The sequence below is a fragment of the Bacillus sp. H1a genome, from assembly GCF_000633475.1.
Lineage (GTDB): Bacteria > Bacillota > Bacilli > Bacillales > Bacillaceae_G > Bacillus_A > Bacillus_A paramycoides.
The window spans coordinates 1-56,471 of sequence record NZ_AYMH01000021.1; the positions used below are offsets into that span (position 1 = coordinate 1).

Here is a 56,471-nt window from a genome sequence, read left to right on the forward strand (position 1 = left end):
TATCAATCTTGAACTCTTTTTTAAGATTTTTCTCCAATCGTTACAAACTGAACTGATACTTTTCCATCAAAATCTTTAATTTGCTTTCTTACTTTTACATATTCATTAATCAATGTATTATCTGTCGACATTTTAGGTTTTTCATCACCTAAAGATTTGTTTAGATGGAGAAGTTGCATTTTCGTTTCATTTGCCTTTATTTCTTTATATACACTATTTTTTGCTACAATCACATACCATTGCGTTGGATAATCACGCTCGTTTCCTATCCAAGCGTCACTATCGTATTTAACAGGAATCTCTTTTCCTTCTAATTCAATACTTTTCAAAGTTTTTTCGTCTTTATGTGTAAACAGTAGCGAACCTTCTTTTGGGAAATTTGGTAACGTATCTATTGGTTTAAAATTAGATCCATTATCTCGTTTACGAAAAATCTTTGTTTTAATCAATGCTTGTGCTGTAGATTCATTTAAAATTAACACCTGTCCTTTTCCATATGTACCTGTTTTCACAGAAAACGCTTCATTTTCTTTCGTAATTTCCTGATAACGATTAATAATTGGTGAAATTTTATTATCCTCTCCAATTATTAATACACCGTTTGCAGGAAAGGTGGTTTCATTTTTTGAGCATGCACTAAAGCTTATTAAAATTATTATAGTTAACATAAAAATCGTTAAAGTCCTTTTCATCACGGTTCCTTTCATCATTCAATTCATTTTTTATATACTTTTGTGTAATCTTACTAGCTGATATACTCTATTGCTCCATAGTTTTATAAAGCTTTTGTAGGTAACGCCAACGGGTTATAAAGAAATATAAAACTTGTATACATATAAATGAAATTAAAATAACGATAGAGCTATTTAAAATAGAAAAATCGACTAATTGTTGTAATGCCGTATAAGCAACTACAGTATGAATCACTGCAACGACAATCGGTAAGAAGAACATTAATAATAACTGTCTCGTTACAACTTTTTTTAATTCTCGTTTACTTAATCCCATTTTCGAAATCATTTTATATTGCTGTTGATCGCGGTCCAAATCAGTATATAATCGGAAATAGATAAAACTAGCGGCGAATGTGAAGAAGACGATGCCGACTAAAATACTTGCCATAAGTAATAATCCATTCGTTTGCTTCGCACCTAGCAACTCTAATGTTAAAGCCCGAAATTCAAAATGTACTTCTCTAGTATCTTTATCGAATATACTATTTAATTGATTTGAAATCTCCTTCGTTTTCATCCAATCATCTACAACAAATCCGTAAGTACGATATTGAATATCTTTATTATCCGGGTCACTAGTAAGAGGAATTACATCATACACATGATCTTGAACAGCAATAAAAATACTACTAGAATCATGTGGTAAAACTAAATTTTCCACAGCTTTTTTCACTTGAAATATCTTTGTCCAATCTCCTTGAATGACTTCAATATTCTTTTTATAGTCACCATTTTTAAATTCTTGTTTTTGTGATACGACTCCAGGGATTAATAAAATTTCATCTTCTTTTTCAATCGTTTCTTGTTGATACCCTAGTGCTCTCGCTAGTTCGTTATATTCACTTAACTTAATTACATTTACGTTACTTTCTGTATATTTATTTGAAGATGAAGCCATTCGATACGGAATATTAGCATCAGCAAGATGTTTTTTTATAATAGAAAGATGTTTATCCGCTATTTTATCTTTTTCAGGACCTGTATACAGAAATGTATACGGATTGGTCATCCTTACCAAATCTTTATTTCCAAGAGCAGATGTTGTACCAATTGCTGTAAATGCAACTGCTGAAATAACAGATACTATAAAAAACATGGTTGCATTATCTTTCATACGGTAAATCAATTCTGAAAATGTTAATATATTTGTTCTCTTTAAAAAGAAAGATTCACTCCTTTTCGCAAGATATAATATATAAACGCTACACTGTGTATATAAAAAGTACGTTCCTATAATTACAAGGAGTACACCAATTCCAAGCATAATAAAACTGTGACTTGAGATAAAACGAAATACTGAAATATATCCACACCCTATACTAACTAAAGATAGTAGCGATAATAAAATTGAAGATTTCGGTTCAGGCTTCGGTTTTTCTTCTGCTTGAATGAGTTCCGCAAGTTCTGTTACTTTTATCATTTTAAAAGTAACTAGCGAAACAATTAAAAATAAAACAAAAAACGTGATGACAGTTAATAGTACCGCTTGTATCGGCATATAGAAAGGTAAGCCATTATTAATCATTAATACACTTGCACTTATCAATAAAACTAATTTAGAAAATATGAGACCAATAATAATTCCGAAACAAATTGATCCAAATCCAATTAACATATTTTCAATCAATAATAATTTCTTAAGTTGTCTCATTGACATACCTTGCATCATTAAAATGCCAAATTCTTTCTTACGTGTTTTTAAAAATGAACTAACTGAATATAGAATAAAGAAAAATGAAAATACAAATATCAAACCTTGTGAAATTCTAAATCCCAAAGTACCGAATGCACTTATTGTTTCACTTGTCGATTTTAACTCACCTTGTAAATCTGGATGAAATAATAAAAGGGCGTACGTAAAGAAAATCATAATAGAAAATGCACTACTTAAAAAATGAGCAGCATATGTACGCTTATTACGAAAAATATTATTAAATGCGAACTGACGAAAAGTCATGCCTTTTCCCTCCTAACAAAGAAAGGACATCCATAATCTTTTGATAAAAAGTTTGCCTACTTTCACCACAATAAATTTCGTTATATAGTTGACCATCTTTAATAAATATAACTCTGCTGCAAAAACTCGCTGCATACGGATCATGTGTAACTAACATCATCGTTGCCTTTTCTTCCTTATTAAGAGTATCTAGCATCTCCATTACATCATTTGAAGATTTAGAATCCAAATTCCCTGTTGGCTCATCTGCAAGTAATAATTGCGGCTTATGAACGATAGCGCGAGCGATTGCTGTTCTTTGAGCTTGTCCCCCTGATATTTCAAAAGTTCTTTTACTCAATATATCTGTAATATTTAATTTCTCTGCAATTTCTTCCACTCGTTTGTTCATTTCTTGTAAAGAAACACCATCTAATGTCATCGGCAATACGATATTTTCCTTTACTGTAAGTGTGCTAAGTAGATTAAATGATTGAAAAACAAATCCCAACTGTTTCCTACGGAATAAAGCTAAATTGTCTGATGTCAACTGGAAAGGATTTGTACCATTTATTAATATTTCTCCCGATGTTGGAGAATCGATAGTAGATACCATATTTAATAACGTTGTTTTCCCACTTCCTGATGGCCCCATAATCCCTACAAATTCACCTTCTTGAATTGATAAATCGATATCTACCAATGCTTTAAAAGGTATTTTCCCTTTATATACTTTACTAATACTTTTTGCATGTAAAATTTCCATTTATATTCTCCCTTCATTTGCACTACTCACTATAAAGTGTAAATGAATTGTCTTATAGCTCATATTGATTCATCTTTCATTTATCTTACACGCTTGTAAGATTTCTAAAAAAACTGATAACAAATCTATTTTCAAACTATAACTGATGTATATCTATCTTATAATATTTGCATAGCAGCATAAAATACAGTGCTACTTATTTCTGGTCTCTGGGACACCTTGTAAACCTGAAGTGGGATTAAGAGATGTTTATCATCATTAATAGCTGCTGTATTCCTAGTATTCTTTATTAGCAACATGCAAGATATTATAAAGAATAACTATACAACTTCAAAACGATGAATAACAACTTATAATTCGCAAGTAAAACCAAAAAAGTAAATAGTACGTAAAAAAGCTCAGAGTTTTAAGCTCTAAGCTTTTTTGGTAATGATTTCATTCCGTTATAGCTCCTTTTAAAGAGCACTATTTTTTATCCACTCTGATTTACTCAATATATAATGATTATATAGTTGGTTTTCTATCGTCTGTTGATTCAGATAATTAAATCCACACTTTTCAATAACTTTATTTGATGGTACGTTGTTAATTAAAGCAACTGCGTTAAGGACATCTACATTTATATTTTCAAACAAATAGTCAATCAATCCCTTAGTCGCTTTAGTAGCGTACCCATTATTTTGATACTCGCTTGAAATGGCGTACATAATTTCCCTATTCGGTGAAGGTAGTTCTTCTTTAATACCTGTACAGCACCATCCAATAAACTCATGAGTATCCTTAATAAATACTCCTAGTTTCAAAAAGTGTCCATCTATATTCGAATGATTTTTAGCTGCCATTAGAAATGCTTTATTAGAAGGTATTTCATAATTTGTAACCCAATCAACCCTTTGTTCTTTCGTTGATTTCCAGTCTGGCAAAAACTTTTCTATTTCCAGTTGATTCGAAATTTTATAAATACTCTCCGCATCTTCAATGGAAAATTCTCGTAAGTAAATATCACCACAATCTAGTCTAAATAACTTAGTCGAACTTTCTTCTCCCATGTTAATCCCCCTTAATCAAATTTGTTATTCAGTAATTATAGATACCTCCTAGCTAGAAGGTACCCATAATCACATTAAAGTGCCTTTATCTGCTTCGTAAGTTCTTTAAATCGTTCGTCAAGTTCTTTATATCCTTTGTCGTTAGAAGTTAAAAAGCTTAATTTACCTAATACTTCTTGTCTCTCTGTTTCTAACGTTAAACGTAGCTCTTCAATATCATCTCTTGTTTTAGTAGGTTCTTCTAGCTGCTTTTGTATCGTATTGTTTGAAAACACGAGTTTCGTGTTAGTTGTTTTCTCCAAAAAATATCGATCGTGAGAAACGATAACTAGTGTTCCATTATACTCAGCCAATGTATTTTCAAGCTGTTCTCTTGAAGGTAAGTCTAGATGATTTGTCGGTTCATCTAAAATAAGTACATCTTTTTCATCTAAAATATAAGCCATTAGCTTACATTTTACTCGCTCACCCATACTCATATGCTGAATCGGCTCTTTCCATTGAGATGCTTGGAACCCTAAATGTTTCATTAAATTTTGGACTTTTCCTCTTTCTTCAAATGTCTCTTTATAAAATAAATCTTCTGGTGTTTTATCCAGTGGTAAATCAAATACTTCTTGTGTTAAATAACCAATATTTGCTGATGGTGAAATCCATATCTCTCCTTGAGCAGTTTCCGTTCCCATAATCATCTTCAGTAATGTTGTTTTCCCGCTACCGTTTGGTCCAATAATCGCAACCTTCTCACCGTGCTGGATTGTAAAATTAACGTTTTCAAATAATGTTCGTCTATTAAATTTTTTCCGCAATTGTTTCACTTCTAAGAAGCGTTTTCCTACTTTTTTATTCGCTTGAATAGAGAACTCAACTGAATACTCTTCTTTAACACGTTCTATTTTCGTTTTCTCAAGCTCTTTTTCGAGACGTTTTCGTTTTGACTTAACTTGTGCATCCATTCGCTTCGCTTTCACACGATAAAATTCTTTAACTCCTTCTTGTTTTGTAGACTGTGCATGTGCCTTTTGTGACCATGAACTTAATTCTTTTATATGAGTTTCTACTTGTTCTATCTTTTTTTGTTGTTTTTCATATTCACGCTGCTGCGTCATTCGTTTTTGCTCACGCGCTTTCATATAACTCGTATAATTACCGCTATGTTCAATTAATTTCTTATCCTCAATTGACCATATTTTTGTTGCGACAACATCTAAAAAATATCGATCATGTGATACTACAATAACTGTACCTTTCATATTTTTTATTTGTTTAATGAGAAATTCCGTACTCATCTCATCTAAATGATTTGTCGGTTCGTCTAATATTAAGACATTAGGATTTTCGGCAAAACCTTTTGCTAGTCGAACTTTCAGTTTTTCACCACCACTTAACGTAATAAAATCGTTCGTTGGAACGCCCCATTTTGCAAGAAGTTCTGCTTCTTTTGCAATCACATCATTACTAATAAAAGATTCTTTTTCTTGTTCAACATATGCTGTTGTCATATTCATTTGCTGCCATTCAACAGTGCCTTTTGATGGCTCAATCTTCCCATTTATTAATTGAAGTAAAGTTGATTTACCAGCACCATTTTTACCAATTAATCCGATAACTTCCCCTTGTTTTACTGTAACATTCATTTTTTCTAATAAAGTATTTTCCATTATTTCAACATAAACATCATTTAATTTTAATAATTCTTTCATATTACCGATCCCTTTCATTAAGGGAGAACAAAAAAATCCTCCCAAATTAATTTGGCAGGATTAGTCGTTACATTATTTATACCCAAATAAGCTATTACGCGTAATAAATAGCAATACCGTTGTATGGAAACTGGGCAGACTAATCCTATTTTTTATAAATTGAAATTTATTGAATTTCAACATTTAAAAATAAGATTAGTTAATCATCGTCCACCCATCATTCCTTTCCGTCTTTAATAACCATATTGTACCATAATAGTACTGTATGAGTAAATGCAATTATATGTGCTGTTATAAAGATCACTTTTTTTAGGTCTATTTATCATTTCTACACTTCATATCGATTAAGCACAAACAACATTTGTTGTAATACTGGCTTTATATTTCCCTACCAGTAAACTTCTAAGCACTCCCTCTTATATAATTTTTATATAAATTTATCATTAATCATATATTATACATATTAAATTTCAGTTCTTATAATAAAGATATCATTTTTAAGGGGGGATTCTACAATGGAATTTAGTAAACTAGGATACAGTGGATTAACTGTAAGCAAGATTGCATATGGGAATTGGATAAACCATGGTGGAAAAGTAGATGAGGATACTGCAAATGATTGTGTGAAAACCGCACTAGATGTCGGTATTACAACGTTCGATACTGCTGATGTTTATTCGGACACTATAGCTGAGGAAGTCCTTGGCCGATCTTTGCAAGGTATACGTCGAGAGAGTATAGAACTATGTACAAAAGTGTGCCATCCGACTGGGGCTGGAAAAAATGATAGAGGCTTATCACGAAAGCATATTTTAGAAAATTGTAATGCATCTTTACGTCGATTACAAACAGACTACATCGATGTCTATTATGCACATAGATTTGATACAACAACTCCTCTTGAAGAAACGATGTTAGCTTTCTCAGATCTTGTAAGACAAGGAAAAGTTCTTTATATTGGTGTAAGTGAATGGACATCAGAACAAATCACCCGCGGTTCAGCACTTGCACGAGAATTGAAAATTCCACTCATTGCTAGCCAACCTCAATACTCGATATTGTGGCGAGTTATCGAAACTGATGTGATACCAACATGTCAACTTGAGGGACTTGGTCAAGTTGTATGGTCTCCCCTCGCACAAGGGATTCTCACTGGAAAATATCAACCTGGTAAACCAATCCCCACTCAATCACGTGCTAATTCAGATGCTGGTAAACCATTTTTCCACAAACTCGTGCAACGTTGGATGAGTGATGATGTACTCACTGCTATCCAGAAACTCAATCCCATCGCGCAAGAAAATAATCTTACCCTACCTCAACTCGCAGTTGCATGGGTACTACAAAATCCAGCTGTTTCCTCCGCGATTATCGGCGCTTCAAATCCGGAGCAAATAAGAGAAAATGCAGTAGCTGCTGGTGTTAAATTGCAACCTGAAATTATGGATCAGATTGATAGTGTACTAAAAGATTTCATTGAGTACGATCCAAGCAAAACAGGCTGAAACATCAGTAATATACTTAATGAAAAACATAAAAATAACTTTGTAGTCCCAATTTAATATAAAAGTTTCCCTTTCAAAATTCCCACTGCCCATCCCATCAAGATGGGCTTTTTCTCTTTAAACTCAAATTATGAAGTCGTATAAACCTCTCTAACAACTGTTAAGAAGTGCTCTAACACTACAGACTGTTCATCTTGTCTCCATCCAACATATAAATTTATTTCCGGTGTGTTTTCTTGAATTTCTTTATACATGACTCCCGATTTTTTATAACTTTCCACCGATGATGGAACGACAGAAATCCCTATTCCTGCAACAACTAAATTCACAATCGTTTGCATTTGAATCGCTTCTTGAACAATATTTAAACTTACTCCATGTTCCCAAAAGTAACTAATAATTAAATCATAAAAGTTTGTACCAAAATGACGGGGAAATAAAATAAATGGTTCATCAACTAATGATTTGATTGAAATGTTAGGTAACGAAACCAAAGGGTGATCTTGATGCAAAACCAATTTTAAACATTCCTCAGAACAAACTTCGGAAGCTAATATTTCATTGTTCTGCTTGGAACGAATAAATCCAATATGAATTTGTTTTTCATAGAGTGCTTTTATTTGTTGGTCTGTTGTCATCTCGCGTAATATGAGCTGTATTTTAGGAAAACGTTCTCGAAATTTTTTTAATATATTTATAACAGTTTCTGTAGAATCGACAAAACCAATTATTAAATGTCCTATCTTCCCTTCATCCGCAAGCTGTGTTTCTTTAATGATTCTATCTACTTGAAGCAACGTTTGCCGTGCACCTTCTAAAAATATTTCCCCCGCACTGGTAAGTTCAACCATTCTTTTTGTTCGATGAAAAAGTTGAACTCCTAATTCTTCTTCTAATTTACGAATTTCTTGACTTAAAGGTGGTTGAGCCATCCTAAGCCGCTCTGCTGCACGACTAAAGTTTAATTCTTCTGCCACCGTTATGAAATATCTCATTTTCCGAATATCCATTTCAATACACCTCTTTCATTAACTAGTAAAAAAGGATTCTCTTTTAATACTAAAAAGCATTAATGTATCTAGTATTTTTTTTATTTTTAACAAGATCGTTTTGCTTCACTTATGTAAATAATCTTTTATTCCGGAATTTTATCAAGGGTACAAAACAAGGCTAAAAAACTTATCTCAAAAGTTCTTTAGCCTGTATGACTTTTTACACATTACAAAATTTAATTCGTACAACGGTACCTTTACCAACTTTTGAATGTATCTCTACACTATGTCCTAATTGTTTTGTAATTTCATATACAAGATATAGTCCCATTCCAGTTGATTCTTTAAAATCTCTACCGTTTTCTCCTGTAAAGAAAGGTTTAAATACTCTTGGTAAGTCTTGCTTCGGTATCCCTACGCCACTATCGATAATTTCAAGTACAACTATATTCCCTTCCTTACATGCTTTTACTATAATCTTTTCTCTACTACCTGATGAATATTTAATTGCATTCGATATAATTTGTCCAATTAAAAATTGTAACCATTTCGCATCACTTTCTACAATAATACCCTTATCAATTTCAAGCTCTGGATATACAAAATTCCGGATAAAGAAGCGTTTATGTTCATGTACAGAATCATTCACTATTTTATGTAATTGTACTCTTTCAACATAAAAATCTTGTGTAAATGCTTCTAAACGTGCGACATACAGAGCCATCTCTAACCCCTTTTTCAATCTATCTGTTTCCTCATTAATACTTTCAAAACGCGAATCCACTTCATCCTGTGTAATTAATTCTATTACGGATAAAGGTGTTTTCATTTGATGAATCCACTGATTCATAAAGGTTAAATGATCATTATTTTTTCTCTCTTGTAATTGCAGCTGATTTTGATAATGGCGATATTGCACCTCGAGCAGATCTTGGAGAGCAGTTGATAAAACTGCAAAATCAGATTTTTGAACAGATTCATCCAAAGATTGCATTGGATTTGCTAACCGTTCATAAAAAGATCGATGTGTAAAATAACGAAATAATAAATAACTTACCATAAAAAAAGCACCTAAGAACATTGCATATAATGCCGTTGTAATATGATTATGCCCATCAAACCAATATACAAGGAATATGGCTAGGAGTTGGAAAACAGTAAAACATATAAGTGGTATATGATCACGTATAAACAGTCTTATCATTTTTCCATACCATTTCCCCAAGTAATATGCAGTCTATATCCAACACTGCGAATTGTTTCAATCGCTCCTTCAATATGTAACGTTTTTAACTTTTTACGTACACGTGTTGTATTTACACTTAATGTATTATCATCAACATAGGATTCACTATCCCATAATTTATTAAGTAACACTTCTCTACTCACAACGCGCGGATAATTTTTCATTAACATTTCTAATAAAATGGCTTCGTTTCTCGTTATATCAATCTCTTGGTTTCTAAGTTTTAATACAAGTCTTTCGGGATATAAACAAAGACCTTGTTGCTCAACCATTCGTTCTTCTAGTTTCGGTGCATAATCTCCATAAGCACGCCTTAAATGACTGCGGATTTTCGCCATTACAACTTCATAGTGGAATGGCTTCGGAATAAAATCATCGCCACCATTTTCTAACGCCATAACTTGATCCATAGTACCTTCGCGGGCCGAAATAAATAATATCGGACATGTAGAAACCGCACGAATTTGACGACACCAATAGTACCCATCAAAACTTGGTAAATTAATATCTAATAAAACTAACTCTGGTTGTTCTTCTAAAAATGTGTCTAACACATTTTGAAAATCCGATACAATAATTCCTTGGTAACCGTATTTCGCAACATAAGTTGATAATAGCTCCGCAATTTTCATATCATCTTCTACAATCATAATTTTAACCATTTTTTAACTCCTTTTCGATCCACAATCTCATATACAATTATACAAAATAAATACTATCTCTTTTCATTAAATCCGTAAATTAAAAAAGGATGCTTTTATACCAAAGTATCCTTTTTCTATTTTTTCTTATTTAATATGAAATTCAATCAAAGTAAATCCCAGTTTCTTCACATAATCCATCCCTAGTTCCATCCGCGCCGTTTTCAACGGATCCACAACTTGGCAAACTTTTAAATTACCTGCTGCTGATAATAAAAGAGTTGCATCAGCTTTAGGCATTTCTAATTCTTCATGTAAAAATGTCACCATATTATGTACGGCGCGACTAGCTGCATCATCTAACAATTTCTCTGAAGCAATCGTCATTATTTTTTCTTTTTGGATAGCCATTGGTAGTGGCCATTTCTTTCCTTTTATAGTTTGAACTGTTACAGTTACCTCACCGGCAACTTCCACCCCACTAACACCAATTTCACCATCACCCATTGCAGCGTGTAAATCACCTAATGCTAAAAGAGCACCTGGAACATTTACAGGTAATAATAATGTTGTTCCTTCTTTTATCTCTTTACAATCCATATTCCCGCCGTGATCATGTGGAGTACCACATGAAATACTCTCTTCTTTCGGTGCGGTACCAATTACACCAATCATTGGATTAATTGGAATTTGTAGTTCATTTGAAAATACAACATGTTCATTATGTATTGGGACAATTTTCACTGTATTTTCATTTAGCTCATCACCCATTACACCAAGGTTCACACCTGTAGTTAAAACACCCTGCTCTGCAATTTTAATCTTTTCAATCGTTACGACTAATATATCTCCAGGTTCTGCGTCTTTAATATATACAGGTCCAGTCGCTGGATTAATTCGATTCCAATCTAGTTCTTGAAACACAACATCTTCAAAATCAATTTGATTTTCAAAGCAGTCGTACGTTTCAAATATAATCCTGCTCCCAGGCTCTACTTCCATACATGGCTCATTATGTGGAGACATTGCGTAAATGATATGGTCTTTATGAATTCGATGCATAGTACCTCTCCTTTTTCATTTTTATCTTCTATATAATAATTAGCTTTTAACCGTATAAGCCCCTTTTTAAAATTAGTAGTAATTTTAAAGAAAAAAGCACTTAGCTCATTTTGAAACATACACTCTTTACTATAACAGGTAAAGAAAGGTTGTATCACTATGCCCCTTATTCCATACAACGAAAGTGACGTTGAATTACTTGCACGTTTAATACGCGCTGAAGCTGAAGGCGAAGGTCGACAAGGAGAACAACTTGTTGGATGTGTTGTAGTAAACCGTGTATTTTGTGATTGCTTAGATTTTAAACAGATCCGTACAGTACGCGATGCTGTGTATCAAAGCCCTGGCGGATTTGAAGCGGTTCAATACGGATACTTTTATCAACGTGCTCGTGAATCAGAAAAAGAAATCGCAAGACGAGTTTTACAAGGTGAATGGCGCTGGCCAGCAAGATGGGCTCTTTGGTATTTCCGTCCAGTCGGAGCTTGCCCGCCTCAGTGGTATAATCAGCCGTTTGCAGGGCAATTTAAAAGCCATTGTTTTTATGAACCGAATGGGGATGAATGTCCAAAAATGTATTCAAGGTAGAGATATATTTAGCAACGCAAGTACTTATTTTTATAAGTACTTGCGTTGTTTTTGTATCTGACTCTAGAAATCTAATAATGAGACAAATTTTTCAACTCCGACAACATGTATAAGTAGTGGTATACGCGGGCCACTTGATTGATTCATAATGAGCATATATATAATAATAAACAATTGTTTTTGATTTTCTTTCATTATTTTTTTATTTTCATGATGACAAATCGGATACAATTGTTCCATTAGGTTAGAATGATCGTTATTAGAACGAAGTACTTCACAAACTTCTACTACCCATTTTTTCTGCCTATCTTCTAATGTATTATAAAACTCTGTATTTTTCTCTTGATTTACCGTAATCAATTTTTCAGATTGAAAGTTTCTTATCCAATACTCTGCACGATTACATATCGCAATCATTTCAGGTAATGCATAACTCCTATCTATCTTTTCTAATATACCTTGTAAAATAGTTGAATCAAAATTTAATAACGGTAAAGTTCCTGCTACTTGATTAAACTTTGGATATCCTTTAAATCGACTATTTACTCTAGAAAGTTTAATTGCATCAAATAAATCTTCATTTTTGAGTGTTTTATTTTCATAACTGTCCTTCAATCGTTCATACTCTGTATAATTTCGAATCACATCTTCATCCAGTCCGATATGAAAAGCTGCGCCTGGCTTATATTTTGCAAACATAAAAAGAATCACTTCTGGCAAATACACTTTTAATAAGTCGTTAGGTGTAATACTATTCCCTGAAGAACTGGACATTTTTTCATGATTACCTTTAATTCCAATGAAATCATAAGCAACGTAATGAGGAGCCTCACGATTGAATACTTTCCTTGCAATTTCTTTGGATACATTATAACTACCCGTTTCCGATGAATGGTCTCTTCCACCCGGTTCGAAAATAACATCCTCTATCATCCATCTCATTGGCCAATCGATTTTCCAATTCAGTTTCATTTTATTTGTATTTAATACTGATAATTCATTTTGATTTCCACATTCACATTCATACCTAACTGTTTTTAATACTTCATCAAAATGTATAATAATTGTTGCATCTTTCCCACATCTCTCGCAATATAACGTAACTGGATAAAAGTTTTCTCTATCTTCCTCGCGGTGTACGCCTGTTTTAAAATCCATTAAAATATCATATATTTCTTTTCTTTTATACAAAGACTCTAATATGTTTCCGTTATACCTTCCCCTTCTATACTCAGCGTGTTGATAAATGAATTCCACTTCAATCCCAAATGCTTGGAGCGATTTCTCAAATTCTTTTTCAAAATGCTCTGCATATGAGTTATGACCCCCATACGGATCTGGAATATCACAGTATGGCAAACCAATATACCTTGCAAAAGATGGATCAATATTTTTTGGGACTTTTCTGAACCTGTCGTAATCATCCCATGAAAATATAAAACGAGTCTTTTTCCCTAAATCTTGAAGCGCCCTAACAACGAAATAAGTCGTTACTATTTCACGAAAGTTCCCAATATGAACCGAACCAGATGGACTAATTCCAGATGCACAAACAAAAGTTTCTTTGTTTGGATGTTTTCTAATTAATTCATGTGCTATTTCATACGCCCAATGCATATGTTACTCACCTCAATTGTATTTTTGTTTTCACATTTTCATTTTTATGCAATAAAAAAACTCCCACCTCCAAGATTATTCATCTTGAGGACGAGAGTTATTAGCTTCGCGATACCACCTCAGTTTGTTAATACGTCACCATATTAACCTCTTCAGGTACGGCAAAACATGCTTATACCCTATCTCTATAACGGGAGAACCCGTCGCACTATCCCTAAATAAATTAGTTCCTTGCGCAGCTCCAAGTCTTTTTTCATTAAGATGTTTACCGCTCCTTCTCAGCTACCGAAGCTCTCTGTATGTATTCTTTCTTAACTACTCTTCTCTTCAACGCCAATTTATATATAAGTTTTTTTCATATGATAATTTATAACATATGTTTTGTCAAATTTTTCTGAACAAAAATTGATAACACATATTTTCCCTTATCTAAAAAAATATTTTATTGCTTCAAGTTGAATTTTATGACTACATTCATCACAACAATATGCCCCTTTCGGTTTCTCTTTAAATCGCTTATACTTTTCACTTCCCTCATATACTCGAAATACATTTTTACAAGAAAAACAACAGATCTCATAAAACATCATATGTCTATTTCTCCCCACAGTTATATGCTATTTTCAAGTTACTTGAGAAGGTCTTCTTTTTTCATAGTACATCTTTATTCCAATCTAACAAAAGGTTTACCTCCATTTTTATCGAACTTTATATGTATCTTTAATAAATTGAGGTGAAACATAGTGCACAGAAGTATTGAATTAGTCGTAGATGCTAAGGCTTGTTTAGGTGAAGGGCCTTGCTGGAATGAGAAGAAACAAATATTATATTGGGTTGATATTATCGAGAAGAAGTTATGCCTTTATAATCCTGCTAATAATACGAACAGAGTGATAATTCTCGACCAGCAAATTGGTTGTGTTGTTCCATATTTAGATAGTGTAGTACTTTTAGCTATGGAAAGAGGCTTTTATTCTCTTAATCTAAATACAGAAAAGCTTACACATATTTATGATCCCGAACCAAATTTATTAAAAAATCGTTTTAATGACGGGAAATGCGACCCAGCTGGTCGTTTTTGGGCAGGTACTACTGACTTATATGGTATAAGTGGGGCCGGTTCCTTGTATTGTTTGAATAATAATTACAGCGTAGAGAAAAAAATTTCGCATGTAAATACTTCAAACGGACTAGCATGGTCCCCTGACTATGCATACCTTTATTTTATTGATACACCTACTAAAAAAGTAGTTCGTTATCATTATGACATACACACTGGTGTAATTAGCAATCCAACAGATGTTATCACCTTCCCTGAAAATGACGGTCTACCCGATGGTATGACAATTGACGAAGAAGGTTGTTTATGGATTGCGCATTGGGGAGGTTCGAAAATTACTAGATGGAATCCCTTGACTGGAGAACAAATATTAAGCATTCCGATCCCTGCGTTATATGTAACATCGTGTACATTTGGAGGATCTAATTTAACCGATTTGTATATAACAACAGCCAGAACAAGAATGACGGATAAGGAATTAAAACAGTACCCACATGCTGGTGGTATATTTCGAATTCAAACGAACGTTAAAGGTTGTCCAACATATTCATTTCGCTGTGAAAACATTGGAGTCGAAACACTATGACCAGAATCGATTACATAAGACAAGAAGAGAAAAAGTATCATGATTTTTGCTATGAACAATACAAATTATTCGAAGCAGGATCATGGCTTTATAAACCTGTTAAAACAGTTTTGGATTTCATGGATTATTTTGAAGGACAGAACTACCTGCAAGTACTTGACCTTGGCTCTGGTGTTGGTAGAAACAGTATTCCAATTGCACAAAAAATCATGAATACTGGCGGCACTGTTACTTGTGTTGATTTACTTGATTCGGCTTTAACGAAGTTACAAGTTTATAGTAAAGAATATGGTGTATTTGAAGTAATAAAAACGGAGCAATCAGCAATCGAAAATTACTATATTCCCCCTAATAGTTATGACTACATCGTTGCAGCATCAAGTATAGAGCATGTCAAATCTGAAGAAGATTTTAAAAAAGTACTTCATGCTATAAAAAACGGAACAAAGAGTGGCGGTATTATTTGTTTAATTGTCAACTCTAACATTCGGGAAGTAGACTTAGAAACAGGAGAAGAACTAGATGCGTTAATTGAAATTAACCTAACGACTGAAGAAATGTTGCATGTACTAAAAAAGATATATATTGAATGGCAAGAAGTAACAGTTGAAATAAAAAAATTAGCATACGATATCGTACGTAACGGAAAACACATTCAATTAAATACGAATGCGATTACTTATGTCACTCAAAACATGTAGTATATACGAGTGTTATCCCCTATTTCGAAATCATCCACCCCTTCTCCAATGTCTTCAATTACTCCAGCTACATCTAACCCTAAAGTAATCGGAAATGAAAATTGCAACTTTTCCTGTAAATCTCCTTTTCTTATTTTCCAATCAACAGGATTGACAGATGTTGCATAGATACGTATTAACACTTCATTACTTTTAACCACTGGTTTTGGAACTTGGATTTCTTGTAATCCTGCTACACTTCCATATTGATTAATAACAATTGCTTTCATTTTCTCTCCTCCCTACTGTCTATTTTAATAAGTTACAATTATTTTTCGGAATTTCACGACTTAAATGACAATAAATATGTTTGGAGGTGATATTTATGCCACTCTACTAATTAAGTAAGATGAATATAAAACATTCACCTTACTTTAATACACTCTATTTTACGGTTAAGAAACTCCCCAAGTTATATTTTCTTTATTTGTTAATTTACTTCAAATGAAATGGAGAGAAAACTATGAGCGAGAAAATTTTCAAAATAAATGGTATTGATATATGTACAGAAAGCTTTGGTAACCCTAATGACCCAGCAATTTTATTAATTATGGGGGCTACATGCTCAATGGTTTATTGGGATGAAGAATTTTGTGAACGGTTGGCTAGTACAGGAAGATTTGTCATTCGTTATGATAACCGTGATGTTGGGCGCTCTTTTACATATGAGCCTGGGACTTCCAATTACACTGTAGCAGACATGGCTGAAGATGCCATTGGGGTACTCGATGCGTATCATATTGACAAGGCACACCTTTTGGGCATGTCATTAGGAGGTATGATTGCTCAAATCGCTGTAGTAAAACATCCTGACAGAATTTTAACATTAACCCTATTAGCGACGAGTGTTATTGGATCTGATAATAACACTCGCGATTTACCTCCAATGGACGAAAGAATTTTAACACATCATGCTAATAGCGTAAATATAGACTGGACAAATCAAAATGATGTCGCAGAATACTTAGTTTCAGGCTCTCGTCTACTCTGCGGATCAAAACGTCTATTTGATAAACAAAGGGTTTATAAACAAGTAAAACAAGAAATAGAGCGAGCTAATAATTTATTAAGTATGTTTAATCATGCTCTTCTTAAAGGTGATGATTCGTATGAAGGTGTAATTCAATTGATACAAGTACCTACATTAGTAATTCACGGTACAGACGATACCGCACTACCATTTGAACATGGTCTCGCACTTATTAATGAAATTCCGAATTCAAAACTATTAACCCTTGAAGGTGCAGGACATGAGATTCATTCTGATGACTGGGATGAAATTATTAAAGCACATTCTAAACTATAGAATAAAAACACCTATTAAAAGTGACGCAAATTACATTGCGTCACTTTTTTATGCAATAAAAACAAAAACCCATCACTGCATCCGTATGTATAGTGATGGGCTCTACCTATGATTTTCTATGTTTAAAAGAATGGGCAATCTAATTGATCAACAGATTCCCACGATTTTTTTTTTATACTTTCAGTAGATTTATTGTTATCAACTGGTATATTTTTAAAAGGATTCACTTCAACTTTTAATAGCGGAGAAGGATCAGCATACAAAGAAAAAACATAGCTGTTAGTCAAAGTTTTTGACACATCAATATCTCCTACCTGCTTATATAATTGCTGGGCTGCAAAGAAAAAGAAATTAGTTGGATTGGACTGTTTATTAAGCCAAGCAAGCATTTCAGGCGATACTGATTTATTAATATTAATTTTCACTCGATCACCACGTTTATATCGCCTAGATCGCATACTTCCACCAACTAACTTATCGTTAAGTTTGTAAATCCTAACTCTTTTTGCTTATGCTCTCTATACTTTGGCGAACATGTATATACTAATAACCCACGTGCATTTGTAAATAACGGGTTATCTACAAAAATTACATTTGTCAAGCGTCCTTTTTGTTTTAAAATCATTTTCAAGCTATTTTTAATAATAACTGCGCCCCCACCATAAATAAATACATATGGATCGTCTTTCATATCATCAATTTTGTTAATAATATCTGTTGCGACACGTGCTGCTAAACCTAAAAGTGCTGGTTGCGATTCCTCAACTAACAATGCATTTCTTGGGTGTTTTTCACTCAAATAAATTTGATTAAATTCTGTAATACTATCTATCGTTTTCGTAGGGTACTTCCTATTCCATCTCGTAATGATTTGTAGTAAGGTTTCTTTTACGCCGTATGATAATCCCTTACTTAATTGCGGTCTAAAGTTTACACCTAACGAAACAACCTCTTCTGTCGTCCCCGCGCCAATATCAAATGATAATAATGTTTTATCTACAAAATCAATTTCAGACACTTTATTTTGTTCACATTCGATTTTATGTTTCACTACATTTCCTTCTTCATCGTATACAATGCCCCACGTTCCAGACGCGCCTTCAGGTAGGCACTTACAGAACTCAATAGAAACATTAATTGTAACATCGCGGCCGTTCGGATAATGGAAAACAACCTTATGATTTCCCATATAACGTTTCGCATTTTCAGCAGCAATTTCTTGTGTAATTAGTTGCATAGGAAGAGCAACAGATAAATCATAACGAATATTAATATGACTTGAAGTTGGACTTTGACGTATAGCGCTTATAGCTAAACCCGAAAGGATTGTAATAACCATTAATTCATCAGTCGATTTATTTGATTTCTTCTCGACCTCAGTACCTTTTAATTGATCTTGAATCACTTTTTCTCCAACGATGTACCGTACGTTATTTAGCATTAGCGATGGAGAACTAATGGTCACATCAATATGATTCTCTAATTCGGTTAATGAAACATCTCCCTCATCTAACAATCCTGTAGGCTCACCTATATATAAAGAATAAATACTCGGAATAAAAATAGGGTCCTGCCCTTTCACCATTAACTTCAAACCGTTATTTCCTGCATCTGCACCAGCTTTTAAAAGAATAGACATAACTACCCCCTAATTTAATCTGACATCCCTTCCAAATATATGCGAGCCTATTCTTTTACATTCAAATGTAATGTAATTTTTTGTTTATCATAAAAACAAAATATTATATACTTACATATCGTATGTAAAAAGTGTTTGACATGAAAGTTTCCCAATTTTATACTATAGTTGTAAAGAGTTTTTTACAATCGTGGAGGTGCAATCATTTATTGAATACTAAAAAAACTATTTTTATAATCATTGTTTTAGCGTTAATTGCAATACTTGTACATGGCACATACAAATACATAACTGAAGGTTCAATTTTAGGCGGGACGATTTTCGCTGCTTCTTTAATACTTAGTAATTTAATTAATCATATTACATGGGGAGATCCAAACGGAGTATCAGAAGAAAGTCAAGATGAGATGGGCCAACAAATTACATATAAAAGCTTTAAAATTGCGTATTTTGTTCTTGTAGTTGTAATGTTCCTTATATTACTCTTCTCGGAAGGGTTTTCTATGGGTGCTAATTTAGATGGGGTTAGAAACCTTCCTCTTTTTATCGCACTTTGCTCTTCATTCTTTATTTATCCTATCGTTGAACTCATTATCGCAAAACAATATAAATAAAAAGATGAGGTTTTCTAAATAAAGAAAACCTCATCTTTTTATATTTACATCTCCTCAGCTATTGCTTTTAACTTATTCACAGTACGCCAGTTCCTTACTGTAGCTGGCGTATGAAATCTTTGAAATTGATTCATTAATTTAGAATTCCGTATGCTTTTCTTAAATAATAAATACACTACTCTTCCTTCGATTTGGAATTCTTCTATTTCACTTTTATACATAAGTAACTGCTTACTATCTTCTTCAGAAAGTGGATTAGCTAAAAAGGCCACATGTACACTTTCACCTTCTAACAGTGAATTGGTTTCGTAAGGACACTTTTTAATAATATTAATTAATTCATCATTTGTTCTTAACATGACTGGAACATCGAAATCAAAAACGTTCTTAATTTCACTTTCAATACGTTCGTTTAAAAAACTTATATCTTCCACTGATTCAAACACTACATTCCCACTTTGAATATATGTTTTCACTTGTTTTAGCCCTATTGATTCAAACATTTTTTTTAAATCTGCCATTTTAATTACTTTATGTCCACCTACATTAATTCCCCGTAGTAGTGCAATATAAATTGTCATATGATTCCCCCTCACGTATTTAAGTGCATAACAACCGGTTTGTTTTGCACCTTCATATTTCTCGGCTACTGGCTTTAATTCTTCTAACATATCATGCATGGACAATATCTCAAACAAAAAAGCTTACTGCATGATTTTTCAAGGGTAAGCTTTTTAAATTATTTGGTTATCGGTAAATGTAAAATTAATTGTTGTCCAATCGGTCCCATTCTTCTATACCCTTTATCTTGAAACCCAACTTTTTCATATAACTTTTGCGCTGGAATATTCTTTTTATTTACAGCAAGTATAACTTCATTTTTAATTGGATAATAATATTTTACAAAGTCTTGTAATAAAGCCAATGATTTTTTAGCATATCCTTTTCTTTGTTTATTGTGATCAATAGAAAAAGAAGTTAAAAGTATGGCATCATTATTATCTGTGAATTCCTGTACTCTATCACCTGTTTGTAATGCGAATACACCGACAGGTACTCCGTTATAGTCTAAAATAACAACTACATTTTTAGTACGATCATTTTTTACTTTCTCCAGTAATTCTCCTGGATTCGATGTGAATTGAACTTGTTCACTTGGTAAAGTAAATGCTTGTATGTTCTCTTTATACTGCTCCTTATATGGTACCAATTGTATTTCCCCAGTCTGTATGTTCATGCTTAACTCTCCCATTCCTTCAAGGTATTAACTTAAACCTTGCTGTGTTTTAGAATGAACCTTTCCATCCAAAAATGTAATCTCAACAAATGATTTTGGATCGCTACCTTTCCAAGCAAAAATTTGTTTAATTTGTGTAGAATCTTCTTCCCCTTCTTCTATGAGTAACTCCCCTTCAAAACCGATTAATTCTTTCACTTCTAAATAAGTCATTCCTTCATTAATATTTGAAAAATGATTTATATTAATGGACTCTTTCTTTATATTTTCCATTATAGTAGAAGAAGTAGCAGTTTTCTTCTTCACTTCTTTCTTCTGTTCACACGCTGTCATACTAAATCCTATGCATAAACTACAAAATATGAGTGTGCTTTTTTTCATCATAACGGTTGTCCCTCCCCTCATTATTAAACCATATTTTCCCTGTAAAATAAACTGAATATTTAATTTTATAAAGAAAATCCCGTACAGTGTAGTACGGGATTTTTACTATTTTTTCAAATGATTATTTGATTGATCTTCTTGTTCTTTTTTTAGTTCTTGTTCTTCATTTTTTGGTAATTGTTTATCGTTATCTTTAATCGGATTCGTTTCTCTATTTTCAATTAGATCGTTTGGAACTTGTGGCATTACTCGGCCAACAATTGCTGCTAATTCATCAAGTATACCTTGACCAGTTTTACCTTTTTTAATTTGCTTACCTATTTGTTTTAATCGTTCATACGTATCAACATCTGCTACAACGACGGCATTAGCACCATTTGGGTCATTCTTCAAACTTTCTGCAACAGAATACTTAATTGACTCAACACGAGTTCGATCAAGTTTCGCCTTCACATCAATACCTACAACTGCATACTTACCAACTACTACCGCTGTCGCATCGTTTACACCAGGTATACTTGCAGCTAATGATGCTAAATGATCAGCTGCTTTTTCATTCGGTTTATTTGATTTGTTTGTATAATTAACATTTTTCATCGAGACATTTTTTTGTTCTGGCTTTTCATTAGGGTTATCTTTTTTTCCAATGCTACAGCCAGTAATAACGAAGCAAAGCATTAACATATATATAAGGATTTTCATTATTTTCACCACTTTATCATAAATGTTTAATCATAAATTTTTTCAACAGCTTGCATCTTCTTCACTTTTTCCTCTGCACCGCTATTTGCGTTAATGAAAATTTGGTACGTATCTTTCCCTAAAGTACCAACAAATTCATAGCAAAGTACTTCATTATGCAAGTCATTTACTACTAAAGCTTTTCGCTCTTCCATTACTTTTACATCTGGATTAATTTTCTTTCTTGCCTCAGCAGCAGTTAGCTTCGCGCTTGGTATTGTTCGTTTTTGATGTGATGCTAAATATTCCTTCGCTGAAAACCCAACAATCGATCCATCATCTAAAGCAATTTTCATTTGAATTGCTTCTGGATAAATACGCACTCCGTTTTCATTTACAACGTACGTAAACACACCGATATTATCATATTGAGAACTATCAAATAGCTCCATATTTGTAAATTTGTGATCCTTTAAAAATGTTAACCCTTTACTTCCAGCATCATTTAAACTAATTTTTTGTTCTTTAATTTCTCGGTTATTCATTACCCAAATTGGATATCCACCTTTCTCGGTAATATCCATATAAAACTCATTATTTGTCGCTGGGTCTTGAATCTTTACACTATAAAATGATTCTTTTGCACCTTTTCCGCTTTTCTCAACTTCTACTTTTTCATTACCTTTTAAATTTAAAAATGATCTAGCAATTTTTTCAGCTTCTTCTTTCGAAATTGCTTTCCCTTCTGCTTCAAATCCGCCCTTTTTTTTCTTTTGTGCACTTGTAAAAGTCGGTCCGAAATTAGTAGACGAATATGATGTTACATTCTTTTCTACCGTCTTTAATCCATCGATAATTGTGTTATCTGCTGGATCTCGATTTGACGCAAGAGCCATTTCTACATCCATCCAGCGCAGATTGTTTTTCAAAACAAGATGTTGCACTTTTCTTAGTTCATCTTGTATATTGCCTGCATTTGAATATAAAGTTTGCAATGTTTTATACTCTTGATCATTTAACGGCTCTTTTTCTAAATCACGAATCGCTGCACGGTAGCTAAAATCACCGATATTAGCTAAAAATTCTTCCGTTTTATTAAATGGCATTAATGTTAAAGGTAATTGCCCTACATCAGAACGAGCCTCTGATGTTAAACGCCATACATCTGCTAAAGCTGGCGACAATGATGAACGTGAATTCATCGCAAGAGTTGTTCCAATTTTATCGTGTAATAAATCAACTTCGTATGCCAAATCATGAAATGCACGCTGATAACTGTTTTCCGCTCTAATTAATACTGCATTTTTCTCTTGATGCTCTTTATAGCCCCAATATCCTGTTCCGACTACACCTACTGTTAACAATACAATGATAATACCTCGTAACATGTTTCCACCTCCGCTCTATTTACAGAAAATATGTTTACCAATTTTTTTAATTTGTGGACGACTCCAAATCCATTTACTTGTCGCAGTATCTGGATTGAAATAATATAGTGCATTCCCAGTTGGATCCCACCCATTTATCGCATCTAATACAGCTTTTTTCGCTGTTTCATTTGGTGTTAAATAGATTTGTCCATCTGCTACTGCTGTAAAGGCTCTCGGTTCAAAGATTACTCCTGAAACAGTATTTGGGAATGATGCACTTGTGACGCGATTTAAAATAACCGCAGCTACTGCTACTTGTCCTAAATACGGTTCTCCACGTGATTCTCCGTATACAGCGTTTGCCATTAGCTGTATATCATTTTGAGAATAACCGTTTGGAACATTTGTCCCTGTACTTTTTGGTGGCTTATTTTCTTGTGTACCTCCACCGCTATTCCCTTTATTAGTTGTAGTACCTTTATTAGCAGTAGACTTATCATACTTCGTTGCCTTTACAAGCATTTGCTTCGTTTTAGCACCCGCTAAACCATCAACTGGCAATCCGAATTTTTCTTGAAAATTCCGAAGTGCCCAATATGTACCCCATCCGAAAACACCATCTACTTTTCCTGTATAAAATCCGTTATATTTCAAACGAGTTTGCAGTTCAATGACGTCTTCTCCAGATGCTCCTCTTTGAATCACTTGATTAGAAAAAGCTTCTACATTTTTCATTTGTATACTACTTACCATTACAGATAGCCCGATAAAGACCAGCAAAATCGCTATCTTAAAAACAGCTTTTTGACGCATGTATTTCCCTCCTTAATTACGGAAATGATTTCATGGTTATGTTTTGTAAAACAATCGCTTTTATGTAAAGAAGACAAAAAAAGCCAAACTTATATGCTTAAAGAAATATGTAAACAATATACAAAAAGAATAAAGGAGCTTATTATGAAGCAATTCATTACACGTACAGCATTTATAATTTTTTTAATCACAACTTGTGCAAATATATATACTGGTCCATCTATCGTTCACGCACAACCACCATATGCAAAATGGGGTAAACTGGCCGTTGAAAAAACGAAAGAACAATATCCAAAAGCAGAGATTATTGATTACCTTCATATAGGTAGAAAACCAAAAACTGTACAAATAACAGTGGAAAAGTTTAAATTGTGGCTACGTGAGGATGGAAAAGAATATGGTGTTTTTGTTGATGTAGAGTTTGATACGAAAACAGAGAAGTTTCTAAAGATGTCCTTTCATAAAACAAGTAGGTAAAACAAAGAAACCTCTATCTTTAATACAGACAGAGGTTTCTTTATATACAAAATCTTTAATAAGGAGGATTGTTTTTTATCTTCAACGACCGATTTCCTAACATTTTTACCAACCCACATATAGCCCCAATGACAACAGCTATTCCGATACTATATAAAAACACTCTACCATATCCACCTATTCTCGGATCTAAAAACGGATATGGGTACCAATTCACGAATGGACCACGTATTAAGCTATATACAACATATAAAAGCGGGAAAATAAGCCAACTCGCAGCCTGTTTCCATGTAATGGTCTTCGTAGGTGGATTTATAACCCAATCTAAAATCATTGCTAATGGCATGATGTAGTGAAGCACGGTATTTACCCACGGTATCGGTGTTTGAAGTGATTCTTCTAATCCTCTTAATAACAAAAAATAAATGAGTCCTGTTGTTAGTATGTATACTGTTGCCGCACCGCGAAGAACTCCAAACTGCTCCGAACGCCCGAATGTGGCTGTTCCAAAACTGCTTAAAAGTAGAATTATTGCCACTAAAATATTACTTTCAATTGTGAAGAAACTAAAAAAGTTAACTGGATTGAACGGTTTCACTTGTGCCCTTGTAACAAATTGAGTAATAAGTGCACTAAACGCTAGAAGACTTAAAAACAGCCTATAAATCGCTATCGTTTTTGCACTTCTCATAATACATCCCCCTCTTCTTATTAATAATTAGAATTCTCTTTTACATGCTCTATAAATAACTTTAATGGTACAAGGCCACGTTTCGGCATGTGACTACTAATAACAGCTACGAGCTCTAACTGCGGAATGATAATAATGTATTGCCCTCCGTACCCCATAGCAAAATATATACAATACGGTATGTGAAATCTTTTGTTATTTAATACCCACCAGTGATATCCATATGTTCCGACGTGTTCATACGTTTCAAATAGTGCCTCCCTTGAATCTTCTAACCATTTCGATGATACAATTTCATTCCCCTGCCAATATCCATTCTGCAAACATAATTTTCCGACCTTTAATAAATCTATAGATTTCATTTTCATGCCGAATCCGCCGACATATACACCTTGCGGGTCTTGTTGCCACTCGTATTCCTTTATGTCTAGCGGCCCAAATAAATATTTTTTGGCAAACTGCTCTGTCGACATACCAGTTTCTTCTTGGATAATATAACTAAGTAAATGTGAAGAACCTGAATTATAATTCATTTTTGTACCCATTTCTTCAATGAGCGGCTTTTCTATAATGAATTGTACCCAGTCTTCTGAATCCACAAAGTCATTTGGAAAAACGACCCCATTCCCAAACTCTTTCCACTCTTCTCCCGTTGTCATCGTTAATAAATGATAAAGCGTTAATTCTCTCTTTTCCTCTGGCACATTTGGAATCCATGTTGTAATTGGTGTATGTATATCGTTTATTAACCCTTTATCAATTGCGATACCAATTAATATAGATACGATACTTTTTGTAATTGAATTAATTTTATATAAGTCATGTGCACAGTCTATCGTTTTATAGTATTCAGTCGTTAATTCCCCCTTTTGATAAACAAGGAATGTATTAACTTTTTTCTTTTTAAATTTATTTTCTAGTTGTTCGAAATTCAAAGAATCTTCCTCCATCTTAATGATTATTTGATTATTTAGTATTTGTTGTTTATACAATTTTATATTTCTTTCTCTATTAAAACACATGATTTTATTGTATGTTTAAATTTAGAAAGGAGATTTTATATGATGACAAATAAATTAACTCTAAAAAATAAAACCTGACAGCTTTAGTAGCTATCAGGTTTTATTTTTTATAACTTAGTTCGAACGCTCCAAAGCTCTGGGAAGAAACATTGATCAAGCACTCGCTTTAAATAAGATACGCCAGAAGATCCACCTGTTCCCATTTTATGACCGATAATGCGTTCTACCGTTTTCATATGACGGAAGCGCCATTGTTGTAGCCAGTCTTCAATATCAATTAATTTCTCTGCAAGCTGATATAAATCCCAATATTTCTTAACGTCCGCATATACTTCTATCCAAGCAGCTTCTACAGTTGCATCCTCTTCGTAAGGCTGTGTAATATCACGATTTAACACATCTTTATGAATTGGGAAACCTTCTTTAACAAGCGCTTGTATCGCAACGTCATACAAACTTGGCGCATGAAGCGCTTTATGAAGACGAGCATGTAATTCTGGATCTTTTTCATAAATTTTTAACGCATGTGGTGTTTTATAACCAAGTGCATACTCAATCATTCGATATTGATACGATTGAAAACCTGAGGCCTGACCAAGTGAATCGCGAAACTCAATATATTCTGATGGCGTTAATGTCGCAAGAATATCCCAAGATTGAATAATTTGTGACTGAATTTTTGATACACGTGCTAACATTTTAAATGCTGGTGCCAATTTATCATTTTTAATAGATTCAATTGCTGCGTTCAATTCGTGTAAAATAAGCTTCATCCAAAGTTCACTCGCTTGGTGAATGACGATAAATAACATTTCATCATGATGATCGGACAATCTCTTTTGAGAAGATAGTAAACTATCTAATTGTAAATACTCTCCATACGTCATATTTTCCTTAAAGTCCGTGTGAATCCCTTTTTCCATAATTACTTTTTCGTTTTCTTTCATATTAGTCAAACGCCCCTTTTAACATTTCTATTTATATTGGTCTAATAACAGCGCGAACTGGACTTCCATCTGCATCTGTTAATGCAAGTGGTAATGCAATAAGTTCGTAATCGCCATCTACTACGTCATCTAGTACGACATTTTCTAAAATATGAATTCCGTGTTTAAATAATTGATGATGCGCTGCTAGTTCTTTATCATCTAAAGGATCAACAGAAGGTACATCTATCCCAATTAAACGAATACCCTTACTTGAAAGAAAAGGGGCAATATCGGCACGTAAATACGGGATTTCTTCTGGAAACTCTTGCGCTTTACCGTGTGAGGATGTACGTAATAATAATCGTCCTACACCTTCTAAATTAAATGTTTCTAATTCCTTTTTACCGATACTCTCCAACCCTGAAACATCGATAACTCGTGCTGCACCTACATATACGTCTATATCTAAATCTAACACCTTCTTACCGTCATTATCGAAATGAAAAGGTGCATCAATATGAGTACCAGTATGAATACTCATCGTTAACTTTCCGACATTAACTGAACCACTGTCTTCTTTTGACCATGAAACTTCATACGAGAACGGTGTATCCCCTGGCCACGTTGCGATATCATTATTTAGCGGTTGCGAGATATCAATCCACTGCGATGTTTTCATGCTTATGCCACAACCTCTCGCTTATTTTCAAACTTTTTATATTCTTCCTCTTTCATAATTTTCTTTAAAATTTGTACAGAGTTCCATACTTCCTCATACGTATTGTATAAAGCAACCGGTGCGAGACGAACTCCATTCGGAGCTCTAAAATCAGGAATCACTCCATTTGCTTTTAACGCTTTACATATACGTGCCGCCTCAGCATGTTCTAAATAAATATGCCCGCCTCGTTTTTCATCCTCTAGCGGATTTCCAATTATAAATCCAAAATCTTTTAATTCATATTTAATTAAATTAAGCATGTATCTCGTAATATGTAATGATTTTTCACGTAACCTTTCAATGCCAGCTTCTTTAAAAATTTCAAGTGAACCGATTAACGGCGCCGTACTTAATACGTGAGGTGTCCCTATTTGATAAGCTCCAGCATGGTCTGCCGCAGTTAATGAATGTTCCATATCAAACTGCTTATCTTTTCTAGAACTAAACCAACCAGATAATCCTGGCAGTCTATTAAAATGTTTTTTATTCACATATAATCCTGCAACTCCACCAGGCCCTGCATTTAAATATTTATAATTACACCATACAGCGAAATCAACATCCCACTCTTTAAAATGATGCGGAATGGAGCCGATTGAATGACATAAGTCAAAACCGATATGAATACCACGTTTATGAGCTTCTGCTGTTAATCGCTTCATATCTAGAATTTGTCCGCTTCTATATAGCACAGATGGCAATAAAATTAAAGCGATATCATCGGTCATCGCATGAATTATATCTTCTTCTGAAAGTGTTCTACCATCTCTACTTTTCACTTGAACTAGATGCTCATCTGGATTTAATCCTTTTAAACGAATTTGACTTTGAAGTGCGTATATATCTGACGGGAACGTTAATTCATCCGCAAGAATTTTTGTACGAATCCCTTTCGGTTCATAGAAGGTTGCGATTACTTGATGAATATTCGTTGTCGTGGAACCGGTTACAATTGTCTCTTCTGGTAAAGATCCAATAAGAGGTGCAGTCAATTCTCCTAGCTTTTCTGATAAGAAGAACCAAGGATGTTCTCCTTCAGTCCATCCATCAATTCCATACTCTTTCCATGAATCTAGCAAAGTAAGTAGCGATTTCTCTGCTCGTTTTGAAAGCAAACCTAATGAGTTCCCATCTAAATATATTGTTCCTTCTTTTTTATAAAATTCAGTTTGAAAATCTTTCAGTTCATCATGTTTATCACATTCAAGCGCATACTCATAAGTTGGTTGAAATGGTTCTTTATACATGGTGTCACCTTCTTTTAATTTTCTTTTTATTCTAACTAATTGAAATATATCACTGAAATTGATATAACGTCAATGATATTATGTCAGTTGACTTTATATACAAACTTCTTTTACAATACAATTATATTTTCAGATATTTCAGTATAAAGAGGTGGTTCTTTGAAAAACTCTGCTCTTTCAACAAGAAAACACCGCTCCTTAGAAACAAAAAAGAAACTATTACATTCCGGTTATACTATCTTTATAAATAACGGATTTCAGAAAACGACAATCACGCAAATTATTAAACATGCAGAAACTGGTTACGGAACTGCATATGTATACTTTAAAAACAAAGATGATCTCCTTATCGTTTTGATGGAAGATGTTATGAATCGCTTTTATGATATTGCTGAACGCACTTTTTCACCTCAAACAAATGTAGAAGCACGTGATATGATTCAAAATCAAGTTAGAGCATTCTTACAATTAGCGGAAGAAGAACGAGCTATTTTGCAAGTTATGGACGAAGCAATAGGATTGTCAAAAGAGATACGTCAAAAATGGAATGAAATTCGCGAACGCTTTATAAAAAGTATTACCCAGGATATTACTTACTCTCAAGAAAATAAATTGGCACACCCTGAATTAAATAAAGAAATTGTAGCACGTGGTTGGTTCGCAATGAATGAAATGTTTCTTTGGGAAATTGTGCAAAATGATAAAGAACTAGATTTAGAAGAAGTGGTACATACGTTAACGGTAATGTATACGACAGGGCTATATAAATAGCACACTCTTTATTCATATGGTGTGCTATTTTACATCTATAAAAATATTTTATCGGGATACGGTAATGCTAATGGTGGCCTTTCAGATAAGGGGAAATATTGTAGTTTTAAGGTTTCTCCATCTATCGCTTTCAACTCTCCCCCGACAACTTCACACTCAAATACAATAACAATATATTCTACTTGATCTCCATTCGAATATGTATGACGGAATTCTTTCCCTCCAAATACCCCTTTTTCTTTTTTCACTTGTACTTTCAATCCTGTTTCTTCCCACACTTCTCTAACAACCGCTTCTTCTGGTGTTTCTCCTGGTTCGATTGCCCCTGCTGGCAAACTCCAGTATTCTCCTCCAGGATATTGAAATAAGATTTCCCCTTGCTCGTTTTTAATAACAGCAGCTATACTCGGCATAAAAATTAGTTCAGATCCTAATTTTTCGCGAAGTCTTTTATAATATAATGACATCGGCATTTGATTTTCTCTCCTTTGATAAATACTGAAATTTTTAATGAGAAACCTTCAAAAAAATAAACCAATACTCAATATGTTAAGTAATGGTTTATTTAAAATATTTTATTTACCATATAATGATACAAAATATCGATGTAAGTAAAAGCAAAATCCCCATATTCTTATTCTCTTTTTCATCCTTCTTAACGTTTTGTATCCCCATACTAACAAGCATAAAACCTAACAGTAATTGTAAAATGAGCAAACTTTGCTTCGAATCATCATTCCAACTATAAATGGAATAGCCCAATACAATAATTGCGAGTATGAAGGTGGTAATTCTAATCATAAGAACACCCCCTGTTTTATTCTATTGTTTTAACCTACTCACAATTCCAACAATAAACTTATACTCATCTCTACTTTTTCTTACTTTCTTAAACCCTTCTTTCGTATCAAAAATAAAACACGTTTTTCGAAACCAAACTCGTACATATAAAGACTCAAAGTAAATGGGTTTTACAATTCCTCGTTCCTCAAATTCAGTCCCATCCTTATTCTCCGTTTCCGTCCGAACGAACCATCTATTTCCGATCCCAACTTCAATATACTTCACTTACTAACCTCCTTTAGGGAATCTTTTTTCTAACTATTCTATTATTTCCCTGGTAAGCGCACATTCCGACAGAACTTGAGCACATAAAGAAAAAGTAGATTACAAAAATCTACTTTTATAGCCTAAATTTTTGCATTCGCTTATAAAATGTACTACGGGGCACATCTAATAGTTTAGCAGCTAATGAAACATTTCCGTTCGTCTTTTGTAGTGCTTCAATCATGCTATCGCGCTGTATTTTTTCACGAAAATTCAGCGTATGTTCCTCTTTATTTTCAGTTTGCAACTCAAGTTGTTTTTGATTTCCCATCATCGTCTGTAATAAAAATGACATTTGCTTTTCGCATATTTCCCGTCCTTGCGACAAAATGTAAATACGTTCTAGTACATTTAATAATTCTCTTATATTTCCTGGCCATTTATGTTGTGAAAATTGCTTACAAATGCTAGTAGGGAATTGAACATTCCATTGTTTTCGCTCACAAAAATCTTGTATGAAATATGGGATGTCTTCATTTCCTTCTGATAATGATGGAACGTATATCGGATAAACGTGTAAACGATAATATAAATCTTGACGGAATTTCCCTTCCTCTACTAATCGTACTAAATCTTTATGCGTCGCTGTAATAACGCGAATATTAACCGGGATTTCTTTTGAGCTTCCTAACGGCGTTACTGTTCGTTCTTGTAAAACACGCAATAGCGCTACTTGCATCTCTGGTGGTACTTCACCAATTTCATCTAAAAATATCGTTCCTCCGTCCGCTTGTTCAAATTTCCCTTTATATCCTTGACGTCGCGCACCTGTAAACGCTCCTTCAGCATAACCAAACAATTCACTTTCCATTAGCTCTTTCGGCAATGAACCGCAGTTAACGGCTATAAAAGGACCCTTTTTTCTTGGACTATTTTCATGAATAGATCTCGCAACATATTCTTTCCCTACACCTGTTTCACCACATACATATACACTAGCGTCAGTCGGTGAAACAAGCTTAATTTCTTCTAATGTATGTTGAAAGGCATTGCTTGTCCCAATAACTCCAGGAAAAGAAATCCCTTTCATTAACGGGAAAGTAGAATGTACATTCGTTTGTTTATTTTCCTTTAAATAAATACATTTCCCTATCAATCTATCATTACTATATACAGGTACTTCTAATTTAATTTTCAATCCATTTTGCATTAAATTTTCAAGTTTCATTCGCGACCAATTAGATACTCGATCACGAATTCGCTTACTTGCTGAAACAATAACATCACGATGATTGCAAACAACTACTTGTTCATCACTATCAATTACATCTAAAAAACGGTGAATTAAGTGTAGTTCATTTTGATGTACTCGAATACTACATTCACGTTCAATCGCATGTGCAATCGAAGTTACCATGCCGAGCATATATGGATGCGAAAACTCAATTGGACATGAGAAATCTAGAGCACCAATTAATTTCCCATCATCGTTATGAATGGGAGCGGCTGCACAACTCCAGCTATGTGATGCAACGGAATAATGCTCTGTACCACTTATCATAATAGCTTCTTCAATTTCTAGTGCTGTTCCTATCGCATTTGTGCCAACAGCTGCTTCCGTCCATTTCACACCTTCAATGAAATTAATATGTTTCGCTCGTTTTAACGTTTGTTGGTTTCCACTTAACGATAGAACATAACCATCTGGATCAATTAATAAAGCCATCATTTGTAGTTCATCAATTGTTTTTTTCATATTTTGTATTTGGGGTATTGCTATATCAAGGAAAATTTCACTCTTTTTCTTTTGATCTTGAAAAACGTTAGAAAACAAAATATTCTGACCTTTATTCATATGAGGATTAACATTAGCCTGCTTACATCGATGCCACGATTCTGAAATTCTTTGGTTCATACGATTCGAATCAAGAACACCTTCATCAACAAACCTTTTCCATGTATGTAAGTAAAACGGTGAAGCTAACATCGTATCATCTCCCCTTTAATTATTTTGGAGATTTATAAAAACATACCTTTATTATAAAACTGGATAAAAGCGTTTTCAACGAAACTGGAAAGACGACACAAATATGTTAATAATTTGAATATCTTAATTCAATTCTTTATTCTTTTTTAGTAGAACTATATTTTGTATAATGGCTCCAAATAAAATACATAACCAAAACCATTTTTGCGGATTGTTATTTATAAAGAAAACTACCACTGCTATTGCGAATAAAATAGTAGATGCTAAACTAATATATAATTTCGTTCTAATTTCCATTAGGCTTCATCCCTCTATCGCTTTACAGTACATATTAACTCTTCATTTTTCATCTCTAATATATACTCCTGTAAAACATATTCTTTCCCGCCATGCTTTTCATACCAATCATGTATTCTTCTAACATGCATCTCATCATTTTTAATTTTCGTTTCAATTTCTTCATAATCTTTATAACTATCATATTCCCATATTGCAAACACTTCAGTCGTACCATCATTATTATCTTTCATCCAGCGTCCTATTAGTCGAGAACTATACTTTATTTGATTAGGTAAATTTGTGTTATTGAAATGATCATTAAATATTTCTAAGAATTTATTTTTTACTATATAGTACTTCCTTCTGTAAAACATACCTCTTCACCTCTTTTATGAAAACTATCCGTAAGCCGTCCCATTACTACCGTATTATAATAATTACCATCCGTCAGCCTTTTATCATTTTTTAGAACACCTTCCACTTCAAAACCTACCTTTTTATAAAGCTGAATGGCTTTCTTATTTGTCTCTAGCACTTGTAATAATATCTTTTTCACTTCATTTTCATCAGCCCAATTAATAGATTGTAGTAATAGATTCTTACCCATTCCGTATCCCCAAAACTCTTTTAAAATACAAACACCGAATTCAACTTTATGTGACAACCTCTTTAAATCAGATCCTTCACATCTTGAAAATCCAACGATTCGCTTGTGAACTTCTACAATTAAAAAGAGATTTCTCGGTTTTTCAGTATCCGTTTTTATGATTTGTTGAAATCCTACCATATCTATGAACCCTTCCCCACCTTCTCTATCCATATTTTCAGTTTCTCCATCAATCTGTACTCGTAGTTTCGATAACTGATCTGCATCTGTCTCAGCTGCGGAACGAATTGTATAAACTAAGCCATTTATATGAAACTTTTGCTCTTTTATAATCATTACAAACTCCTTTCAAATTTAGCACATTGGCGCTATTACAATTTGTTTACCTTGTTTCTCAAATTCCTGAATGGTTTCTTTACTAGCCTCTTCGTCTGTTATAATAAGGTCAATTTCGTTTAGTGACTCTCCTTTTATAAAGCAATCTATTCCAAGTTTATTATGGGGTGCTAAACAAATATTTCTTCTGGCAATTTCACTTACCCTTTTATTAAAATAAGCAACTTCAGGTGTCACAGTACTTATACCATTTAATGAAATGCCTCCACCTGTAGAAAAGTTAACATCAATAGAAAAACTTCCAATTGACTCAGAGGCAAGTGTATCAGTAATATTTCCTGAATTTTTCACCTTACCACCAATTAAATATGTATCAATATTCTTACATTCCCGCAATTTACTAGCTACCTCTATAGAATTTGTTATAACTGTAAATGATGTTTCGGGTAAAAACTTTAACATAGCACAATGAACTGAAGCCCCACCAATAAAAACTGACTCTGCTTCTTGTATATAGGAAGCAGCAACTTTAGCAATTGCTTCCTCATATATTGAACTATCACTATAACGTTTAGATGGTTCAGCAGCTAAATTTCTCACTCGTGCAAGTTCAACCGCGCCCCCGTGTGTTCTTTTTAATAAACAATCTTTCTCCATTATTGACAGATCTCTTCTTATAGAATCGATAGACATATCGAACCTTTCCGCAAGATCCTTTGCGATTACTCTTCCATCTTTCTTAAGTAGTTCTAAAATGTTCTCTCGACGTTCTTCAGTAAACATGTTCCCACCACCGTTATTGAAGATTCAGAAATTTAAACTTCATGTTAATTATATGCACGTTTCTTCCGTTTTACAATATTTTCAATTCTTATTTTCCCAGCTTTATGCGAGTTTTTTCTCTCTTTCTATTTCATTAATTTTAACACCAAATAAATGCATATTTGCATATTCCACAAAAAGACTTACATTTATTTTCCTATTGATGTAAAATTATTCCTACGTTTTACTTTTTAATACAGAAAGGAATTACTATGAACTCTTTAATTAAAGTAACTTGTACAGCATTATTATTTATAGGAATAATGGCAGGATGTAATGGAAGTACTACACCAAAACAAGAAAAGAGCGCTCTCGAAAAGAATGCAATGCACTATGGGGAAATAGTTAAAAACGAATACTATAGAGCAACTGTTGAAAATGCAAAATTTGAAAAAATAGACAAAGAGTGGCGCCTTTCAACTCGTGTTATGATTAATAATGTTCGAGCCGACGGAAAAACTATTGATCTTTCAGAAATAAAATATTTCATAAAAGATGAAAAAACTGGTCAAAAATATGAAGGTGAAGTTCATCCAGTAGATGATGAGAAATATAAAAATGTTCCACTCGAGTTCTCTTTAACTACTGACATTATATTTAATATGAAAACTTCACCAAAAGATTTAAATAATATGTATTTGTACATAGATAGTAAAGTTGCTCCATTAACAAATACATATTGGAAGCTTGATAATTTAGTATCTAAATAAAAAGACCAGTCTTAAATGGCTGGTCTTTTTACATTCAAGTATTCAACTTCCAACAACATTTACATTGATTTTCTAATAACAACTTGAATAACATGAGCTAAACCAGTATGTCCTTTCCCTTCAATTCGCTCTTGTTCTCCATTAAAGAAATGAATCACCTCATGCCCTTCACACCAAGTAAGAATATCAATTGGATCATACAGCATATCAATATCTTTTGGCCCACCAGTACCATAATTTAATTGCTGTTTCGAGTAAACTTCAATCATTATTAATCCACCAGGCTTTATCGTATGAATCATTTTATTTAATATCATTCTTTGATTATCAGTATGAAAATGTCCAAATACCATAATTGCCGCATCGAATTCATTAGCTGGCAAACTATCAGCTAGTAAATCTACCTTTTTTGTATGCACTTTTACGTTATGCTTCTCGGCTAATTTTTTTGTTTTCTCTAATCCACCCTCCGAATAATCGATAGCTATTACCTCGTGTCCTTGTCTTGTTAGAAAAACAGCATTTCTACCTTCTCCCTCTGCGAAAGCTATTACTTTATTGTGATTTGCCAAACGAAATGCTTGTTCTTGAATAAACGTATTAGGTTCTTCTCCATAAAAATATTCATCCGATTTAAATCGATCATCCCAAAAATTATTCATTTTCTTCTCCTCCTTCTACATATCATTTTCTAGTTAGAACCGCTCATCTGTAATATCACTATTAATAGCAATCGCTGCTTTATTTCCTTGTGATGCAGCAATAATTAATGAAGATGGCCCTTGAGTCATTGTTTCTCCTGCTAAGTAAATATTTTTTTCTGAAGTACGACCAAAATCATCTATTACAAAAGTTGCATTATTTTGCAGTTCACAACCAAGTTGTTCTAAAAATTGATTTGTCCTAAAGAAAGTAGGCACTATAAATCCACCAGCTCTTTCGATGTGCAAACCTGAATGAAACTCTACTCGCTTTAAATAACCCTCTTCACCTTGTAGTGAACGAATAGGCTCTGTAATAACTCTTATATTTTTATTACACAGTTCATCCATCAAAGGCTTACTTAACTCATTACCATTTGTTGCGATTACTAAATCCGTAGACCAGTTATAAACTAATTTTGTCATATGCAACGTATAATCTTCGTTTTCAGAAATAATAATGAGAGGTTGGTCTTTTAATTCCCATCCATCACAATACGGACAACTAAATAAACTTTCCCCATAGAATTCCCGTACATCAGGGATGGATGGAAATTCTTCCTGTATACCCGTTGCTAATAAAACTCTTTCCGCCAAATATTTTGTATCATCTAATGTCACAATCTCAAATAAACCTGTGGATAGCTTCGTTATCGTTGAAACTGCTTTTTCATAATAATGAACTGACGGATACTTCTTCAAATCATTTAAACCTAATTCCTTAAACTCTTCTGGTTTAATCCCGTCACGTGTAATAAATCCGTGAGACTTTCGCGTTACGCGATTCCTATTCGTTTTATTATCAAATAACGCTATTTGTTTACGAGCTCTCCCTAAAACTAAACTTGCATTAAGCCCAGCTGGACCTGCACCTATTACTGCACAATCAATAAATTCCATAAATAAACATCCTCCATGAATAAGCTTAATTCATTTAACTATAATTACAGATATTACAGAGTCTTTTTATCCTTAATTAATTTTAAAATAAAAGCGGATTAAAAATCCACATTTATCTTTTTCGCAAGATCTACGATTTTTTGATTTCGTAACTCTTCTTCCATTTTTTCTTCTGCTGCAAGCATTACTTCATTTATTAAACATCCAGGTTCATGATGTAAACAGCATTCAAACAATGATGTTTTTCCTTCAATAGCATGTATAATATTCAAAAATGAAATATCTTCCCAATTATTACTAAGCGAATAGCCACCTTTAGGACCTGATGATGAATGAATCATCCCTTCCTTCGTCAATTTAGTTAGTATTTTAGACAAGTATGTTGGTGAAACTTTTTGCATTTCCGCTAATTGATGAACACTAACTAACTTATTTGGCGTAGCCTTTGCCAGAAAAAGCATTGTGTGAAGAGCATAGTTTGTAGCTTTAGAATATTTCATAATACGGCTCCTATTGTAGACTTCATATATCTACAATAACTTTATTTCTTTATCAAGTCAAACATTTGTAATGCAAAACACGATATTACTTCTTCTCAAGTAATACATCTGCTGCACAAATTGTCACTTCTCTAAATGGACAGTCAAATAAAACACCCAGCTCGAAACCATCTGCAGTAAGCTCTATTTCATGGTATAGCCACCAAGCACCTTCAAAATTTTCCGGCATAGAACATTTCGTCACTCCTGTAAAAGTTACTTGAAGTTTATCAAAATCACTAAAAGTACCACTGCAATCTAATACGATAAACAAAGTATCTTCTGACTTTCTCTTTACTACTTTAATCACACTATTATGTAGTGATGCCTCATGTAACTGAACGACATTTGACGAAAATTTTTTCTTAATGGAATTAAAATATTCTAAGTATGATTGAACTAATTGTGCCATTCTTTTCTCATAATCTGTTGTCCACTCTAACAAAAGTTTCTTTAATTCATTAGGGAGATATTTTAAATCAATAGTATTGTTATGAAAATATGGATGTAGTGTTTCAGGAAGATAATTTAATAAATCTTCTTTCCTTTCTTCTACTTCGTCTTTCAAACTTTGGATATAATCGGGATCTATTTCTTTCCATTCTTCTATTGATTCTATGAAATGTACAAATCCTGAAATTTGCATTTCTTTATACCAATCTCTTATAAAATATTTCAATGAGATCTCTCCTAAAACATTTTATCATCCAATAAAAGCAATGTATCCGCTTATTATATCATTCCAATAACCATTCTTTCTAAAGAAAAAATGTAAAACTGCTAATATTCCGCCTATTATTTCTAAAACTTCAGAACATTTACAAAACTATAAAACTAGAATACATTTTACTTGTACAAGATTTACCTGTACAAAAATCTAAACAAAAAAGGGATGGTTATATGTTGAAGAAATTAGTAGCAGGGACGTTAGTAGCGGGTTTTGCATTAACTGGAGGATTAGGAGTAGTAAGTGCTGCAGAAAAAGATAATACAATTAAATCATTTGATTATTTAAAAGTTGATGAAAAGAATGTTAATTCCTTTGCAAAATTAAGTGATCAATCAAAAAAAGACATCCAAATTACTATGGTACTACCTAAGCAAAATGAAAATGGAGATTGGTTAGCTTATGGCTTTACTAGCAGAGAAACTTTGGATGCTTTTATTGAAAAGGATAAAAAGGCACTTAAAAATCAAATTAATCCTTTAGGTAGTGGTGCTGGTAGTACTGATTTTTATGAACATAAAGATAAAGGTGGACAATATATTTATTGGAGCAGCGGCTTTAAAAACTTACCTTCTAGCTGGAACGACAGAATTTCTTCTGTAAGTACAGCATCACCTTCGGCAAGTTATTCAACGACGCTTTGGGAACATACTTCAACGCAAGGATATGGAAAAGGTGTATTCTTTAGACACTCTGATTGGTATGGTAAAACTGCTAATTTAGCTGCAGATTGGAACGATATTACTTCAGCGATTGAAATCAAATAGTAACAGGGCATTTCAATTAAATAAGTGAAGAAGTTTCAAAATCACTATTCTCTCATCGATTTAGAAAACATGAGAGAATAGTGATTTTCCTAGTATATTTTTATACATATTTCTACTTAAATATTATTGTTTACTAAAAAGACCAGTCATTTTAGACTGATCTTTCTACCTTCAAGCATGTACAGCATGTCCAACCGCCTGCAATAACGCTTCATGAATTGCTTCAGATAAAGTTGGATGCGCTGCGATATAATCCCTCATTATATCAGCGGTAACTTCCGTATGAATCATTACTGTGCCTTGCCCAATGAGTTCTGTTGCACGAGGGCCGATAATAGAAATCCCTACAATTTCTTGATATTTAGGTTCCACAATGACTTTTACTTTACCCATTTGTTCTCCTATAATAAGAGCTTTTCCGTTCGCAGTAAATGAGAATTCTCCTATGAGGATATCACCGTATTGCTTTCTAGCTCCTTTTTCAGTTAAGCCAACACTTGCGATTTCAGGAGCTGTGTATATACAGCGTGGTACAGCATGATAATTTACTTGCACACCTTCTCCGCTTGCATGTAATGCTGCTGTCGTTCCTTCATGAAAGGCGACGTGAGCAAGTTGAATCCCACCAATAACATCACCCGTTGCGTAAATATGTGATACGTTCGTTTGCATATGCTCATTCACAGTAATCCCTTTATTTGAAAATTGAACTCCTGCTTTTTCTAATCCTAAATCTTGTACACGAGGTTTTCTACCAACAGAAACGAGAACAAATTCTGGAGTTACTTCGTGAATACTTCCTTCGTATTCAAACGAAGCCTGTTTCTTATAATTATTTAATCCTTTTAAAGCTGCACCTGTGAAAATTTCCACACCATCATTTTCTAGTTTTCCTCTTAAAATATTTGCGATATCTTCATCTTCACCAGGTAGTAATTGCGTTGCCATTTCAACAATCGATACTTTCGTCCCAAGCCTACTATAAATACTTGCAAACTCGCAACCTATTACACCACCACCAACGATTAATAATGAATCCGGTATGTTTTCAAGGGACATTGCATGACTACTATTTAATATCCACTTTCCATCGAATGGAGCAAATGGAAGCTCAGTTGGTTCTGATCCCGATGCGATAATGAATTGCTCACCATCGACTACTTCTTCCTTATTACCTTGCATAACTTGTAAACGATGATCCGTTACAAATTTTGCTTTTCCCTTTAAAGCTTTAATTTTATTTTTCTTCATTAAATATTGTATACCTTGGACGAGCTGCGTAACGATTTGTGATTTTCTCATCTGTATTTGTTTCCAATCAATTGATACATTCTGCTTATCTACTAATACTCCAAAACGATTCGCATGATTAACAATATCGTATACTTCAGCACTTTCTAGCAATGATTTTGTAGGCATACACCCGACATTTAAACACGTTCCGCCAAGGTCAGATTCATCAATAAGAACGACTTCTTTACCATTTTGAGCAGCGGTTATCGCCGCTACATAGCCAGCTGGCCCGCCTCCAATTACAACTAATTTACTCATTCTCTCACCTTCTCTTTATAAAAGAATTGTTACGGGTTCTTCTAAATATTGTTTAATTGTGCGTAAAAATGTAGCTGCTGGTGCACCATCTAATACACGATGATCGAATGTTAAACTTAATGGTAATATGCTTCCTTTTTGCAATTCTTCCCCTTTATATACTGGAACATGTTCAATTGCACCTACACCTAAAATACCAGTCTCAGGTGTATTTAATACTGGTGTGAAATACTCAATTCCAAAACTTCCTAAATTACTAATTGTAAATGTCGTTCCTTGCATATCATCACTACTTAAACTACCTTCTCTTGCCTTTTGCGCAGCTTTCTTAATTTCTTTTGATAACTCTACTAAAGATAAATTATTTGCAAAGCGAATAGCTGGAACGACTAAGCCATTTTCTAATGCTACTGCCATTCCTAAATGAACGTGCTCAAATTGATGGATTGTATCATTTATATAAGCGCAGTTCATTTCTTTATGGTCTCGAAGCGCTAATACAACAGCACGAGAGACGAAATCTGTAATTGTTAATTTACTTTCATATCGTTTTTGTACAACTTCAGCCATATTTTTATGTAAAGCTACTAAATCTGTAACATCTACTTTCATCGTTAATGTTAATTGCGCGCTATTTTGCAAGCTTGCGTGCATGCGAGTTGCAATCGCTTTGCGCATACCAGTAACAGGAGTTGTTATACTTTCCTCTATTCCAAACGTTTCTGAAATAACTACTTTTTCTTCAAGTGCCTTTAATACATCTGCCTTTGTAATTCTTCCTCCAGGACCCGTTCCTATTAATGTTGCAATATCAAAATTTTCAGCTTTTGCAATTTTTTTCGCTACTGGAGAAATTTTCATTCTTTGTTTCGTTCCTTCTTTCGCATACGGTTCTGTATGCTGTACATTTTGAGGAGCTACTTCTTTAGGTGCAGATTCCTCTATAATATCTACCGCTCCATGCGCAGCTACTTTTTCATCCGGTTTACCTATATAGCAAATAACGGTACCAGGCGGAACTCCTTCATCTTCGCTTACAGCTATATCCAATACAGTGCCATCAGCTGGCGCTTCTATTTCAGTTTCAATTTTTTCTGAGTTAATGCTAGCGATTAATTCACCTTTCGCTACATTATCTCCCGCTTTAATATTCCAACTCGTAATAATACCTTCTTTCATCGCCATCCCTAACTTCGGCATTACAACTTCAACAGCCATATTTCTCTCTCCCTTCTCATCGTTTCATTACACATTTAATAAAGAACGGTCTCCGATCATTTCCGATACAGTTTCAATCACTTTCTCTGGCGTTGGTAAATATAATTTTTCAAGTGGTGGTGAGAACGGAACTGGTGTATGTGGCGCTGTTATTCGCTTAATAGGCGCGTCTAATAAATCAAAACCTTTATCCGCTACAATCGCTGCGATGTCAGTTGCAATACTACATCTTGGGTTCGCTTCGTCAATAACGATAAGACGATTTGTTTTTTCAACAGATGCTAAAATTGTATCTTCATCGAGCGGTGATAAAGAACGCGGATCAATGACTTCTACTTCTAGTCCCTTTTTCGATAATTGCTCAGCAGCAGCGAGCGCAGTATGAACTTGCTTTCCGATTGCGACTATCGTTACATCAGACCCTTCTCGTTTTATATCTGCTTTTCCTAATGGAATTGTGTAATATCCTTCAGGAACTTCGCCTTTCATATTGTAAAGAGTTTTATCTTCAAAGAAGATTACTGGGTCATCATCTTCAATTGCCGCTAATAATAAACCTTTTGCATCATACGGTGTCGATGGAACGACAACTTTAATACCTGGAATACTTGTAAATAAAGCATATAAACTTTGAGAATGCTGTGCAGCTGCGCTAAATCCAGCACCGTGCATCGTACGAATTGTAACTGGTACTTTCGCTTTCCCGCCAAACATGTAACGGAATTTTGCACCTTGGTTTAACACTTGATCAAGACAACTACCGATAAAATCATTAAACATTAATTCTGCAATTGGACGTAATCCAGTTGCTGCAGCTGCCATGGCTGCTCCCATATAACCAGCTTCAGAAATAGGCGTGTCTAATATACGATTTCTCCCAAACTCTTGAACAAGGCCTTTCGTTACCCCTAGAACCCCGCCCCACGCTTCATCATCTTGCAAATGATCAACTTGTGCACCACCCGCAACATCTTCTCTGATTAATATGACATTTTCATCACGGCGCATTGATAATTTCATCGCTTCATTAATTGCAGTTGACATACTTACTGTTCTAGTCATTGTTTTTCCCCCTCCTCTTATTTGTAAGACACGTATACATCTTTTAATAATTCTTCATCATCTGGATATGGACTATTTTCACTAAATTCAATTGATTGTTGCACTGCTTCATCTACTGCTTTTTCCATATCGACAAGTTCGGATTCTGTTAATAAGCCTTCATGAATTAAATGTTTGCGAAAATGCACAATCGCATCTTTTTCATTTAAATGTTCTTCTTTTTCTTCCGCAGTTTTATATGTTTGTGCTTCTCCCTCAAAATGACCGTAATTACGATACGTCATACATTCAATTAAAGTTGGGCCACCACCATTACGTGCACGCTCAACCGCTTCTTCAGCTGCTTTATATACTGCTAGAAGATCTTTTCCATCCACTTGAACACCTGGAATATTGTAAGCTTTCGCACGATCAGCAATTGAGTCACAGCTTGAAGCATATTCAAATGTAGTTGCTTCACCGTAACCGTTATTTTCTGCGATAAAAATAACTGGCAACTTCCAAATCGCCGCTAAGTTAACCCCTTCGTGGAATGTTCCTTCATTGTTTGCTCCATCACCGAAGAAGCAAACACTCACATCTTTTGTTCCTTTATATTTAGCTGTTAATGCCGAACCGCAAGCAAGTGGAAAACCACCGCCAACAATTCCATTCGCACCAAGCATTCCTTTATCTAAATCGGCAATATGCATTGACCCGCCTTTTCCTTTACATAATCCAGTCGCTTTCCCAAACAGTTCAGCCATCATTCCATTTAAATCACAACCTTTTGCGATACAATGACCGTGTCCTCTATGTGTACTTGTAATACTGTCGCTATCTGTTAAGTGGGCACATACACCAACTGCTACTGCTTCTTCTCCAGCGTATAAATGAACGAAACCTGGTAGAACGCCTTGCGCGAACAATTCATGCACCTTATCTTCAAACTTACGAATTTCTAACATTTTTTCATACATCCAACGAGCTTGTTCTTTCGTAATTTCATTCCCTTTACTTTCAGTTGTTTTTAACATGTTCAGCCCTCCTATTTTCTTGTTCGTCTTTTATATCGCAAGTACCGTGCCAAATTCTAATCCTTAATTTAATAGATTTTCTCTTCCTTTTAAAAATAAAAAAGTGGACAAAACGAAACAGTTGTCTCGTTTTGTCCACTTTTGTTCACTCAATTTGAGAATTATTACATTATTCACTATCAAAATGCTTCTGTAATTTCCGAATGTAAATAATTTGACCAATATGATACGCATTATGAGTTGTTACATTAGCTAATACTTCCCACCACTTCGCAGATACAGGAAATCCAACTACATCACTTTCAACCTTATCTTCATTTATAAGATTTTGCCATTGTAACAATTTCTCTAATAGTTTTTCTCTTAACTCTTCAAATGTTTGATTATCTGATAGCTTAAAACTTTTGTTATTATCACCGATAGCGGGCACGGCATTAACATTTGATTCTTTATACCTTGTTTGCCACGTCGAGTTCCAATACAGTAAATGTTGTACAATTTCAGCTATACTATTACTCTCTTCATTCGGCTTCCAGAAAGCTTCTCTCTCAGATAAATCTTTTACTGCATCTGAAAATGGAATATACCAACTAGGATCATTCGCATTTGCTAATAACTGATCTGCTAAAACGTCTTTAACATGGAACACTTTGCTTCCCCCCATTATAAAAACTTAAATTCATCAGCATGAATGCATTACTCACTTTTCTATATACGCTGATTCTATACGATTCCCTCTTTTTTGCCCCATTCCCATACATATGCACTAAAAGAAACTTAAAGCACCCAATCCATAAGCCGTCTCATAGAATACAGAAATACTACTAATTGCTATTACATGTACAAAAACAATATATAAGATTAATAGATTTTCTCCTTATTACTCGTTATGATAAAAGAAAAAGAAAGCGAGCGGACGATGAATAAAAAAATTGCGGTTATTACAGGTGCATCAAGTGGATTCGGATTATTAACGACACTTGAACTAGCGAAAAAAGATTATTTTGTTATCGCTACTATGCGAAATGTTGATAAACAAATAAACTTAATATCTCAAGCTACTGTACTTAACTTACAACATAATATAAAAGTACAACAATTAGATGTAACAGACCAAAACACTATACATAACTTCCAATTATTTTTAAAAGAAATAAACAAAGTAGACCTGCTCATAAATAATGCAGGATATGCACATGGTGGCTTTGTAGAAGAAATTCCAGTAGAGGAATACCGTAAACAATTTGAAACGAATCTTTTTGGAGCTATATCAATCACTCAGCTTGTTTTACCTTATATGAGAGAACAGAAAAATGGAAAAATCATAAATATAAGCAGCATTAGTGGTCAAGTTGGATTCCCTGGTCTATCCCCTTACGTTTCTTCAAAGTATGCATTAGAAGGCTGGAGTGAATCCCTTCGCTTAGAAGTAAAACCTTTCGGGATAGATGTCGCATTAATTGAACCTGGTTCTTATAACACAAACATATGGGAAGTAGGCAAACAATTAGCTGAAAACAAATCTGATACAACCTCTCCTTACAAAGAATATATGGATAAAATACAAAAACATATTAATAGCGGCAGTGATACATTTGGTAATCCGATAGATGTAGCTAATAAAATCGTTAAAATTGCCGAAGCAAAGCGTACTAATTTACGATATCCAATTGGAAAAGGTGTAAAATTTATGATTTTTGCGAAGAAGATTCTTCCTTGGAGATTGTGGGAATTTCTTGTTTTGAGAAGTTTTAAGAAGATGTAAATTTCTTTAAATAGTATTTACGAAGGAGGCGTTAATCAAATGCTAGGTTTACCTCTTGGTAAAGTTTTTTTAGTTCCTTGGACCGGAGAATGGGAATTTGAATTTTTAAAAGAGAAGCAATTAATCGAGGAACAAATTGGCGAATACATAATGGCAATACACCATATCGGAAGTACATCCATTCCACATTTAAGCGCAAAGCCTATTATTGATATTGCAATCGAATTAAATGACTTTGCAAATGGTATAGAATGTATTGAAAAGCTAGAACAATTAAATTATAAATATAGAAAAGATGTATTACCCGAAAGGTATTATTTCAATAAAGGTGAACCAAGAACTCATCAAATTCATATGTATGAACAACGGAATCCATATTTAATAGAACAATTAAGTTTTAGAGATTATTTAAAAGATAATAAAACTGCTCGCATGCAGTATGAACAGTTAAAGATTCAACTTTCACAAGCCAACCCTAATGATAAACACAAGTATGCAGAGGATAAAACAAGTTTCGTTAAATCCATATTAGCCAAAATAAATGATTAAATTAAGAAGGCCGAATTTCATATGCATAATAAGAAACCATTTAGCGGTAAATGGTTTCTTATTATGAAGTTTTCCTATTATTTGTAACATCAATAATTATTTTATTATGCAGCAGGTGGAACAAAATAAAATAGTATCGAAATCATAAATATATACGCAACCAATCCCATTATCGAAAGAAGATATTCTTTCGATTCTCTATCATACTTCCATTCCATCCACGCTCTTAAGATCCATGTTATCCCTAAATAAATGAAAATGGCATAAGCCATTTTAGAGTTTTCAAATTTAAACATATAATAACAACTAGCTATTATATAAATAATAATTAGTCCTATTTCTAATTTTTTATGTAAACTATTCACATGTTTATACCCAAAAAGCCTCCTCTTCTTCATATTCAACTTTTTTCTTAAAAACTGTTCTAAAAAGTAACCACCTATACAAACTCCAATAATAATAATCAAAATAGTAGAGGTTCCCATTGTTATCCCTCCCATTACTTTAATTGTTTTTAGAAATAAAGTGGACTACATTACGGTTATCCTCTTCTAAATAACCTACAATTCCTTCAGGATATGTGGGCTTCTCCTTTAATTCTTCTATACTTTTCCATATTAAAAAATATCCTCATGTTCTTTATGCCTTATTTCATTTGTAACTACCTCTTGAGCAGTTCCCCAATGTATCAATGTACAATGATGACCTTTTTCGTTGTTCCAATCAAAAATATGTTCATTTACAACTGCTAATTCTTGAACAAAAACTTTTAAATTATATTCTTCCAATAATTCTCGTGTTATTGCTTCTTTTGCTGTTTCACCATATTCAATAGTTCCACCTGGAAAACGATAAAATGACTCATTCTCATCACATTGTACAAGTACTTTGGAATGCTCTTCATTTACTATTATTACTTCTGCCCTTAAACGTGGCCTAGTCATTTTTTATTCCTTTTCTCCGGCTGATCACTCGGATACGTAGCATTTGTTTTGTTTTCTACATCCCAACTAATGATGGTCGCACTATCTCGTCCTAATTGAAAATGAACGTGTTCTAAAACGTTGTGAACAATTTCATTAAGCTCTATATTATTTTCATTCATATCATTATATAGATTTAATGGTGTTTCATAAAGACGTTCCCCGCATTCTAATACCCCGTCTGTGACCATTACAATTCGATTGTTACCAGTACGTAGTTCACGAATTCCTGATGAATAGCAAGGAACGGGTAAATCAAATGTGTTTACATTTCCAATCCACTCGTAAAAATGACGTTGGTTTAATGCATATTGTCCTAATTTATGTAACTCCTCATGAAATACATAAACGAGACAATCTCCAATAGATAGCCACGATATGTAATTTTCTTTTCTTACACATATTAAGCAAGCTGTTTCACCTTTTACTTTTTGGCACTTTTCTTTAAATGAAGAGGATTGAAAAACTGTAAGTATATGATTTTCAACAGATCGAAATACTGTTTCAATTGGTTCTTCCATTATTGCATTTATATTTTCATATTCTTTTTGGATTGTATTTACTACTAAATCAACACTTTCTGCACTATTATGTCCGTCTAAAATAGCGGCGAATTCCCAATCATCATTCGACCAAACTAATGCACCGTCTTCATTCTTTTTTGCTCCGACACTTATATTACCACCATATTTACCGAGTACAATATCACCATATTGTTTAACTGAGATTTCTCCTAAACACATTTCCATATTTCCAACCCATGAATATCGTTTATTATTTTTTGTATGCATACTCATTTACCATATACTTTCGTATTCTTTCGCATAGTTTTTTAATTTCCTCTGAATCCCCATATGGTGCACCAGTCCAATTTGCTACTTCAGTCGGTGACCAAAATTCTTTTGGTGTATTCGGATAACGCGGAATAATGTGCATATGTAAATGTGGTACACCATTACCCGAAACAAAAGTGTAAATATGTTCTGCACCTTCACTTTCTTTTAGCGCTTTACTTACTCTACTAGTTATAAGTCCGAATGCTTTTGCCTCATCTTCAGTTAATTCAGCAAGACCAGGTACATGTCTTTTTATATCAATCATTACGTAACCGAGATACGTTTCTTCTGTATCCCAAAGGACATGCCCAACGTATATGAGATCGTCTTCATAAATAGCACCGCCTGGAACTATAATGTTTCCTTTATGTTTTTCACAAATGAAGCAGTTTTGTTCTGCTTGATTGTTTAATGACATATCCATCACCATCCTTTTCATATATGATATCATAAAAAAAGGAAAAGCAGGCTTTATATTCCGAAAATTCAATCTCTCAAATTGACAATCTTCACATTAAATTTCATATTAATAGTTTGCACCTCATTACTTCCTCAAAGCCGCAATTCCCATTCCAATTACAATCCCAATCGCAATTCCGATCACTAAATTATTTGTAAATAAGCCAGGAACTACGCCGATTACAATGCCTATAGCGACACCGATCGCCATTGCAGCATTTCTTTTTTTATTATTAGCCAAAATAACATCTCCTCTCATCATTTCTCTCGATATATTATTTAGTTGAACGTTACTATCTCTTAATATATTTTCTATTCCACTTGAAATTTCCCCAAAAATGTACTTTATTACTTTTCCATTTCCCCTGCCTAATCCTTTTCATATGAAAGAATTTTTAAGTCACCATTACATATACATAGGCATTTAATATAAGAAAGATCAGTTATTCATTGAAGGAGGAACGATTCGAATGTATCCTCATTGGAATCCAAATATAAATCAACAATATGCTTACTCCCCCCAACCTGTAAGGAATACACTGCATCATGATTCTCAATACATGATGCAACGCATTGCAAGCCTTGAGAGCCAATTAGCAAAATTAATCTCTTTAATCGAAGAAAATAATCATTTAATTAAATCAATGGAACAACAGCAAAACCAAGTTTGTGCACCAGCTGGAGGTTCAGTTATCGTTCGGATGTAATCTTTCCGAACATAATTAAAAACACACTTTGAAGTATAAAGTGTGTTTTCTTTTTTATTTTCTTTTTTGATGAAACCCTTGTGTAATTCGGTCTAATACAATCGCAATTACTACAATAGCTAGTCCAGCTTCAAATCCCATTCCGATATTTACTTGTGTAACGGAGCGGTAAACATCGACTCCAAGTCCTGGTGCCCCTACAAGTGAAGCCGTTACAACCATTGATAACGAAAGCATAATACTTTGGTTTACACCAGCCATTATCGTACCCGTTGCGAGTGGTAATTGTACTTTAAATAATTTTTGTGATGCGGTAGAGCCAAATGCATTTGCTGCTTCAATTAAATCTTCTGGAACTTGTCTAATTCCTAAGTCTGTAAATCTGATTGTCGGTGGCATTGCGAAAATAACGGAAGCAATAATACCTGGCACAACGCCTACTCCAAAAAATGTTATTGCGGGAATGAGATATACGAATGCCGGCATTGTTTGCATAAAATCTAATGTCGGTTTTAAAAATTTTGAAAAGCGTTCATTTTGTGATGCTAAAATACCAATTGGAATGCCGACTATTATGGAAATAATAACTGAAGTGAGTACGAGTGCTAAAGTTTGCATCGTTTGTCCCCAATAATTAATGTTTAAAATGAACAGTAAACCGATAATAGTAAAAATGACTAAAGATACTTTTTTCGTTGTGTACCAAATGAGGAAACATACGATAATAATCATCAATATAGCTGGTATTATTGTTAAAAAATTAGTGAGTAAATCAACGAATCCGCCGATAATATAGGAGAACCCTCGGAATAACCCTTCAAAGTGATCATATAAACTCGCAACAAATGTATCAACCCATTCGCCTAACGGAATACGCGGAATATTATTCATTGTCTTTCACCTCTTCCTCGATATTACCTGCAAGAGCTTGAATGACACTTTCACGTTTAATAATTCCTCTTAACCTTTTCTTTTCATCAATTACTGGTAATGGAAATTTCATCTCCGCCATTTTTGCATACGTTTCTTCAAGTAAAGTATCTAAATAAACGTGCGGAATATCATTAAGTAATAAATCAGCAATTGGCCACTGTTTTTGCACAGCTTTACTAGCATCATCCGCTGTTAAAATACCTAAAAACTCATACTTTTTGTTCACAACATATACAGTAGAAACACCCGCATTTCTCATAATTTGTAGAGCTACACGAGGCCCACGGTCGATTAATAACGTTTCTGGTCTTTTTAAAATCGATTCTGCCGTAATGACTTTTCCTAAATTAACATCTGCGACAAATCTCTCTACAAATTCATTTGCAGGGCTCATCATTATTTCTTCTGGTGTTCCAATTTGAACTACTTCTCCATCTTTCATTAATGCGATTCGATCACCAATTCGAAGGGCTTCATCTAAGTCATGCGTAATAAAAATGATTGTTTTCTCCATTTTATCTTGCAACTCTAACAATTCATCTTGCATTTCTTTTCGAATTAGCGGATCTAACGCACTAAACGACTCGTCCATTAATAAAACATCCGGATCATTCGTTAACGCCCTTGCAATTCCAACACGTTGCTGCATACCGCCACTAAGTTGACTAGGATAATTATCTTTATGATGTTCAAGTCCTACTAACTTCAACGATTCTAACGCTTTATTTTCTCGCTCTTCTACTGGAACTCCTTGTATTTCTAAACCATACGCAACGTTTTGTATAACTGTACGATGCGGAAATAAAGCGAACTTTTGAAATACCATGCTCATCTTCGTTCTTCTCACTCTTCGCAATTCTTCTTTTCCCATCGTTGCGATGTCTTCACCATCTATGTATATATGACCTGCTGTGGGTTTGATTAATTGATTTAGCATTCGAACTAACGTTGATTTTCCGCTACCGGATAATCCCATTATGACAAAAATTTCTCCCGTATACACATCGAATGTTGCCTTTTTCACACCAACATTCATTCCCGTTTCTTTTAATATTTCAGATTTACTCTTTCCTTCCTTTAATAAAGCAACCGCTCTTTGAGGATTTTTCCCGAAAACTTTTGTTACGTTCTCGACACGTACTTTCGTATTTTTCATACAGCTACTCCTTTCCTACCCATCTATTCACATAGTGTTGCGATTTTACAAATAAATATTACATAAAAATTACATTCATAAGTTTCCTTTAAAATTCTCGTTTCCGTTCATAATAAGAGTGTTCACTTATAGATTTATTTATATGAGTTAAGGTTTCATAGGAGGTTTTTTAATGCGAAAAAAAATATGGATATTAAGTCTTTTATTATTTATTAGTATGATTTTCACTTCTTGTAATGCAACAAATGCAAATTCGAAAGGAAAAATTAAACTTGGTGTAACAAGTTGGAAAGAAAATATTGCAACCGCAAATATGTGGAAAGTTTTATTAGAAGAAAAAGGTTATAAAGTAGAGCTTATGTATTTAGAAAAAGCTGCGATTTGGACTGGAGTCGCTCGCGGTGATGTTGATGCTAATTTAGAAGTATGGCTTCCTGTTACGGATAAACCATTAAACGATCGTTATAAAAATGACATTGTCTTAAAATCAAAATGGTATGAAGGTACTGGACTTGGTTTAGTTGTTCCTTCTTATGTGAAAAACGTTAACAGTATTGAAGATTTAAATGCTCATAAAGACGAGTTAGAAAATAAAATTGTCGGAATTGAACCTGGCAGTAGTCTTATGAATTTAACGAATAAAGCAATGAAGGAATATGATATAAAACTAAAACTTGTCCAATCTTCAGAAGCTGCGATGATGAGCGAACTAAAAAAGGCATATACGAAAAAGAAACCAATCGCTGTTACGCTTTGGAATCCACATTGGGGTTTTTCAGAATTTGACTTAAAATATTTAAAAGACCCTAAGAAAGTATATGGTGAAAAAGATGACATTTATTACTCAGTTCGTAAAGGTTTCGAAAAAGATCATCCTGATATTGTGAAATACTTTGATAAATGGAAAATGAACGATGAACAACTTGGTACATTAATGGTCATGTTAAATAAAACGAAAGACCCGGAAGAAGCTGCACGAAAATGGATTAAAAAGAATCAAGCTTTAGTTGATGAATGGATAAAAGAATAAAGAATGACAAAACAGGCTAGAGAATTTAGCGTATTCTCTAGCTTGCTTTATGTTATTTTCTCTCAATAACTGTATCGACAATTCCATATTCCTTCGCTTCTTCTGCCGTCATAAAATAATCTCTTTCTGTATCATGTGCTACTTTTTCAACTGGTTGCCCTGTTCGCTCTGCGATAATTTTATTAATATCGTGTTTTAACTTCAATATTCTTTTTGCTGTAATTTCAATTTCCGTCGCTTGCCCTTTCGCACCACCGAGCGGTTGGTGAATCATAATTTCACTATTAGGTAACGCAAAGCGTTTACCTTTTGCACCTGATAATAATAATAGTGCACCAAATGATGCCGCAAAGCCCATACAAAGCGTTTGCACATCTGGTTTAATAAGATTCATCGTATCTAATATTGCAAATCCCGCTGTCGTTGAACCACCTGGACTATTGATATACAGGAATATATCCTTTTCTGCATCTTCCGCTTCTAAAAATAATAATTGTGCTACTACACTACTTGCAACTTGATCGTTAATTTCTGAACCAATCATAATAATTCGGTCTTTTAATAACCTTGAATATATATCATAGGAACGCTCTCCTAATTTCGTTTGTTCTATTACGTAAGGAATTGCATTCATTATAAATCCCTCCATCTATTTTATGCCGCACTAAGCATACAACTGTAAGAAAAAGGTTTTTTCATATTGAATAATAACACCGGTTGTATTGATGGTAACTTAGTGAAATCTATTGTTGGGAGAAGTTTTGTCAACAATTCAGGTCTTTCTTCACGAATAGAAGTTACAACGATTTCAACATCATCCGTGTACTCCACTATTTCAATGCCTTCTTCACTTACAGTTTTCAGCCTATTTCTACTCCTAAATAACGATGCTTTAACCGCACCTTCTGATACAGAGCATATTTTTGCAATATCCGCGATACTATATTGAAAAACATCCTTTAATAATAAAATTGCGGTTTGTTGTACATTTAATGAAGATAGTACTCTTTCTACCATCACATGCAAATCTGCAATCTTTTCATGTGGTTCTTCAAATGAAATTTGCTCTTCCATTTTCTCTTGTACTGATTTTGCCTTCACTTGGTCTAGCCACCGGTTTCTAGCTATTTTATATAGAAGCGTTATACAAATATCTTTATCACTATACTTTTGAAGAACTTTACACACTGCTTCTTGCGCGAGATCTTCACCGTCCCATTTATTTTTCGTTAAAAATGTACAATATCTTTTTAACTCTCCATAATTCTCAATTAAAAAATTTATATTTGAATGATTCATATCGATATGATTCTTTAAGAATTGCGTTACTTTTGTGCACAAAATAACCACTCCTTTTCAGCGCTTACTTAATAAACGATTGAACAAATAAAAAAGTTACGGGGCTTATAATAAATTTTATGTTTATGTTCATGAATACGGGTCATAAATATGTTATATAGAATTTTACATGAGGAGGAATCAATTTGCCAAAATTAACAGTTGAAGGTACAGGAACTTTTGATATAAAGGAAGGAACGAAATTAGTATTAGCACTTGAAGATAACGGTGTGCATATTCTACATCGTTGCGGTGGCAAAGCAAGATGTACAACTTGTCGAGTTGAAGTCATTGCAGGTGATTTTTGTGATCCCACAAATGATGAAAAACAAGCCATTACTGAAAAAGGAATTGAAGATCATTTAAGATTATCGTGCCAAATGCGTGTACACAAAGATATTACTGTCCGCCCTATCCTTACAGTTGAAAATTCCGGCTTAGATGCTGGACCACGTCCGGCGGAGTAAAGCGATGAATTTAAAACAGATCGCCGGTGAATATGCTGCGGATTTTGTACAAGACAATATGAAAGTTGGACTCGGCACTGGCTCCACCGTATATTGGACAATACAAAAATTAGGGAAACGTGTGCAAGAAGGTTTATCCATTCAAGCAGTACCAACATCAAAAGAAACTGAAGCATTAGCTAAACAACTATCAATCCCATTAATTCCCTTAAATGAAATTGATATACTCGATCTCACCATAGATGGTGCAGATGAAATTGATTCGAATTTAAAGTTAATAAAGGGTGGCGGAGGTGCATTGCTTCGTGAAAAAATCGTCGCTGCATCCTCTGAAAAACTTATAATTATTGCAGATGAGTCCAAACTCGTTACACATTTAGGTGCCTTTCCACTTCCTATTGAAATTATCCCCTTCTCTTGGAAACAAACTGAAAAGAGAGTTCAAACATTAGGATGCGAAACACATATACGTATGAAAAATGATGGAATATTTATTACCGACAACGGTAATTTCATTATTGATTGTATTTTTCCAAATAAAATATTGAATCCAAATGACATACATAAAGAACTAAAAATGATTACTGGTGTAGTTGAAACAGGATTATTTATTAATATGACGAGCAAAGCAATCATTGGAACAGAAAACGGAATAAAAGAATATTAATTGCTTTAAAAACTGACTTTTAAAAGTCAGTTTTTCTTTTTCCTTTTAAACCACTACTGTATGATATACTATGAAAACACATTCATTTCATTCTAGAAAGGGTTGAACAAATTGCAATCAAAACTCATAACAGAACTTACAGATTTAGAAACTGCCTTTCATATTCGAAAAGAGGTATTTGTTAAAGAACAAAGTGTCCCTCTTGAAGACGAGTTCGATACATTTGATAGAATTGGCGAAGAATGCAAACATATTTTAGTTTATTATAATGAGCTTCCTGTAGGTACTGGTCGTATACGCTTTGTTGACGGGATAGGCAAACTAGAAAGAATTTGTATTTTAAAAGACTATCGCAAATACGGATTAGGAAAAGTAATTATTCAATCATTAGAAGAGATTGCTCATAACAAAGAAGCAAACAAAGTTAAATTACACGGTCAAACACATGCCGAAGGATTTTATAAAAAATTAGGCTATCAAACCTCATCTGACGTATTTATGGAAGATGGAATTCCGCACATTCTTATGACGAAAGAATTGGCGTAATAAAAAGGTCTATTTTGTAGGGTAATTGCTTATGCATAAAATAACACTATTTTTTTGTATACTGTTGCTATAAACTCTCGCGAGATTTGGAAAATAGATTCGCGAATCAACCGCTTTTCCAACTTGATGTGGTGATGAGATGCGCAGCTATTATGAGTGCAGTGAAATAACAAGGAGGTTTCCACTATGACAGCTTTATTTGAACCTATGGCGTTTCAGCTGAAAACCGAGCGACTTGACCTGAGTATGTGGGAGGAAACCGATTCAGCCTGGATGAGAAAATTAATTGGCGAACGTGGTGTGGATATGCCACCCCTTGACGCCGTTCGTAGCCAACTTATCGAGATGCGTAAGAGAGCAGTCGAAAATGGCATTTCCCTTCTCACTATTCGCCGACGAGACGAAGGCGATTTCATCGGATACTGTGGCTTGATTATCGGTCGTTCCACACTTGAAGAGCCAGAAATCGCATACGAGTTGTTCCGCAATGCTCATCGTAAAGGCTATGCGACTGAGGCAGCATCCGTTGTGCTGGACGCTGCGATTGCTACCGGACGTCACAGACTTTGGTCGACTGTAGGCGCTTGGAATGTTGCATCCCTCCGGGTGCTAGAAAAGATAGGATTTAAGCGACATCAC

At 33.9% G+C, this 56,471-nt stretch carries 67 protein-coding genes, 2 pseudogenes and 1 other annotated feature (1 of these 70 running past the window's edge); of the genes and pseudogenes, 18 read left to right on the forward strand and 51 right to left on the reverse strand.

Features of this window, described 5'->3' with window-relative positions:
* Window positions 1-20: 20 nt before the first annotated feature.
* The 5 genes from U860_RS0110495 to abc-f form a co-directional block, all read right to left on the reverse strand.
* Entirely contained in the window at window positions 21-692 is a 672-nt protein-coding gene (locus U860_RS0110495; RefSeq protein WP_025148474.1) for a lipoprotein BA_5634 family protein, read from the reverse strand.
* A gap of 67 nt (window positions 693-759) precedes the next feature.
* Complete coding sequence (locus U860_RS0110500; RefSeq protein ID WP_025148475.1) at window positions 760-2,691, reverse strand: ABC transporter permease; 1,932 nt, start codon at window positions 2,689-2,691, stop codon at window positions 760-762.
* Window positions 2,666-3,436: an ABC transporter ATP-binding protein gene (locus U860_RS0110505; RefSeq protein ID WP_025148476.1), complete on the reverse strand. Its 771-nt coding sequence runs from the start codon at window positions 3,434-3,436 to the stop codon at window positions 2,666-2,668. The genes U860_RS0110500 and U860_RS0110505 overlap by 26 nt, the downstream gene beginning before the upstream one ends.
* A gap of 455 nt (window positions 3,437-3,891) precedes the next feature.
* Complete coding sequence (locus U860_RS0110510) at window positions 3,892-4,485, reverse strand: GNAT family N-acetyltransferase (protein WP_025148477.1); 594 nt, start codon at window positions 4,483-4,485, stop codon at window positions 3,892-3,894.
* Window positions 4,486-4,559: 74 nt separating this feature from the next.
* On the reverse strand, window positions 4,560-6,188 hold the full coding sequence (abc-f, locus tag U860_RS0110515; RefSeq protein WP_025148478.1) for a ribosomal protection-like ABC-F family protein: 1,629 nt from the start codon (window positions 6,186-6,188) through the stop codon (window positions 4,560-4,562).
* 515 nt (window positions 6,189-6,703) lie between these two features.
* Between abc-f and U860_RS0110520 the strand changes: the two genes are divergently transcribed.
* Complete coding sequence (locus U860_RS0110520; protein ID WP_025148479.1) at window positions 6,704-7,693, forward strand: aldo/keto reductase family protein; 990 nt, start codon at window positions 6,704-6,706, stop codon at window positions 7,691-7,693.
* A 128-nt stretch (window positions 7,694-7,821) separates the two neighbouring features.
* Here U860_RS0110520 and U860_RS0110525 read toward each other — a convergent pair whose 3' ends face one another.
* The 4 genes from U860_RS0110525 to U860_RS0110540 all read right to left on the reverse strand — a co-directional run bounded on the left by U860_RS0110525 (window position 7,822) and on the right by U860_RS0110540 (window position 11,634).
* Window positions 7,822-8,703: a LysR substrate-binding domain-containing protein gene (locus U860_RS0110525; RefSeq protein ID WP_025148480.1), complete on the reverse strand. Its 882-nt coding sequence runs from the start codon at window positions 8,701-8,703 to the stop codon at window positions 7,822-7,824.
* A gap of 202 nt (window positions 8,704-8,905) precedes the next feature.
* A complete protein-coding gene (locus U860_RS0110530) occupies window positions 8,906-9,889 on the reverse strand; it encodes a sensor histidine kinase (protein WP_025148481.1) in 984 nt (327 codons plus the stop codon).
* Entirely contained in the window at window positions 9,886-10,593 is a 708-nt protein-coding gene (locus U860_RS0110535) for a response regulator transcription factor (RefSeq protein WP_025148482.1), read from the reverse strand. Before U860_RS0110535 ends, U860_RS0110530 begins: the two co-directional genes overlap by 4 nt.
* Before the next feature lie 126 nt (window positions 10,594-10,719).
* Window positions 10,720-11,634 carry an acetamidase/formamidase family protein gene (locus U860_RS0110540; RefSeq protein WP_025148483.1) on the reverse strand — a complete coding sequence of 305 codons (915 nt, stop codon included), beginning with the start codon at window positions 11,632-11,634 and terminating at the stop codon, window positions 10,720-10,722.
* A gap of 159 nt (window positions 11,635-11,793) precedes the next feature.
* On the opposite strand from U860_RS0110540, the gene U860_RS0110545 reads away from it, so the two are divergent.
* Window positions 11,794-12,222 carry a cell wall hydrolase gene (locus tag U860_RS0110545; protein WP_025148484.1) on the forward strand — a complete coding sequence of 143 codons (429 nt, stop codon included), beginning with the start codon at window positions 11,794-11,796 and terminating at the stop codon, window positions 12,220-12,222.
* A 63-nt stretch (window positions 12,223-12,285) separates the two neighbouring features.
* Here the strand turns inward: U860_RS0110545 and lysS are convergent, their stop codons facing one another.
* Together lysS and U860_RS33075 are read right to left on the reverse strand one after the other, a co-directional pair.
* Entirely contained in the window at window positions 12,286-13,839 is a 1,554-nt protein-coding gene (gene lysS / locus U860_RS0110550; protein ID WP_025148485.1) for a lysine--tRNA ligase, read from the reverse strand.
* Window positions 13,840-13,922: 83 nt separating this feature from the next.
* Window positions 13,923-14,179: a binding site (T-box leader), on the reverse strand.
* A gap of 85 nt (window positions 14,180-14,264) precedes the next feature.
* Entirely contained in the window at window positions 14,265-14,429 is a 165-nt protein-coding gene (locus tag U860_RS33075; RefSeq protein WP_115610305.1) for a DUF2197 domain-containing protein, read from the reverse strand.
* Between the two features lie 153 nt (window positions 14,430-14,582).
* Here U860_RS33075 and U860_RS0110560 point away from each other — a divergent pair, with 153 nt between their 5' ends.
* Both U860_RS0110560 and U860_RS0110565 read left to right on the forward strand, forming a co-directional pair.
* Window positions 14,583-15,485: an SMP-30/gluconolactonase/LRE family protein gene (locus tag U860_RS0110560; protein WP_025148486.1), complete on the forward strand. Its 903-nt coding sequence runs from the start codon at window positions 14,583-14,585 to the stop codon at window positions 15,483-15,485.
* Window positions 15,482-16,186: a class I SAM-dependent methyltransferase gene (locus tag U860_RS0110565; protein WP_025148487.1), complete on the forward strand. Its 705-nt coding sequence runs from the start codon at window positions 15,482-15,484 to the stop codon at window positions 16,184-16,186. Before U860_RS0110560 ends, U860_RS0110565 begins: the two co-directional genes overlap by 4 nt.
* Window positions 16,187-16,200: 14 nt before the next feature.
* Here U860_RS0110565 and U860_RS0110570 read toward each other — a convergent pair.
* A pseudogene (locus tag U860_RS0110570) lies at window positions 16,201-16,455 on the reverse strand (alcohol dehydrogenase catalytic domain-containing protein); the annotation flags it as partial.
* 233 nt (window positions 16,456-16,688) lie between these two features.
* Between U860_RS0110570 and U860_RS0110575 the strand changes: the two are divergent.
* A complete protein-coding gene (locus U860_RS0110575) occupies window positions 16,689-17,531 on the forward strand; it encodes an alpha/beta hydrolase (RefSeq protein WP_025148489.1) in 843 nt (280 codons plus the stop codon).
* A 122-nt stretch (window positions 17,532-17,653) separates the two neighbouring features.
* Here U860_RS0110575 and U860_RS0110580 read toward each other — a convergent pair whose 3' ends face one another.
* Window positions 17,654-17,989 (reverse strand): hypothetical protein, encoded by a 336-nt coding sequence (locus tag U860_RS0110580; protein WP_025148490.1) that lies wholly within the window; start codon window positions 17,987-17,989, stop codon window positions 17,654-17,656.
* Between the two features lie 11 nt (window positions 17,990-18,000).
* On the reverse strand, window positions 18,001-19,170 hold the full coding sequence (locus U860_RS0110585) for a ParM/StbA family protein (protein WP_025148491.1): 1,170 nt from the start codon (window positions 19,168-19,170) through the stop codon (window positions 18,001-18,003).
* Between the two features lie 209 nt (window positions 19,171-19,379).
* Here U860_RS0110585 and U860_RS0110590 point away from each other — a divergent pair, with 209 nt between their 5' ends.
* The gene (locus tag U860_RS0110590; RefSeq protein WP_025148492.1) at window positions 19,380-19,784 is read left to right on the forward strand and encodes a hypothetical protein; all 405 of its coding nucleotides are present in this window, start codon (window positions 19,380-19,382) and stop codon (window positions 19,782-19,784) included.
* A gap of 44 nt (window positions 19,785-19,828) precedes the next feature.
* Here the strand turns inward: U860_RS0110590 and U860_RS0110595 are convergent, their stop codons facing one another.
* The 6 genes from U860_RS0110595 to sleB all read right to left on the reverse strand — a co-directional run bounded on the left by U860_RS0110595 (window position 19,829) and on the right by sleB (window position 24,269).
* Window positions 19,829-20,365, reverse strand: coding sequence for a DUF1697 domain-containing protein (locus tag U860_RS0110595; RefSeq protein WP_025148493.1), 537 nt, complete (start codon window positions 20,363-20,365; stop codon window positions 19,829-19,831).
* Between the two features lie 158 nt (window positions 20,366-20,523).
* The gene (locus U860_RS0110600) at window positions 20,524-21,021 is read right to left on the reverse strand and encodes a GNAT family N-acetyltransferase (RefSeq protein WP_025148494.1); all 498 of its coding nucleotides are present in this window, start codon (window positions 21,019-21,021) and stop codon (window positions 20,524-20,526) included.
* A 27-nt stretch (window positions 21,022-21,048) separates the two neighbouring features.
* Window positions 21,049-21,405 carry a hypothetical protein gene (locus U860_RS0110605; protein ID WP_025148495.1) on the reverse strand — a complete coding sequence of 119 codons (357 nt, stop codon included), beginning with the start codon at window positions 21,403-21,405 and terminating at the stop codon, window positions 21,049-21,051.
* A gap of 105 nt (window positions 21,406-21,510) precedes the next feature.
* Window positions 21,511-22,107 carry a YhcN/YlaJ family sporulation lipoprotein gene (locus U860_RS0110610; RefSeq protein WP_025148496.1) on the reverse strand — a complete coding sequence of 199 codons (597 nt, stop codon included), beginning with the start codon at window positions 22,105-22,107 and terminating at the stop codon, window positions 21,511-21,513.
* Window positions 22,108-22,133: 26 nt separating this feature from the next.
* Window positions 22,134-23,474, reverse strand: coding sequence for a germination protein YpeB (gene ypeB, locus U860_RS0110615; RefSeq protein ID WP_025148497.1), 1,341 nt, complete (start codon window positions 23,472-23,474; stop codon window positions 22,134-22,136).
* Window positions 23,475-23,489: 15 nt separating this feature from the next.
* Window positions 23,490-24,269, reverse strand: coding sequence for a spore cortex-lytic enzyme (gene sleB, locus U860_RS0110620; RefSeq protein ID WP_025148498.1), 780 nt, complete (start codon window positions 24,267-24,269; stop codon window positions 23,490-23,492).
* Window positions 24,270-24,413: 144 nt separating this feature from the next.
* Between sleB and U860_RS0110625 the strand changes: the two genes are divergently transcribed.
* The gene (locus U860_RS0110625; RefSeq protein ID WP_025148499.1) at window positions 24,414-24,746 is read left to right on the forward strand and encodes a DUF3889 domain-containing protein; all 333 of its coding nucleotides are present in this window, start codon (window positions 24,414-24,416) and stop codon (window positions 24,744-24,746) included.
* A gap of 55 nt (window positions 24,747-24,801) precedes the next feature.
* Here U860_RS0110625 and U860_RS0110630 read toward each other — a convergent pair whose 3' ends face one another.
* The 5 genes from U860_RS0110630 to kynU form a co-directional block, all read right to left on the reverse strand.
* On the reverse strand, window positions 24,802-25,437 hold the full coding sequence (locus U860_RS0110630) for a Pr6Pr family membrane protein (RefSeq protein ID WP_025148500.1): 636 nt from the start codon (window positions 25,435-25,437) through the stop codon (window positions 24,802-24,804).
* A gap of 20 nt (window positions 25,438-25,457) precedes the next feature.
* A complete protein-coding gene (locus U860_RS0110635; RefSeq protein WP_025148501.1) occupies window positions 25,458-26,372 on the reverse strand; it encodes a serine hydrolase in 915 nt (304 codons plus the stop codon).
* 194 nt (window positions 26,373-26,566) lie between these two features.
* Window positions 26,567-27,406 carry a tryptophan 2,3-dioxygenase gene (gene kynA / locus U860_RS0110640; RefSeq protein ID WP_025148502.1) on the reverse strand — a complete coding sequence of 280 codons (840 nt, stop codon included), beginning with the start codon at window positions 27,404-27,406 and terminating at the stop codon, window positions 26,567-26,569.
* 31 nt (window positions 27,407-27,437) lie between these two features.
* Window positions 27,438-28,067, reverse strand: coding sequence for an arylformamidase (gene kynB / locus U860_RS0110645; protein ID WP_025148503.1), 630 nt, complete (start codon window positions 28,065-28,067; stop codon window positions 27,438-27,440).
* Window positions 28,068-28,069: 2 nt separating this feature from the next.
* Complete coding sequence (gene kynU / locus U860_RS0110650; RefSeq protein ID WP_025148504.1) at window positions 28,070-29,356, reverse strand: kynureninase; 1,287 nt, start codon at window positions 29,354-29,356, stop codon at window positions 28,070-28,072.
* Between the two features lie 159 nt (window positions 29,357-29,515).
* Here kynU and U860_RS0110655 point away from each other — a divergent pair, with 159 nt between their 5' ends.
* Window positions 29,516-30,127, forward strand: a complete 612-nt coding sequence (locus U860_RS0110655) for a TetR/AcrR family transcriptional regulator (protein ID WP_025148505.1) — start codon at window positions 29,516-29,518, stop codon at window positions 30,125-30,127.
* A gap of 35 nt (window positions 30,128-30,162) precedes the next feature.
* Here U860_RS0110655 and U860_RS0110660 read toward each other — a convergent pair whose 3' ends face one another.
* The 8 genes from U860_RS0110660 to U860_RS0110695 form a co-directional block, all read right to left on the reverse strand.
* The gene (locus U860_RS0110660) at window positions 30,163-30,600 is read right to left on the reverse strand and encodes an NUDIX domain-containing protein (protein WP_025148506.1); all 438 of its coding nucleotides are present in this window, start codon (window positions 30,598-30,600) and stop codon (window positions 30,163-30,165) included.
* Window positions 30,601-30,706: 106 nt separating this feature from the next.
* Complete coding sequence (locus U860_RS0110665) at window positions 30,707-30,928, reverse strand: DUF3953 domain-containing protein (protein WP_029952939.1); 222 nt, start codon at window positions 30,926-30,928, stop codon at window positions 30,707-30,709.
* A gap of 21 nt (window positions 30,929-30,949) precedes the next feature.
* Window positions 30,950-31,195 (reverse strand): DUF3977 family protein, encoded by a 246-nt coding sequence (locus U860_RS0110670; RefSeq protein ID WP_025148507.1) that lies wholly within the window; start codon window positions 31,193-31,195, stop codon window positions 30,950-30,952.
* 115 nt (window positions 31,196-31,310) lie between these two features.
* Complete coding sequence (locus U860_RS0110675; RefSeq protein WP_025148508.1) at window positions 31,311-33,161, reverse strand: sigma-54-dependent Fis family transcriptional regulator; 1,851 nt, start codon at window positions 33,159-33,161, stop codon at window positions 31,311-31,313.
* A 123-nt stretch (window positions 33,162-33,284) separates the two neighbouring features.
* Window positions 33,285-33,458, reverse strand: coding sequence for a hypothetical protein (locus tag U860_RS35830; protein ID WP_025148509.1), 174 nt, complete (start codon window positions 33,456-33,458; stop codon window positions 33,285-33,287).
* 14 nt (window positions 33,459-33,472) lie between these two features.
* Window positions 33,473-33,814: an NIPSNAP family protein gene (locus U860_RS0110685; protein WP_025148510.1), complete on the reverse strand. Its 342-nt coding sequence runs from the start codon at window positions 33,812-33,814 to the stop codon at window positions 33,473-33,475.
* Window positions 33,787-34,383 (reverse strand): GNAT family N-acetyltransferase, encoded by a 597-nt coding sequence (locus U860_RS0110690; RefSeq protein ID WP_025148511.1) that lies wholly within the window; start codon window positions 34,381-34,383, stop codon window positions 33,787-33,789. Before U860_RS0110690 ends, U860_RS0110685 begins: the two co-directional genes overlap by 28 nt.
* Before the next feature lie 18 nt (window positions 34,384-34,401).
* Complete coding sequence (locus U860_RS0110695; RefSeq protein ID WP_025148512.1) at window positions 34,402-35,166, reverse strand: DeoR/GlpR family DNA-binding transcription regulator; 765 nt, start codon at window positions 35,164-35,166, stop codon at window positions 34,402-34,404.
* Window positions 35,167-35,417: 251 nt separating this feature from the next.
* Here U860_RS0110695 and U860_RS0110700 point away from each other — a divergent pair, with 251 nt between their 5' ends.
* Complete coding sequence (locus U860_RS0110700; protein WP_025148513.1) at window positions 35,418-35,915, forward strand: hypothetical protein; 498 nt, start codon at window positions 35,418-35,420, stop codon at window positions 35,913-35,915.
* A gap of 59 nt (window positions 35,916-35,974) precedes the next feature.
* Here the strand turns inward: U860_RS0110700 and U860_RS0110705 are convergent, their stop codons facing one another.
* The 4 genes from U860_RS0110705 to U860_RS0110720 form a co-directional block, all read right to left on the reverse strand.
* On the reverse strand, window positions 35,975-36,577 hold the full coding sequence (locus U860_RS0110705) for a class I SAM-dependent methyltransferase (RefSeq protein WP_025148514.1): 603 nt from the start codon (window positions 36,575-36,577) through the stop codon (window positions 35,975-35,977).
* Window positions 36,578-36,610: 33 nt separating this feature from the next.
* The gene (locus tag U860_RS0110710) at window positions 36,611-37,516 is read right to left on the reverse strand and encodes an NAD(P)/FAD-dependent oxidoreductase (protein ID WP_025148515.1); all 906 of its coding nucleotides are present in this window, start codon (window positions 37,514-37,516) and stop codon (window positions 36,611-36,613) included.
* A 98-nt stretch (window positions 37,517-37,614) separates the two neighbouring features.
* A complete protein-coding gene (locus tag U860_RS0110715) occupies window positions 37,615-38,016 on the reverse strand; it encodes an Rrf2 family transcriptional regulator (protein ID WP_025148516.1) in 402 nt (133 codons plus the stop codon).
* Window positions 38,017-38,101: 85 nt separating this feature from the next.
* Window positions 38,102-38,734: a DUF4085 family protein gene (locus U860_RS0110720; RefSeq protein WP_025148517.1), complete on the reverse strand. Its 633-nt coding sequence runs from the start codon at window positions 38,732-38,734 to the stop codon at window positions 38,102-38,104.
* Window positions 38,735-38,955: 221 nt separating this feature from the next.
* On the opposite strand from U860_RS0110720, the gene U860_RS0110725 reads away from it, so the two are divergent.
* Entirely contained in the window at window positions 38,956-39,549 is a 594-nt protein-coding gene (locus U860_RS0110725) for a hypothetical protein (protein ID WP_025148518.1), read from the forward strand.
* A gap of 171 nt (window positions 39,550-39,720) precedes the next feature.
* On the opposite strand, the gene lpdA is transcribed toward U860_RS0110725, so the two are convergent.
* From lpdA to U860_RS0110750, 5 genes are all read right to left on the reverse strand, one after another.
* Window positions 39,721-41,100 (reverse strand): dihydrolipoyl dehydrogenase, encoded by a 1,380-nt coding sequence (gene lpdA, locus U860_RS0110730; protein WP_025148519.1) that lies wholly within the window; start codon window positions 41,098-41,100, stop codon window positions 39,721-39,723.
* A 15-nt stretch (window positions 41,101-41,115) separates the two neighbouring features.
* On the reverse strand, window positions 41,116-42,318 hold the full coding sequence (locus U860_RS0110735) for a dihydrolipoamide acetyltransferase family protein (protein WP_025148520.1): 1,203 nt from the start codon (window positions 42,316-42,318) through the stop codon (window positions 41,116-41,118).
* 27 nt (window positions 42,319-42,345) lie between these two features.
* Window positions 42,346-43,380 carry an acetoin:2,6-dichlorophenolindophenol oxidoreductase subunit beta gene (gene acoB, locus U860_RS0110740; RefSeq protein ID WP_025148521.1) on the reverse strand — a complete coding sequence of 345 codons (1,035 nt, stop codon included), beginning with the start codon at window positions 43,378-43,380 and terminating at the stop codon, window positions 42,346-42,348.
* Between the two features lie 17 nt (window positions 43,381-43,397).
* Window positions 43,398-44,396 carry an acetoin:2,6-dichlorophenolindophenol oxidoreductase subunit alpha gene (gene acoA, locus U860_RS0110745; protein WP_025148522.1) on the reverse strand — a complete coding sequence of 333 codons (999 nt, stop codon included), beginning with the start codon at window positions 44,394-44,396 and terminating at the stop codon, window positions 43,398-43,400.
* A 169-nt stretch (window positions 44,397-44,565) separates the two neighbouring features.
* Window positions 44,566-45,045 carry a DinB family protein gene (locus U860_RS0110750; protein ID WP_025148523.1) on the reverse strand — a complete coding sequence of 160 codons (480 nt, stop codon included), beginning with the start codon at window positions 45,043-45,045 and terminating at the stop codon, window positions 44,566-44,568.
* 270 nt (window positions 45,046-45,315) lie between these two features.
* On the opposite strand from U860_RS0110750, the gene U860_RS0110755 reads away from it, so the two are divergent.
* A complete protein-coding gene (locus tag U860_RS0110755) occupies window positions 45,316-46,161 on the forward strand; it encodes an oxidoreductase (protein ID WP_025148524.1) in 846 nt (281 codons plus the stop codon).
* A 39-nt stretch (window positions 46,162-46,200) separates the two neighbouring features.
* Entirely contained in the window at window positions 46,201-46,710 is a 510-nt protein-coding gene (locus tag U860_RS0110760; RefSeq protein ID WP_025148525.1) for a GrpB family protein, read from the forward strand.
* Window positions 46,711-46,814: 104 nt separating this feature from the next.
* Here the strand turns inward: U860_RS0110760 and U860_RS0110765 are convergent, their stop codons facing one another.
* The 5 genes and pseudogenes from U860_RS0110765 to U860_RS0110785 form a co-directional block, all read right to left on the reverse strand.
* Window positions 46,815-47,195, reverse strand: a complete 381-nt coding sequence (locus U860_RS0110765; RefSeq protein WP_025148526.1) for a DUF4181 domain-containing protein — start codon at window positions 47,193-47,195, stop codon at window positions 46,815-46,817.
* A 19-nt stretch (window positions 47,196-47,214) separates the two neighbouring features.
* Window positions 47,215-47,654, reverse strand: a pseudogene (locus U860_RS31385) (NUDIX domain-containing protein).
* On the reverse strand, window positions 47,651-48,490 hold the full coding sequence (locus U860_RS0110775; RefSeq protein WP_025148527.1) for a PP2C family serine/threonine-protein phosphatase: 840 nt from the start codon (window positions 48,488-48,490) through the stop codon (window positions 47,651-47,653). The pseudogene U860_RS31385 and the gene U860_RS0110775 overlap by 4 nt, the downstream one beginning before the upstream one ends.
* The gene (locus U860_RS0110780; protein ID WP_115610307.1) at window positions 48,468-48,968 is read right to left on the reverse strand and encodes an HIT family protein; all 501 of its coding nucleotides are present in this window, start codon (window positions 48,966-48,968) and stop codon (window positions 48,468-48,470) included. Before U860_RS0110780 ends, U860_RS0110775 begins: the two co-directional genes overlap by 23 nt.
* A 105-nt stretch (window positions 48,969-49,073) precedes the next feature.
* Window positions 49,074-49,247 (reverse strand): hypothetical protein, encoded by a 174-nt coding sequence (locus U860_RS0110785; protein WP_025148529.1) that lies wholly within the window; start codon window positions 49,245-49,247, stop codon window positions 49,074-49,076.
* A 211-nt stretch (window positions 49,248-49,458) separates the two neighbouring features.
* On the opposite strand from U860_RS0110785, the gene U860_RS0110790 reads away from it, so the two are divergent.
* Window positions 49,459-49,695 carry a hypothetical protein gene (locus U860_RS0110790; RefSeq protein WP_025148530.1) on the forward strand — a complete coding sequence of 79 codons (237 nt, stop codon included), beginning with the start codon at window positions 49,459-49,461 and terminating at the stop codon, window positions 49,693-49,695.
* Window positions 49,696-49,749: 54 nt separating this feature from the next.
* On the opposite strand, the gene U860_RS0110795 is transcribed toward U860_RS0110790, so the two are convergent.
* Both U860_RS0110795 and U860_RS0110800 read right to left on the reverse strand, forming a co-directional pair.
* Window positions 49,750-50,586, reverse strand: a complete 837-nt coding sequence (locus U860_RS0110795; protein ID WP_025148531.1) for a proline/glycine betaine ABC transporter permease — start codon at window positions 50,584-50,586, stop codon at window positions 49,750-49,752.
* The gene (locus U860_RS0110800; protein ID WP_025148532.1) at window positions 50,579-51,784 is read right to left on the reverse strand and encodes a glycine betaine/L-proline ABC transporter ATP-binding protein; all 1,206 of its coding nucleotides are present in this window, start codon (window positions 51,782-51,784) and stop codon (window positions 50,579-50,581) included. The genes U860_RS0110795 and U860_RS0110800 overlap by 8 nt, the downstream gene beginning before the upstream one ends.
* Window positions 51,785-51,956: 172 nt before the next feature.
* Here U860_RS0110800 and U860_RS0110805 point away from each other — a divergent pair, with 172 nt between their 5' ends.
* The gene (locus tag U860_RS0110805; protein WP_025148533.1) at window positions 51,957-52,814 is read left to right on the forward strand and encodes a glycine betaine ABC transporter substrate-binding protein; all 858 of its coding nucleotides are present in this window, start codon (window positions 51,957-51,959) and stop codon (window positions 52,812-52,814) included.
* Between the two features lie 52 nt (window positions 52,815-52,866).
* On the opposite strand, the gene clpP is transcribed toward U860_RS0110805, so the two are convergent.
* Both clpP and U860_RS0110815 read right to left on the reverse strand, forming a co-directional pair.
* Window positions 52,867-53,448 carry an ATP-dependent Clp endopeptidase proteolytic subunit ClpP gene (clpP, locus tag U860_RS0110810; protein ID WP_025148534.1) on the reverse strand — a complete coding sequence of 194 codons (582 nt, stop codon included), beginning with the start codon at window positions 53,446-53,448 and terminating at the stop codon, window positions 52,867-52,869.
* Window positions 53,449-53,468: 20 nt separating this feature from the next.
* Window positions 53,469-54,155 (reverse strand): RNA polymerase subunit sigma-70, encoded by a 687-nt coding sequence (locus U860_RS0110815; RefSeq protein ID WP_025148535.1) that lies wholly within the window; start codon window positions 54,153-54,155, stop codon window positions 53,469-53,471.
* Between the two features lie 143 nt (window positions 54,156-54,298).
* On the opposite strand from U860_RS0110815, the gene U860_RS0110820 reads away from it, so the two are divergent.
* From U860_RS0110820 to U860_RS0110835, 4 genes are all read left to right on the forward strand, one after another.
* A complete protein-coding gene (locus U860_RS0110820) occupies window positions 54,299-54,619 on the forward strand; it encodes a 2Fe-2S iron-sulfur cluster-binding protein (RefSeq protein WP_002172267.1) in 321 nt (106 codons plus the stop codon).
* Between the two features lie 4 nt (window positions 54,620-54,623).
* Window positions 54,624-55,286 carry a ribose 5-phosphate isomerase A gene (gene rpiA, locus U860_RS0110825; RefSeq protein WP_025148536.1) on the forward strand — a complete coding sequence of 221 codons (663 nt, stop codon included), beginning with the start codon at window positions 54,624-54,626 and terminating at the stop codon, window positions 55,284-55,286.
* Window positions 55,287-55,397: 111 nt separating this feature from the next.
* Window positions 55,398-55,832 (forward strand): GNAT family N-acetyltransferase, encoded by a 435-nt coding sequence (locus U860_RS0110830; RefSeq protein WP_025148537.1) that lies wholly within the window; start codon window positions 55,398-55,400, stop codon window positions 55,830-55,832.
* A 186-nt stretch (window positions 55,833-56,018) separates the two neighbouring features.
* Window positions 56,019-56,471, forward strand: the 5' portion of a protein-coding gene (locus U860_RS0110835) for a GNAT family N-acetyltransferase (protein WP_025148538.1). The gene runs 51 nt beyond the window's last position; only the first 453 of its 504 coding nucleotides appear in the window; it begins with the start codon at window positions 56,019-56,021; its stop codon lies beyond the right edge, outside the window.

What these genes read in the sequence shown, in the direction of transcription:
- U860_RS0110525 (WP_025148480.1), bottom strand. Translation starts at nt 8,703, where the DNA reads ATGGATATTCGGAAAATGAGATATTTCATAACGGTGGCAGAAGAATTA.
- U860_RS0110805 (WP_025148533.1), top strand. Translation starts at nt 51,957, where the DNA reads ATGCGAAAAAAAATATGGATATTAAGTCTTTTATTATTTATTAGTATG.
- U860_RS0110785 (WP_025148529.1), bottom strand. Translation starts at nt 49,247, where the DNA reads ATGAGAGGAGATGTTATTTTGGCTAATAATAAAAAAAGAAATGCTGCA.
- U860_RS0110800 (WP_025148532.1), bottom strand. Translation starts at nt 51,784, where the DNA reads ATGAAAAATACGAAAGTACGTGTCGAGAACGTAACAAAAGTTTTCGGG.
- acoB (WP_025148521.1), bottom strand. Translation starts at nt 43,380, where the DNA reads ATGACTAGAACAGTAAGTATGTCAACTGCAATTAATGAAGCGATGAAA.
- U860_RS0110610 (WP_025148496.1), bottom strand. Translation starts at nt 22,107, where the DNA reads ATGAAAATCCTTATATATATGTTAATGCTTTGCTTCGTTATTACTGGC.
- U860_RS0110605 (WP_025148495.1), bottom strand. Translation starts at nt 21,405, where the DNA reads ATGATGAAAAAAAGCACACTCATATTTTGTAGTTTATGCATAGGATTT.
- U860_RS0110675 (WP_025148508.1), bottom strand. Translation starts at nt 33,161, where the DNA reads ATGTTAGCTTCACCGTTTTACTTACATACATGGAAAAGGTTTGTTGAT.
- U860_RS0110630 (WP_025148500.1), bottom strand. Translation starts at nt 25,437, where the DNA reads ATGAGAAGTGCAAAAACGATAGCGATTTATAGGCTGTTTTTAAGTCTT.
- U860_RS0110535 (WP_025148482.1), bottom strand. Translation starts at nt 10,593, where the DNA reads ATGGTTAAAATTATGATTGTAGAAGATGATATGAAAATTGCGGAGCTA.
- U860_RS0110660 (WP_025148506.1), bottom strand. Translation starts at nt 30,600, where the DNA reads ATGCCGATGTCATTATATTATAAAAGACTTCGCGAAAAATTAGGATCT.
- lpdA (WP_025148519.1), bottom strand. Translation starts at nt 41,100, where the DNA reads ATGAGTAAATTAGTTGTAATTGGAGGCGGGCCAGCTGGCTATGTAGCG.
- U860_RS0110690 (WP_025148511.1), bottom strand. Translation starts at nt 34,383, where the DNA reads ATGATTATAAAAGAGCAAAAGTTTCATATAAATGGCTTAGTTTATACA.
- U860_RS0110665 (WP_029952939.1), bottom strand. Translation starts at nt 30,928, where the DNA reads ATGATTAGAATTACCACCTTCATACTCGCAATTATTGTATTGGGCTAT.
- U860_RS0110495 (WP_025148474.1), bottom strand. Translation starts at nt 692, where the DNA reads ATGAAAAGGACTTTAACGATTTTTATGTTAACTATAATAATTTTAATA.
- U860_RS0110795 (WP_025148531.1), bottom strand. Translation starts at nt 50,586, where the DNA reads ATGAATAATATTCCGCGTATTCCGTTAGGCGAATGGGTTGATACATTT.
- U860_RS0110710 (WP_025148515.1), bottom strand. Translation starts at nt 37,516, where the DNA reads ATGGAATTTATTGATTGTGCAGTAATAGGTGCAGGTCCAGCTGGGCTT.
- U860_RS0110725 (WP_025148518.1), top strand. Translation starts at nt 38,956, where the DNA reads ATGTTGAAGAAATTAGTAGCAGGGACGTTAGTAGCGGGTTTTGCATTA.
- U860_RS0110575 (WP_025148489.1), top strand. Translation starts at nt 16,689, where the DNA reads ATGAGCGAGAAAATTTTCAAAATAAATGGTATTGATATATGTACAGAA.
- U860_RS0110625 (WP_025148499.1), top strand. Translation starts at nt 24,414, where the DNA reads ATGAAGCAATTCATTACACGTACAGCATTTATAATTTTTTTAATCACA.
- U860_RS0110520 (WP_025148479.1), top strand. Translation starts at nt 6,704, where the DNA reads ATGGAATTTAGTAAACTAGGATACAGTGGATTAACTGTAAGCAAGATT.
- clpP (WP_025148534.1), bottom strand. Translation starts at nt 53,448, where the DNA reads ATGAATGCAATTCCTTACGTAATAGAACAAACGAAATTAGGAGAGCGT.
- U860_RS33075 (WP_115610305.1), bottom strand. Translation starts at nt 14,429, where the DNA reads ATGATGTTTTATGAGATCTGTTGTTTTTCTTGTAAAAATGTATTTCGA.
- U860_RS0110780 (WP_115610307.1), bottom strand. Translation starts at nt 48,968, where the DNA reads ATGAAAAGGATGGTGATGGATATGTCATTAAACAATCAAGCAGAACAA.
- U860_RS0110505 (WP_025148476.1), bottom strand. Translation starts at nt 3,436, where the DNA reads ATGGAAATTTTACATGCAAAAAGTATTAGTAAAGTATATAAAGGGAAA.
- U860_RS0110500 (WP_025148475.1), bottom strand. Translation starts at nt 2,691, where the DNA reads ATGACTTTTCGTCAGTTCGCATTTAATAATATTTTTCGTAATAAGCGT.
- U860_RS0110760 (WP_025148525.1), top strand. Translation starts at nt 46,201, where the DNA reads ATGCTAGGTTTACCTCTTGGTAAAGTTTTTTTAGTTCCTTGGACCGGA.
- U860_RS0110755 (WP_025148524.1), top strand. Translation starts at nt 45,316, where the DNA reads ATGAATAAAAAAATTGCGGTTATTACAGGTGCATCAAGTGGATTCGGA.
- kynU (WP_025148504.1), bottom strand. Translation starts at nt 29,356, where the DNA reads ATGTATAAAGAACCATTTCAACCAACTTATGAGTATGCGCTTGAATGT.
- U860_RS0110700 (WP_025148513.1), top strand. Translation starts at nt 35,418, where the DNA reads ATGAACTCTTTAATTAAAGTAACTTGTACAGCATTATTATTTATAGGA.
- kynB (WP_025148503.1), bottom strand. Translation starts at nt 28,067, where the DNA reads ATGAAAACATCGCAGTGGATTGATATCTCGCAACCGCTAAATAATGAT.
- U860_RS0110595 (WP_025148493.1), bottom strand. Translation starts at nt 20,365, where the DNA reads ATGACAATTTATATTGCACTACTACGGGGAATTAATGTAGGTGGACAT.
- U860_RS0110735 (WP_025148520.1), bottom strand. Translation starts at nt 42,318, where the DNA reads ATGGCTGTTGAAGTTGTAATGCCGAAGTTAGGGATGGCGATGAAAGAA.
- U860_RS0110775 (WP_025148527.1), bottom strand. Translation starts at nt 48,490, where the DNA reads ATGAGTATGCATACAAAAAATAATAAACGATATTCATGGGTTGGAAAT.
- U860_RS0110715 (WP_025148516.1), bottom strand. Translation starts at nt 38,016, where the DNA reads ATGAAATATTCTAAAGCTACAAACTATGCTCTTCACACAATGCTTTTT.
- U860_RS0110545 (WP_025148484.1), top strand. Translation starts at nt 11,794, where the DNA reads ATGCCCCTTATTCCATACAACGAAAGTGACGTTGAATTACTTGCACGT.
- kynA (WP_025148502.1), bottom strand. Translation starts at nt 27,406, where the DNA reads ATGAAAGAAAACGAAAAAGTAATTATGGAAAAAGGGATTCACACGGAC.
- U860_RS0110705 (WP_025148514.1), bottom strand. Translation starts at nt 36,577, where the DNA reads ATGAATAATTTTTGGGATGATCGATTTAAATCGGATGAATATTTTTAT.
- sleB (WP_025148498.1), bottom strand. Translation starts at nt 24,269, where the DNA reads ATGCGTCAAAAAGCTGTTTTTAAGATAGCGATTTTGCTGGTCTTTATC.
- U860_RS0110600 (WP_025148494.1), bottom strand. Translation starts at nt 21,021, where the DNA reads ATGAACATACAGACTGGGGAAATACAATTGGTACCATATAAGGAGCAG.
- U860_RS0110565 (WP_025148487.1), top strand. Translation starts at nt 15,482, where the DNA reads ATGACCAGAATCGATTACATAAGACAAGAAGAGAAAAAGTATCATGAT.
- U860_RS0110510 (WP_025148477.1), bottom strand. Translation starts at nt 4,485, where the DNA reads ATGGGAGAAGAAAGTTCGACTAAGTTATTTAGACTAGATTGTGGTGAT.
- ypeB (WP_025148497.1), bottom strand. Translation starts at nt 23,474, where the DNA reads ATGTTACGAGGTATTATCATTGTATTGTTAACAGTAGGTGTAGTCGGA.
- U860_RS0110540 (WP_025148483.1), bottom strand. Translation starts at nt 11,634, where the DNA reads ATGCATCGAATTCATAAAGACCATATCATTTACGCAATGTCTCCACAT.
- abc-f (WP_025148478.1), bottom strand. Translation starts at nt 6,188, where the DNA reads ATGAAAGAATTATTAAAATTAAATGATGTTTATGTTGAAATAATGGAA.
- U860_RS0110790 (WP_025148530.1), top strand. Translation starts at nt 49,459, where the DNA reads ATGTATCCTCATTGGAATCCAAATATAAATCAACAATATGCTTACTCC.
- U860_RS35830 (WP_025148509.1), bottom strand. Translation starts at nt 33,458, where the DNA reads ATGGAAATTAGAACGAAATTATATATTAGTTTAGCATCTACTATTTTA.
- lysS (WP_025148485.1), bottom strand. Translation starts at nt 13,839, where the DNA reads ATGCATTGGGCGTATGAAATAGCACATGAATTAATTAGAAAACATCCA.
- U860_RS0110765 (WP_025148526.1), bottom strand. Translation starts at nt 47,195, where the DNA reads ATGGGAACCTCTACTATTTTGATTATTATTATTGGAGTTTGTATAGGT.
- U860_RS0110585 (WP_025148491.1), bottom strand. Translation starts at nt 19,170, where the DNA reads ATGTCTATTCTTTTAAAAGCTGGTGCAGATGCAGGAAATAACGGTTTG.
- rpiA (WP_025148536.1), top strand. Translation starts at nt 54,624, where the DNA reads ATGAATTTAAAACAGATCGCCGGTGAATATGCTGCGGATTTTGTACAA.
- U860_RS0110530 (WP_025148481.1), bottom strand. Translation starts at nt 9,889, where the DNA reads ATGATAAGACTGTTTATACGTGATCATATACCACTTATATGTTTTACT.
- U860_RS0110685 (WP_025148510.1), bottom strand. Translation starts at nt 33,814, where the DNA reads ATGTTTTACAGAAGGAAGTACTATATAGTAAAAAATAAATTCTTAGAA.
- acoA (WP_025148522.1), bottom strand. Translation starts at nt 44,396, where the DNA reads ATGTTAAAAACAACTGAAAGTAAAGGGAATGAAATTACGAAAGAACAA.
- U860_RS0110695 (WP_025148512.1), bottom strand. Translation starts at nt 35,166, where the DNA reads ATGTTTACTGAAGAACGTCGAGAGAACATTTTAGAACTACTTAAGAAA.
- U860_RS0110580 (WP_025148490.1), bottom strand. Translation starts at nt 17,989, where the DNA reads ATGCGATCTAGGCGATATAAACGTGGTGATCGAGTGAAAATTAATATT.